Genomic DNA, 57,671 nt, shown 5'->3' on the forward strand with positions numbered 1-57,671 from the left:
GCATGCTGTGTTCCCCGGGCAAGCCGCGAACTTCAATTTCACTGAAGGACTTAACGATGGGCGCCAAAATATACCGAATCGATTTGGCCGAGATCACGGTGATGTATTTGTCCGTATTCGTCCCATTGTTCAGGTTGCCGAACACATTTAACACCTTGGCATCTTTCGGGAACCGATTACGGCTCAAGAGCATTTCTAAATAAGTTGGGTTCATCAAAATCGGTCGGCCGCTCCATGTGAAGCGGTTGAAATTCGGCAAATCGCCCAACGCAACGACGCCATCAAAGGGACCGCCCACCAGGACCAGCTTATTCAGCTTGGGAAACTTCGGATTATCGTAATTCCGCATTTCGGCAAACACCAGCGCTGTGGCACCAACTGAATGGCCCACCGCATTGTATTGGGTGAAGCCGTAGCGTTCTTGCAGGGCGGGCAGGACTTTTTCTAAATAACGCGAAATAAACCGGGTACCGACCCAGTTATCCTTAAAGACCACCTGCACGATGGGATGCGGGTCGTTGGTCCAATTCCCCGCGTAGGACATTTTACCGCCGCCCTCGTAAGTGACCTGCAGCCAGCTGTCCTGGCGGGTCGCTTTGGCCGCCGATTCCACCATCTGCTGGGTTGAATGGGCGCCGCCGCGGAATCCGTGGACGTATAATGTGGGAATTTGTTTGACTAAAAAATTGCCATCGTTGGCCGGCAGATCCAACCGCTGCTGAGCCTGAGCCTCCACCTTCTGCGATGCCGCCCGCCGTTTCGAAAACCGGGTAAACACCGGCAGCAACCCCGCGCCGGCAATGAAGCCGGCCAAAACCGCCCCTAGGTCGGTGATTGTTTCGCGTTCCAAAATCTTTCCTCCTCGAATATTGACCTATCTACTATAGCATAATGGCGGTAAAACAGCTTGAAATCGGGACAGACGCGTGCTCACAGGGACTTCACAACTATTTTTAATTTTCATATTGCCTTTTATCATTATTGGTGGTATCTTTAGGCCATCATAAATCAGAGGAGGGTTGTCCCATGATGCTGCGCGAAAAGATTTTCTCTCGTTTTGCATTGGTGTTCTTTGCCGATGCACGCCAGAAAATTGAATCGGCAGCCTAATCCTCTGAGTAAGTGGGATTAAGGCACCTGTCTTTTGTGGTGCCTATCATCCATCGTTTATTTTTTGAGCCGCAGCTGCCGACGCACAGTTGACGGCTTTTTTGGTTTCCGCAAACAAAAGAAAAACGAGAGGATGATCAGCATGGATAAGCATTTACGGCACTATCTCTGGGAATTTAAGGGACCAAATTCATTATTAGTGATCATCGTACTATTCATGGCGGTGACGCAGACCGCCAACGGGATTGGCAGCGCCAATGCCTTGACGGCCCTGGTAGCCGGCCAGTTTCCTAATTTTTTTCTCTGGGTGGGGCTTATGACCGCGGCCTATGCCCTGTACTGCGGCTTAATGGGCGTGCAGCAATATCAGTTTTCGCGCTGCCGGCAACTGATGAATACCGCTATTCGCCGAGACATCACCGCTCGGCTGAGCGATACCAGCTACGAAGTCTTTCACAGCCAATCACCGGCAGTCTATGCCTCTTGGCTGACGAATGATGTCCACACCATTGGGGTCAACGGATTCTACGATGCCTTGGAAATTGTCGAGTCTTCCTTTTCCGTCATCTTTGCCGCGGCAGCCCTCACGGCATACCACTATTCCCTGAGCATCGCAGTATTGGTTTTGGCCGTGGTCGTGTACCTGGTCCCCAAGGCGTTCGACACGTCTTTACAGGCCCATTCACTAGCGATGACCCACGCCAATGAACAGTTGATGGGCCGTATCTCAGATGTGCTGAGCGGCTTTGATGCTTTGAATTTACTGAGCCTGCGCAAACTCCTGGTCAAGCGGACGGTGGCCGCCTCCAACGACGTGGCGGTCCACGTCAATTCCTGGCAAAAAATGTACGGCATTACGAATGCGACGATTTGGGGTACGAGTGCGATTTGCCAAAACCTCGTTCTACTGCTCACCGGCTACTTGGTATGGCAGCACCTGGTCCCTGTGGGCACGGTGAATGCCAGCATGAATTTTGCCGGTCTAATTTTCTCCGGTCTGACCGATGGACATTATTACTCAAGTATTCACTGTGACCTTCGCCGCCATCGCGCTGGCGACATTCCATTATGTTTTACTGCTGACGACCCTTGTTCTGGCTGTCGTGATGTATCTGGTGCCCAAGGTCTTTACCAAACCGGTGCAAAGGCGTTCGCTAGCCATGACTCGCGCCAACGAGCGGTTAATGAACCGGATTTCTGACGTACTCACCGGCTTTGATGCCCTGAATCTCTTGAATCTGCGCAGGCTCCTCGTACAGCGAACCGTCGCTGCGTCTCAGGATGCCGCAACGCACATCAACGCTTGGCAGTGGATGAACGGGGTTACCACCGGAGTCATCAACGGTGTCAGCGGATTGTGTCAAGATGCGATGCTGCTGCTTACCGGTTTCATGGTTTGGCAGCATCTCGTCCCCATCGGCACGATCAATGCCAGTTTGAATTTTGCCGGCACAATTTTTGCTGGAATGACAGGTATTATGACCTCCGTTATGGACATGGCTTCAGTCGCTCCAATCTTCGAGAAGTTTGCCGCCGTACCTGTCCGTGATACCGCCGGCCGAAAACCCGTCGGCCGCTTCCACACCGCCTTGCAGATGCAGGATATCACCTTTGCCTATGATCCAAACAGCCGCCCAATTCTCCAGGATTTCTCACTGACGGTGGCTAAGGGGCAAAAATACGCCCTGATTGGCCCTTCCGGCAGCGGCAAGTCCACCGTGCTGAACCTGCTCATCGGCAATCTGACCGACTATCAAGGCACCTTACGTTATGATCAAACGAATTATCAGCACATCACGCCAGACAGCCTAATTAACCAAGTGACCTATCTGGATCAAACACCGTTCATGTTCAACGATACGCTGAAAAATAATCTGACCATGAATGAACCGTATTCGGACGAGACCATCGCTGCGGTGATTCAGCGGGTGGGCTTAACCGATTTGGTGGCCAGTTTGCCCCAGGGCTTGGCCACGATGGTGGAGAAAGACGGCCGCAACCTGTCCGGCGGGCAAAAGCAGCGTGTCGTCCTCGCTCGGGGATTGCTGCAGGGTCGGCAAATCGTCTTCACGGATGAAAGTACCGCTTCCCTGGATCCAGCATCAGCGCAAGCGATTGAAAAAATGATCGTCACCGATCCGCATTTGACCGTGGTCATGGTCACCCACCATCTGCGGCCGACCATTGCCCAACAGGTGGACCGGGTGATTGACAGCACCGAATTCGTTCCCGCTTAGTGTCATGTTTTCAACTTAATTGTTTGCACAAAAGCAACTTACGCGCTGTAAGCTGCTTTTTCTGGCATACTGAGCATAGTGGTGGGACTGATTGTCACTTGTAGGAGGCAAAAAAAATGAAGAGATGGGGATATTCACTTCACTTTGAACTGCGCAAACGTCCCTGGGTCTGGCCGGTCGTCTTGCTTTTGACAATTGGGTTGAGCGTTGGCTTTTGGCAGCAGCGGCAAGCACGGACGCAATTTATACAAGACTATGCAGGTCGTTTAGAGAAATGGTATACGCCGCACAAAAAAGCTGGCAAGGCAGAAATAACGGCCTTTAAACGGTCACCAGCCGCTTACCACCAATGGTACATGGACTCGCTGGCGGTCAATCTGCAAAAGAAACCGCAGACGATGGCCCTAGACGGATTTGGGGTCCGTATTTATAATGACATCGATACTTCTCGTGGTGCGTTATCTGCCAGCATCAGTCGGACATATACCCAGTTTCTATACATGAAGCAACACAAAATTGCCCCAATGTATCCAGATAGTCTGAATGTCGAAACCAGTACTGGCGATTTGGCCGGACTCAACAATCAATCAACTCAGATGGTGCTGCGCGATAATCCCCACTACTATTTGCAGGGCTGGTATTACCTCTGGTACTTGATTCGCGCCAATAGTGTCATCCTGCTATTTTTGGTGGGTATTCTACTGACAGGCCGCCAATGGGCGAAAGAACTGGCCAACAAGAAAGCCCACAGCGATTGGTTGCTGCTGCAAGGACAACGGACGTTGACACAACTGGGAAACCAATTTAGTATCATCTTCTATACGTTTGCTCAGATTGTTCTGTTACCCCTAGGACTGGTTACGCTCGGGATTGGACTCGGCGCCGGCTGGGGCGACTTGCGCTATCCCGTGTTCGGCTTTTCCAACCCTGAGGGCCTGGGCCTCGCCGAAAGCTTTATGCCGCTGCGCAGTTATCTGTTCCAAGCATTCGGCTTAATCATTTTGCTGATCCTTTTTCTCACTTTGCTGAACATGGTCTTCGCTCAGTTATTCCGGAATAGCTGGCTGACGACGGTGGGCCTGTTGCTGGTAGTGGGGATCACCCAAGTGATGCCGGCAATTCCAAATTTTCCGCTGACCTATTTCCGAATCAACGAGACGATTACCGGTATCTTGCAGAAAACCGCGGATAGCGACGCGTTACAGCCGCAAAGTGCGCTGCTCAATTTGAGCTGGTGGTGTCTGGCTCTGTTGATCATCGTTTTGCTGCCCATCATCAGCCAGCAATTCCACCAGTTTTGGCGGACTGCCTCACACCGGTACCTGCAACAAGCGTAGCCAGCGCAAATCGGCCTGGTAGATCGCTGGATCAACGGTTTGAAAGAAAGCCAGCTTGGTTTTAATAGCTAACAAATAATCCCCGTCCCGAGCGTCCAGGTAGTTGGCCGCCAGTTCAATCAATTGGGCCCGGTAAGTGATCAGCACACTGTTGGCTCCCGCCAGATACTGTTTGGCATCATGGATCATCCGGTACGTCGTGTTCCAATCCCCCTGACGGAGCCAAACCACTGCCAGCTTAGCCAGCGACGAGCCCACCAACCCGGTGTAATCCGGCAATTGATTGGCCGCAAAAGAACGCATCATATTCCGGTACAAGCGCAGGTTCAAGGCCGCCGAAAGCGACGGTACGGCTTGGTTGAAAATAAAATATTCCAGCTTGAACCAAGTCGGCTCTTCTGTCAGATAATCTGCAATCCGATCCTGGTCAGTGGCTGCAAACTGATACTCCGGCACAGTGATCCGCGTGATTGCCCCATTGACCACCATAACCAAGATTTGAGCCGGAATGCTCCCCTCCGTATTTTGCTTAAGCACCTGCACAGCCTCTTGCAGAGCTGGCCGATCCGCCCGCCGATCGGCCAGCTGAATATCGTCCATGAATCGTTCAATCACCGTGGGTTGTAAGGCACCAACGATATTGAAAAATTCGGTGCCGCTCATCCCCGCTGAATGCAGGAGGGCAATTAGATTAGCCGTGGAAATCATCGCCAGGCCGCGTTCAAACCGGGACACGGTACTGGCGTCCAACCCGCCGCGTACCTGATCAATCGTTAGGCAGCGGCGCACTCTGATTTCGTGAAATATCTGGCCATAGCGCTTAGCAAGCTGATCGATCATCAAACTTCCTCCCTTATGCTATAGGATACTTGTTTTTGTCATCAATACAACCAAGCGTTGGAAGACCTATACGTTACAATTTCAATGATTGGTGAGACTTAAATCGGTGATTCTGTTGAAAGGAGTGCTTTTAACATGATGACCACCCAAAACAAAACGCAACCTGTCAATTTTATCCAAGCCATGAAGCTTTTCTACACCAGAGCGTTTGATTACAGCGGTAGGAGCAGCCTCTCGGAGTATTGGTGGTCAGTACTGGGCGCTTTGCTCATTATGACTATTCCCACAATGCTATTTGCATGGGCAAGCGGCAATGCAGATACCACTACCGGCAATCTGTGGTTAGTAATGGTTCCCGAAGCCTGGCACAATGCACCAATCTGGACGGGTATCTTCATCATTGCTTTTGTCATGGCCGTTGTTCCCATGATGGCCCTGATTGTACGCCGCTTTCACGATGTCGGCCTCTCCACGTGGTGGGGCGTTTTACTGGGCATCGTCCCTTATGTCGTCAATGCCAGTCAAATCTTCCGTCGCAACGGCATCGTCTTGATTGTGATTCTAATTGCATCAATGCTTGATCTGTATATCATTTGCAAGCCGAGTGCACCGACTGAGTAATTAACAGGCAACACAAAAACACACCCGCTGAAAATATTCGGCAGGTGTGTTTTTGTATTAGCATGACCGCGTTAAGACCGCATCAGGTCAACCAGCCCAATGATAAACTCGCCCAACAGGCAAGCCAGGGAGATATACCCAATCAATGCAAACCCGGTGGATTGAATTTGCACCGTGGTAATGGCGCCCTTAGCAAACATCAGCACGAACAGGAACGCGTAGCCGATGACGCTGAAGACCCCCGCCCCGAACCGGATGAGCGGTGAGGAGCGGCGTTTCCAGAAACTGAAGACAATAAAAATCAGCGGGCCAATGGCGGCGACCACTAAGAGCAGGTAGCGCAGCGCGGCGGGTGATGTCAACTGCATCTTGCTCAGCAGTGAGGTGCCATTGCTGAAGTCGACCAAGCTGGCAGTATTAGAGAAGTAGCCTGGAATATAAACTCCGAGCATCACCACGAAGGAGAAGATGGCACCTAAGATATCGGTCACGCCGATATGGAACTTCTCTTTGGGCTCAGCCGCCTCATCGTCGTCCGCGTACTGATCCTGATCTTGGTCAGTCTGATCAGTCGGTGCGGCACCGTAGTCATTATTGATTGGGTCGTAGCTGCTGGCCGCGGATGCACTGTCTGGGGCAGCGGAAGCAGTATCAGCGGCGTAGTTGTTGGCCGTATCATACTGCGGTGCTTGCGGCTGAGCAGCCTCCTGGCCGTATTGATCAGGTGCTTGCTGGTATGGTCCATCCTGCCCCTGATTCGGTGCTTGATAGGCGTCTGCCGGCTGGGCCTGCGGCTGCTGCGGAGCGCTTTGATAATTGGCCCCGGTGCTGCTGCCGTAAGGATCGGTATCCGTTGGTGCGGCTGACCCGTAGGCGGGCTGCTGCGCACCGTAATCCGGTTGCTGCGGCGGCACTTGGTCGTTTACCGGAGCATAGGCATTGCCGCTGGGCGTGCCATAATAGTTAGCGTTCTGCTGCGGGGCCGCATAGGAATTATTCTGACCAGCGAAATCAGCCGGGGCCCCGGATCCCTGCGGCTGCTGCCACGGTTGATCCTGGGGCGCACTGGCTGGTTCCGGCTGGGCCGGTTGCGGTGTGAACCCGGGATAAACCGGAGCCTGATCGTATTGATCAGCGGCTGCCTGATTAGCCGCGGGCTGCCCTTGGCCTTGGTCCCAGGTCGGCTGACTGGAGAAAGTCGGCTCCTCCGGTTGCACCGGACTGGGTTCTGCCGGCGTATCCGCCGTCAAACCCAAAGTCCCATTTTGTGGTACTGTGCGCTCACTGGTCCGGATTGCAGTCGCGGATTGGTCCCCCTGTTGGCCATCCCCTTGAATCGGCTGCAACAACTTTAACTGGGCCACCCCCATGACCATTTGCCGGGCCCGTTCCGTTAACGGATAACCGCAATTTTGGCAAAAGTTCTGTTGTGAGCTCACAGGGTAGCCACAATTTGGACAATACTCCACCGTTCAACACCTACTCCCTTATCTACGATTACGCTTCAAAATCTAGTCTAGCTCAATTATACCGGTATTGCACGGACAAATACAACGGTGACAACCGTTCCCCCCGGAGAAAATAAAAAACAGACCAGGGACCCGCGCAATGCGAATTCTTGACCCGTTTCAGTCAAATGAAACTTATTCAAGTACCAGCGAGCCTGTATACAATTGATAATACTCGCCGTGTTGCGCCATTAATTGTTCATGATTCCCCCGTTCAACGATCTTCCCGTGATCCAGGACAATGATCAGGTCAGAGTTGAAAATTGTGGATAAGCGGTGGGCGATAACAAATGTGGTGCGGCCCTTCATCAGGTTATCCATCCCAGCTTGGACAGCCCGTTCAGTCCGCGTATCGATACTGGCAGTGGCTTCGTCCATGATCATCACGGGCGGATCGGCCACAGCGGCCCGGGCAATCGACAATAGCTGCCGCTGGCCCTGGGACAAGTCGCTGCCGTCCCCGTCAATCGTGGATTGATAACCCTTGGGTAATTCCTGGATGAACTCGTCGGCATTGGCCAGTTTGGCCGCGGCAATCACTTCATCATCGGTGGCATCCAGATTGCCCATCCGAATATTGTTCATGATCGTATCGGTGAACAAATTGGTCTCTTGCAAAACGATGGCCAGCGACCGGCGCAGGTCCGCCTTTTTAATCTCCCGAATATCAATCCCGTCATAGGTGATCTGACCGGAATCAATATCGTAGAAGCGGTTGATCATCGAGGTGATCGTCGTCTTCCCGGCCCCGGTGGCCCCGACAAAGGCGACTTTCTCCCCAGCCTTGGCGGTCAAGTTGATGTCGTGCAGAATCTGGACGCCAGGATAATAGGAGAAGTTCACATCTTTAAACTCGACAACGCCTTGCACGGGCACTAGCTTTACTGGCGTGCCGACTTGCCAGGCCCAGTTCTCGGTATGTTCTTTGGTCGGAACGAGATTGCCGGCGGCGTCTTTCTTCATATTCGTCAGCGTGACTTTGCCGTCATCGCTTTCCGGCTTTTCATCCAGCAGACCGAAGATCCGTTCTGCCCCGGCCAAGGCCATGATGATCGAATTGACCTGCTGCGAGATCTGAGCAACCGGCTGGGTAAAGCCCCGGCTCAGTTGCAGAAAAGCGGCCAGACCGCCCAGGGTCAAGGTGATCACGTTATTGACGGCCAAGGTGCCCCCCACCACAGCGGTCAGCACATACAGCAGGTTGGACATGTTGCCCATGATGGGAAAGACCATGGTCGCGTATGCGTTGGCCTTTGCGGAATCATTGCGCAACCCAGAATTGTACGTATCAAATTGTTTCTGCACCGCCTGTTCGTGGGAGAAAACCTTGACGACCTTCAAGCCGTTAAGGATTTCTTCCGCATAACCGTTCACCGTACCCAGTGCCCGCTGTTGGGCGGAGAAGTACCGGGACGACTGGGAGAACAAGACCCGGACAAAGATGATACTCAATCCTAGAACAACCAGCGACAGTAAGGTGAGCAGCGGGCTGATCAAAATCATCATAATCAGCACGAAAACCATGTTGAACAACGACTGAATGAATGTCGGGATACTTTGCGAAATCATCTGCATCAGCGTATCCACATCGTTGGTGTAGCGGCTCATGATATCGCCGACGTCATTGCGGTCGAAATAGCTCATGGGCAGGGACTGCATGTGTTCAAACATTTCATCCCGAATCTGCTTCTGCACCCGTTGGCCGATGATCACTTGCAACTGGGTGAAAATGCCAGTACCGATCACACCGGTGTAATAAATCGCCGCCATGATGGCAATGGCTTGAATCAGCGGCGCAAAGTTCGGCGTCGCTTCTTTAGTCAGGGGCATGATGTAACTATCGATCAGAGTCTGAATGAACTTTGACCCCAAAGAAGCGGACAAAGCGGCAACGATAATACTGATGATCGACACCACCCACATGGTCCGGGAACTGGCAAAGGTATATTGCAGCAGCCGGCCCAGCGTGCGCCAGGTATGTTCCGGCTTGCGCGCCCGGCCTCGGTTATTATTACTTGTTCCCCGCATCTGGCGCATTGCTGTCCCCTCCTTCCTTGATCGTACCTTGGACATCCTTTTGCTGGGAATTATTCAATTCCCGATAAATGGCATTACTCTTCAACAGTTCCTCGTGGGTGCCAACGCCATTGATCTGGCCATCATCCATGACGATGATCTGGTCGGCCTGGGCGATGGACGTGATCCGCTGGGAAATCATGATCTTGGTCATATCCGGCAATTCAGTCCGGAGCGCGGTCATGATCTTTCCTTCGGTTTCGGTATCTACGGCACTGGTGGAATCATCCAAGATCAGGATCTTGGGTTTCTTCAGCAAGGCCCGGGCAATGGTCAGCCGTTGATTCTGACCGCCGGATACGTTGCTCCCGCCCTGCTCAATATAGGTATCGTATTTCTTGGGCATCTCTTGGACGAAGCTGTCCGCCTGGGCCATTTGAGCTGCCTTTTCCACTTCAGCGTCGGTGGCATTGGGATCGCCCCAGCGCAGGTTTTCATAAATCGTACCAGAAAACAGCGTATTGTTCTGCAACACCATGGCCACGGCATCCCGCAATGGCCGCAAGGCGTAGTTGCGCACATCCACATCACCGACCAGCACGGTGCCCTTGGTGACATCGTACAACCGGGGAATCAGCTGGACCAATGTCGACTTGCCGGAGCCGGTCGCCCCAATGATCCCGACAAATTCGCCAGGCTTGATCTGCAGGGACACATCAGCCACACTGGGATGCTCCGCGTGCAGATAGGTCATGGAGACGTGATCGAAGGTGACTGACCCGTCTTTCACCGTGGTCACCGGCTTGGCCGGGTCCACAATGGACGGCTTCTCTTGCAGCACCGCCGCGATCCGGTTGGCTGATGCTTGGGACACCGACAGCATGGTAATGATGTTCGACAGCATCATCAAACTGAACAGAATACTCATGGTGTAAGAAAACAGCGCGACCAGCTGGCCAGTCTCCAAGGACTTGCCCACAATCATTTGGGCCCCGACCCAGGAAACGATCAGCATCGTGGTGTTGATCATGAAGGTCATCACCGGCGCGTTCAGGGACATCAGCCGTTGGGCCTTGGAGAAAATCGTGAAGATGCCGTTGCTGGCATCCTTGAACTTATTGATTTCTTCCTCTTGCCGGTCAAAGGTCTTGATCACTCGAATACCCCGCAAGTTCTCGTTCACGACCCGGTTCAAAATATCATACTGGCGGAAAACATGGCTGAACAGCGGATATGCCGTATGAATGATGAGGTACAAAACGACTGCCAGGATGGGCACGACAATGGCAAAAATCAAGGCCATCTGCTGGCTCACCCGGAAGGACATGATCATCGAAAAGATGAACATCAACGGGGCCCGAAAGGCGATTCGGATTGAAATCTGGTAGGCCTGCTGCACGTTGGTGATATCGGTCGTTAACCGAGTCACGACGCTGGCCGTGGAGAAATGCTCGATATTGGCAAACGAGAACTTCTGCACCTGAGCGAATTCATCATGCCGCAGATTCTGGGCAAAACCGGCCGCAGCATGGCTGGAGAACCAGCTGGCTCCGGCACCGACGATCAAGGAGACCACGGCCAAGCCCACCAAGACCATCCCCCAGGAACTGATATAGCCCAGGTTGCCAGGGGTGATCCCGTAATCGATGATGTTTCCCATAATAAAAGGAATATAAGTTTCCAGCATGACTTCAATGGTCACGAGGAGCGGCGAGAGCAAAGACATCCATTTATACTCCCGCACGGATTTCAGTAGTATTTTAACCACAGGGAAACCTCCACTTTCTAAAAAAATAGCGCCCTGCTAAGCCGCAAGATCGACTTGCGACCACCATTCACCAGCGGCGAATGAAAGGGCTATCGCGGGTAATGCACGCTATTTAATGGTAACGCAGTTTAAAGGAAAGTTCACGTTGTAAGCTCATCAATTGCTTTTCATCAGCCAACTCGGTAAGCTGTTGCCAGAGAGTGGAAAGGATAGTGGCAATATGCGTGTGCTGTGGCGTTTCATCACATTTCTGTTTCAACTCGCCATTGTGGCCGGCCTGGTGTTATTATTGCTGGTCGGCATTCGCAAATGGCAAACCTACGATCAAGTGCACCGGGTCAGTCAACTGATTTCTGAACAGCAAAACACCAGTGCCAGCGCCCCCAAGGGCTGGTCGACGTTGGAAAGCTGGTGGCTGGCGGATGAGAACGGCCAAATCGTTTATAATGCGCAAGCGTTGCCGAAATACCAAACCGAAGCGGCCAGCGCCGCGGCGTGGTGGAACAAGGCCGCGGGCCGCACGATTATCGTCCCCCAAACCACCCAAGCAGCAGCGGACGTTTACCTGGCACCAGTGCAAAGCAAGTACCTGTCCTTCTCTGGGCTGGCCAGCAACGGCCATAAGATCCTGCTGAATACCACGGCGCAAAAAAACAATACCAGCGACACGGATGTGATCAACATCTTCATCCACGAATTCGGTCATGCCCTGGGGCTGGCCCATGCGCCGCAGAGCTATAACGACGTGATGTCGCCGTCGCAAATTGCCTCCGGCCAAGTACGCCAAGTGTCGCAATACGATCGGGACGCGTTAACCGCCGCCCTGGCCCGAATCAGCAAAGTGAAGGCCCAGGGGGTCACAGATCAGGCGTACACCGCGATCGCCGGCCAGCAGCCGCTCACCAGCAGCGGGTTAACTCATTTGGATGACCCGGTGCAAAATGCCCGGCAGCCCTTAGTGGACGTGCTCACCCAAACGATTTCCCGCATCAGCAAACAGGGCGAAACCGACGACGCCACTTTGGCCAATGCCAAGGAGTATGTCCAGCGTCTTAAATATAACGAGGATGTCAGTGACGCGACCATCCATGGCGCAGAAGATACCTTGCATACCCTGGCAGTTAATTATCATTTGGAAAAGTATTTCCCGTTTGCTTTCAATCAGGGCGGCCAAAGTACGGCCCATAACGACGATTTACGCAGTATTCTCGGCAACGATTAAGCCTAGTTTTCGGAAAATAACGCATTTCGAGCTTTTTTTCGTGCTGAAATGGTCCCGATGCATTACAATGGTATTTGTAGCAAGTAACTAATTAATGGAGGTATGGATTATGGCAGTTGAAGACGGTACAGCGGGCGATCCTAAGGACATCGAAATGACCATCATGTTGGACAAGAAGATGAACGAAGAGTTCGACTGGAGCGATAGTAAGCTTCCAATCCGTGATGCTCTTTGGGACTACTACATGGAGAAGAACAATCACAGCACTGACAAGACTGAGAAAGACATGGAGCCTACATTGGACATGTCCGACGATGACGTTAAGGCATTGGCTGAGAAACTTCTCAAGAAGTAATCGGCAATCTGCACTGCAGAGGCGCCAACAACGCTGATTATGAAGGCCGGAGCGAACTGAACGCTCCGGTTTTTTTGTACCCAGAGGGCAGAGGGCGCAGGCCGACGGTTAGCGGCGTATGCAGAAGGAGGACCAGGCACAAAACCCGCACTTAGGTTTTTTGTCTGGTCCTCCTTCTGCCCTAGCCGCTGTCGGCCGGAGCCCGTTTAGGAGGAGACACGGTCTTTGAACGCCGTGCCAATGCTCCGCAACCTCCGGCAAAAATGGGGCTGGAACGTGGTGACGGCGCTTTGAGCCCGCAAAAACCGCGGTCTCAAAGTCGCCTAACCACATCGGCGGCAAGCCGCCGTGTGGTTTCCACCACTGAGCCCATTTTGCCTCCGGTTGCTACGCATTGGCACTAGATCCACTAGCACTTTAAGTCATGTCTCAGTCACCCTACCCTTCTACCGGTCGGCTTTGCCCTTTACCCTCTCTTGTCCTAGTAACCGTTTTCCCCTATAATGAGCTTGTGTATCAATGACCAAATTTTTCATCAATTCTGGAGGGTAAGCAAACAATGCGTAGAACTAAAATCGTTTCCACGGTCGGTCCGGCCGCCAATACTACGGACATTATGGTGCAGCTGATCAAGGCTGGCGCGGATATTTTCCGTTTCAACTTCTCCCACGGCGATCACGAGGAACAACTCGGCCGGTTTAAGAAGGCCCACGAAGCCATGCAAATCACCGGCAAGCGGATCGGTTTGATGCTGGACACCAAAGGTGCGGAAATCCGCAGCTCCGATGTTAAAGAAGACGGCAAGATCCACTTTAACGTTGGCGACAAGGTCCGTATCGGCATGGACGCCAGCATTTGGACCAGCAAGGAATTAATCGGGGTCAGCTATGCCGGCCTGTACGATGACGTTCATGTCGGCGGCCACGTCCTCTTCGACGATGGCTTGCTGGATATGAAGATTCTGGAAAAGGACGACAGCAAGCGCGAACTGGTTACCGTTGTCGAAAACGCTGGCGATTTGGGCGGTAAAAAGGGTGTTAACGCCCCTGGCGTTGAGATCAACCTGCCGGGGCTGACTGAAAAAGACCGGGACGATATTACTTGGGGCTTGCAACAAGGCTTCAACTACATTTCTGCTTCCTTCGTCCGCAAACCCAGTGATGTGCAAGATATCCGGGACTTGGTTGATGCTGGTCCGAATCCGCATGTCATGATCATCCCGAAGATCGAATCCCAAGAAGGCATTAACAATGCCGATGCCATTCTGGCCGTCTCCGATGGCTTGATGGTGGCCCGGGGCGACATGGGTGTCGAGATTCCCTTCGAAATGGTTCCGCAAGTACAGAAATCCCTGATCCGCAAGGCGAACATGGCCCACAAGCCGGTTATCACGGCGACGCAGATGCTGAATTCGATGCAGGAAAATCCGCGGCCGACGCGGGCCGAAGTCGCTGACGTCGCTAACTCCATCTATGACGGGACCGACGCGACGATGCTGTCCGGCGAAAGTGCCAACGGCAAGTACCCGGTTGGGTCTGTCGCGGCCATGGCCCGGATCGACGAAGCCACTGATGAGGATCTGCCGCAGCACTCTGTGATCATGGACGCGTTCAACGCCAATGACAGCATTACGGATACGCTGGGCTACTCAGTCGTTTCCGCGGCTGAGCGGGTTGGCGCCAAAGTCATCGTGGCCGTTACCGCCAATGGCTTTACGGCCCGGAGTATTGCCCGCTTCCGGCCCAATATTCCGATCATTGCCTTGACCTTCACCAACGAAGTCGCTGATTCCTTGATCCTCTCCTGGGGCACGACCCCGATCGTCATTGACGATACGGAGAACATCAATGAGATCTATGCAACGGCGGAAAAGGTTGCCGTGAGCGAAGGCTTGCTGGAAAAGGGTGATCGCATGGTGATCACGCTGGGTATTCCGTTTGGCAAGTCGCACCATACGAATAATATGTATGTTCGGGAAATCGGCGAGGATTAAGTCGACTGATCCTGTGATGTTTGGAAGCCGCCTGCTGGGGCGGCTTTTTGTTTTGGATACACTGTAATCGTTTGCAAAAAAGGTTAAACCATGCTATTCTATTATTATGGATATTGGTACATGTTGAAATTAAGGAGTGAGTGCTGATGACTAGGTCCAAGAGCATTGGGAAGTACACTTTGATTTTCATTGCCGGTCTGTTGGCTGGTATTGTTTTACGGGCACTCGTTGGCTACTTCTTCCCGGGATTCCCTGGGGTGTGAGTGTTGGTCTGGAAATGGGCGGATGGCCGTGGAAAATCGCGGTGTGTCTGCCCGTTTTTGTTTGTACTGGTTTTAGTGTCTAAAGTAGGCGTCCTCCTCCTAAACGGGCTCCGGCCGACAGAAGCTATGGCAGAAGGACACCCCGGCAAAAAACCTAAGTGCGGGTTTTGTGCCGGGGTGTCCTTCTGCCGCCGCTTCTGACCGTCGGCCTCCGCCCTCTCTGCACAAAAATACCGCAACGAGGGGAGGTCGCTGCGGTATTCGCTTTTCTGCCGGACCACCTGGGGAGAGGATAGTCCATGGATGGCGGAAAATGGAAAGAAGAAAAATCATGAAAAGAATGTTTGGGGGAAAGGAATTAACCTTTCGACTCTGTTATGGTAGCTGGAAAATGTGAAGGATTTGTGACGTTTATCTTGCGATTTCTCAAAGGCAAAAGCCTGTGTGGTGCGTCACGAGGCGTTATTTTTAGCCCATTTAGCCCGGCCGCGGACGGCAGCCCCGACCATACCCGCTCGATCGCCTAAGGCCGCGGGTACGATTTTGGCGGCAGCCAGCGGCTGGGCCAGGGCATGTGCGTCAATGTACTTTTGGGCAGGTGTCATAATTCGTTTCCCGGCAGCGGCCATCCCCCCGCCGATGATGATCCGCTCCGGGTTGAAGACGTTGATAATCGATACCAGGCCAACGCCAAGCCATTCGCCGGTTTGATTCATCACTTCATGGGCGACGGCGTCCCCTTCGTCGTAAGCCAGCGAAACCATTTTACCAGTTAGCGGCTGCCCCTCAGCCTGCCACTCCGCCAGCACACTAGTCGGGGCTTTAGCAATAGCTTCCTGGGTCGTTTGAATCAGACCCGTGGCGGACACGTAGCGTTCCCAGCAGCCGATGTTGCCGCAGTTGCACGGGCGGCCATTCGCGTTGATCGACATGTGCCCCAACTCCCCGGCACTATCGGTGGTGCCGTAAAGCATTTTGCCTTCCAGAATAATACCGGCGCCGACACCCGTACCCAAGGTTAACAGGATGGCATTCTGGACGCCCTTGGCGGCCCCTTCCGACCATTCGCCGTACGTATTCATCCGCACATCGTTGTCCAAAACGACCGGAATATGCAGGCGGTTTTCAAACCATTGCACCACCGGCACATCCCGCCATTGGGGGAAGTTGGCCAGATAATGGGAAATCCCGGCCTGAACATCCATCAGTCCCGGCACTCCGATTCCCAGGGCCATCAGATCCTCGGGGTCAGTCCCGGTTTCTTTCAGCAGCCCCGTTAATAACGCGGCTAAGTTTTCCAAAATAATATCGGCGCTCTCGGTCGCCCGACTGGGTGCCCGTTTCTCACCAATTTGATGCAGCTGATCATCGAACAAAGCGACCTTGGCGTTGGTCCCGCCCAAGTCAATCCCGGCAAAAATTGCATTACCCATCATTGCCAACCTCCGCATTTGAATTTGTTCATCGATGCGCAATTATCCCACTCGTAATGTAGCATGTTCCTGCAAGAAATACGAGGCCTACGGTATAATTAATGTAGGAGGCGACAGCAAATGGAATTGAACATCACGGGGCTCCCCGATTCGTTGCGCCCCGCTATTGATCTATTGGCCCCGCGGTGGGACATCACGGTGACCGCGGATGCTGAGTTGACTGTGACCCTGGCCCCAACCGCCGGGACCTTGACCGTGACCCGGGCAGACACCGCCGGGACCATCGGGTATCCCGGCGGTGCCGCGGCGCTGCGCGGGCTGACCGAGTGGATCGCCCACGCGCAAAACGAACGGCATTTCAGCTACCAGGAGACGCCAACCGCCGCGACTGTGGGTCTATTATTGGATATTCGCCACAATGCGCAATTAACCACCCGCGAGGGTCAGGCGTTGCTGCAGCGCTTGGCGATGCTGGGTTACACCGCCTTGACTGTGATCACCGGTCCGAATACGCTACTGGACAGTGATCAGTTAAATACAGATGCCCAAATTTTGCATATTGCCCAGACAATATTGACTGCTGTACCGGACAAAGCACCGGCTGGCACCATTTCTCTGCATATGGACCAGGGCCTGGCTCCCAACCAGGGCGTCATGGTCGCCGCGGCCCAAGCAGCGGCTTTGACCCGACCCACTGAACTATGGGCTGCCGCCGCTTTCACCGATGGCGGCGAGACACCAACCCGGGCGATGATGCTTGGCTTACAGGCTGTGGCGGAAGCGGCCTATGCGCCGGAATTAACCAAAGACTGGCTGGCCGCGCAATTCTGGCTCATGCAGCACGAAGACTGGGATGGTTTCTATGCCCTGGATCAATTCGACAACTTCAAGCGCCGGGGCAAGACGAACATCCAAGGCGCCAATCCTAGCAAACTGCTGCTCTACATGGACTGGCTGACCCCGCGGTTCTGGGCGAACTTCAGCGGCGTGGATGCCGAGAAGCACTATCGGGTGCTGGCAGAGAAACTTGGCGGGGCGGTCACGACCCAAACCACCCGGCCGCTGTATGCTTATTATCAGCAACTGGCCCGCTTTCTCAGTCACAAAGCCCACCTGCTGGACGCCATTCAGGACGCCTATCGGGCCGGTGACCGGGACGAAATGACCGGGGTGATCGCCGAGCTGCAAGCGCTGGCCCGCCGCCTGGATAAACTGCATGATGCCCGCCAGACCCTGTGGTTGGTGGAGCGCTCGCCCATCGGCTGGGAGGTCGTGGATAACCGCTTCGGCGCGCTGAAGCAGCGCCTGTTAACGGCAGTGGAGCGGCTCAGTGCCTGGGAAGACGGCCGCTTGCCCGAGCTGCCGGAAATGACTGCCCCCTTGACTGCCATTGCCACCGAAAAAGGCGGCAAATTAGGGTTTGCCCGCTACCACGACATCATCAGTCCATTTCCCCAAGCATAAGCTAACCCTTTTTCTGCATTTCTGTTTATAATGACCGGCAGAAAAAGGAAAGCAGGGATCATCATGGCCCAATTCGATTATCGCATTGACGAACAAACTGAGTACAACTTGGGAGACACGCCGTCGCTGGTAATGCTGACAGAACGGAATTACTTAATGTTCCAAGGCACCGGTGAAGCGCAGCTGGCCAATCCGGAGTTCAAGGATGCGGCGGCCGCAATGTACGCCTTCGCGGCGGGCATCAAGGAACAGGCGCGGCACAGCAAATTGATCGACTGGTTCCGGGACTATGTCCCCTATCCGCTGAGTGTGTACCGAACCCCCCACGGCGCGTACACAATGCTGATCAAACAGCCCAATTTCACCGTCCCGGAGCTGCTGACCGCGGCGCAGGCCGCCGCTGGTCCGCTCACAGCGGCGGCCCGGCAAGTGGCATATCGCCGCACTGAAGAAGGGGTGGAAGTACAGCTGCTGCAAAAGGGCCCCGTTACCGAGGCCAGCTCAGTCTTCACCACTTTGACGGACTTCATGCAGGCCCACGGGATGACCCGGGCCCAGGACGGCTACCGGACGGTGTATCTGGATAATATTCTCACCACGCCGGCCGATCAAGTCCGCACGCTGGTCCGGATCCCGGTCACTGTCCGGGATCCGGACGCTGGGGATTATGAGATCGCCCGTAATTAGTCGGTCAGCCGTCAAGAAAACCAGTTAAAAAACAATATTCGCCCTTCAATTCCGAACGACACCCATCGTTCGGAATTTTTTTATGGCAAAAGATGTGGAATATACCATTTCAATTTTGTCATCGTTCGGTTTTATCTGATTTCCACGGACACTAATACTCCTATACCGACCGCCCATCCGATGATTCTTTTGTTCTCAAGAAAAACGGTTTTGACGCCGTGGTGATGTTATTGTTCGGTATCTGGCCCGCTCGAAACCGAGAACCAGATTAAAATATATAATACGAACATTCAATTGATTAAACCTAATTATAGTTAAGAATTTAGTTGTTTTTCAAGAACTCGTCTGGTATGCTGAACCCAACTTCAATCAATGGAGGTCAATTCATGGCAAAAGTTGCAGTCGTCATGGGTTCAGCATCCGACTGGCCCACGATGCGAAATACGTGTACCACGTTACAGCAATTGGGCATCGCCTATACTGCCAAAGTCATTTCCGCCCACCGGATGCCAATGGAGCTGCAGGCCTTTGCCAGCGGTGCCCGGGCCGCCGGCTACGCGGTGATCATCGCCGGTGCCGGCGGCGCGGCCCACCTGCCCGGCATGCTGGCGGCCAACACGACTCTGCCGGTCCTGGGCGTGCCGATCCAGAGCCACGCCTTGAGCGGGATGGATTCGCTGCTGTCCATCGTTCAGATGCCCAGCGGCGTGCCCGTGGGCACCCTGGCCATCGGCAATGCCGGCGCGATCAACGCCGCCCTGCTGGCCGGTCAGATCCTGGCCTTGCAGGATCCAGCCTTAGCCGATCAGCTCACCGCATACCGTACCGCCCAGCACGATGCAGCGGTGGAAAGCGGGGCTCAGCTCAGTGACTAGGGAAATGTTTCTGCCGCCGGCCACCATCGGGATCGTCGGCGGCGGTCAGCTGGGCCAGATGATGGCCCTGGCGGCCAAAGCCATGGGCTACCGGATCATCGTCCTCGACCCCACGCCCAACGCACCGGCGGGTCAAGTCGCCGACGACCAGATCGTCGCTGCTTACGACGACACCGCCGCTCTGCTGCAGCTGGCCCAGGCCAGCGACGTCCTCACCTATGAGTTCGAGAACGTCAACCTGACCACCCTGCGCAAGGCCCAGCAATACACCGCGCTGCCCCAGGGGACTGAACTGCTGGCCATCTCCCGGGACCGGATTCGCGAGAAGACTTTCTTGGAGAACCACGGCCTGCCGGTCACCCCGTTTGCCAGCGTGCCCACCGCGGCTGCACTGCCCACGGCCATCGCCCGCATCGGCTATCCCGCCATTTTGAAGACCACCACTGGCGGCTACGACGGCCATGGCCAGCAGGATTTGACCAGCCCCGCCGATCTCCCGGCCGGGCAGGCACTAGCCGCCAAGCAGCCCTGTATTTTAGAAAAGCGCCAGGCCTTCTCCCGGGAGTTATCCATCATGGTCACCCGGGACGGCCACGGTACGGTCCGCTGCTTCCCGGTCGTGGAGAACCGCCACGCCCACCATATCCTGCACACCACCCTGGCCCCGGCGCCGCGGCTGTCCGCCGACAAAGCGGCAGTCATCGCGGCGATGGCCGAACGCATTGCCGCCAGCCTCGACCTGGCCGGGGTGCTGGGTATCGAACTATTCGATACCCCCGCCGGCATCCTGGTCAACGAATTGGCCCCGCGACCCCACAATTCCGGCCACTACTCCATCGAAGCCTGCAACCTGTCCCAGTTTGCCGCCCATATTCTGAGCATCTGCGGCCTGCCGATCCCGCCGATTCGCCAGCGCAAACCGGCGGTGATGCGCAATCTGCTGGGCGCTGACCTGACCAAAGCCAAACAGCTCTGGCCGGCCCATCCCGAGTGGCATTTCCACGATTACGGCAAGGCCGAGATCCGCCCCGGCCGCAAGATGGGCCACATCACTGTTGTTGCCGAAGACCGCCAATCGATGACGGCTTTGACTGAATCCGTTAATTGGGAGGATACATCAACTCATGACTGAAGCCACTTTGATTTATACCGGTAAGGCCAAACAACTCTACAGCACCGCTGATCCCGACGTTTTAAAGGTCGTTTACCTGGACCAAGCCACCGCTTTGAACGGCAAAAAGAAAGTGCAGATCCAGGGCAAGGGCCCAGTCAACCTGCAGATTTCCAGCCTATTATTTCAAACCGTCGCGGCGGCGGGTATTCCCACCCACTATATCGCCACCGACAACGCCACCACCATGCGGGTCTACAGATGTGCGATGCTGCCGCTGGAAGTGGTCTTCCGCAATTTTGCCTCCGGTCATTTCGAAAGCAAATTTCAAGTCCGCCACCTGCGGCCTTTCTCCCCAGCCATTCATGAGTATTATTACAAGTCCGACACGCTGGATGATCCGTTCATGAACGATGATCAGATCAAAGCCCTGCGGATCGCCGACCAGGCCACGCTGGCGCAGCTCCGCACCCTGACCGATCAGCTGAATGCCCTGCTCACTGCCCGCTTTGCCAAAGCCGGCATCACGCTCGTGGACGGCAAGTTTGAATTCGGTCGGCTCAGCGACGAAACACTGGTCTTGGCCGATGAACTATCCCCGGACAACTTCCGCTTGGTGGACAGCCGAACCAAAGAGTCCCTGGACAAGGATGTCTTCCGCCAGGATGAAGGCCCGTTAGTCCCTGTCTATGAAGAAGTGCTGCGCCGGTTAACCGAAAGCGAGGAATAAGCGATGTTTAAAGCCAAGATTTACGTCAATTACAAGCCGTCTGTTCTGGATCCGAAAGCCGAAGCAATCAAGACTGCTCTGACCCGGATGAACCACCAGAATGTTCAGGACGTCCGCTACGGCAAGTACTTCGAACTGCTGCTGCAGGGCGACGATGAAGCCGCCGTCCGAGCCCAGGTGGAAGAAATATGCGACCAATTGCTGGCCAACGTGAACATGGAGACCTATCGCTTCGACCTGGAGGTGGCTTAAATGCGAGCCGCGGTTATCACGTTCCCCGGGTCCAACTGCGATGAGGATCTGCAATGGGCTTTGGCCCATGTCTGCGGCATCCCCGCAGATCTGGTCCCCGCCAGCCAGGAGACGCTGGCCGGCTACGATGCGGTCTTTCTCCCCGGCGGTTTTTCCTACGGCGACTATCTGCGCAGCGGCGCCATCGCTCGGTTCTCACCGATCATGACCGCCGTGCAGGATTTTGCAGCCGCGGGCGGTTTCGTCGTCGGCATCTGCAATGGCTTCCAGATCCTCACCGAAGCCGGTCTGCTCCCCGGTGCCTTGCAGTGGAACACGTCGCTGCACTTCATCTGCGCCCCGGCCCCGCTGACGGTGGTCAACACCGCCACCGCGTTTTCGAATCACTATGCCGACATGGAGAGTGTCACGCTGCCCATCGCCCACGGCGAGGGCAGCTACTACGCCGACCCGGCGACCCTGGCCGAGCTGGAGGCCAATCACCAAGTGGTCTTCCGCTACCAGGACAACCCCAACGGCAGTATCCACGACATCGCCGGCATCACCAACCGCGCCGGCAACGTGCTGGGCATGATGCCCCACCCGGAACGCGCCGTCGAAGCCCTGCTTGGCGGGACTGACGGCCGGGGGGTCTTTTATTCCTTATTGAACGCCACGAAAGGAGCCGCCGCCCATGTTGCAGGTTGAGCTGAGTCCTGAAGAAATCCGCACCGCCAAACCATACCGCCAATGGGACATGACCGATGCGGAATACGACCGCTTCACCCAATTGATCGGTCACTTGCCCACCTTCACGGAAGTCGGCTTAGCCAGCGGGATGTGGAGCGAACACTGTGCGTATAAATACAGCAAGCCCGTGCTGCGCCAGTTCTGGACCAAGAACGAGAATGTCGTGATGGGCCCGGGCGAAGGCGCCGGGGCCATTCGCATCGGCGCGGGCAAGGTCGTCGTTTTTAAGGCCGAGAGCCACAACCACCCCTCCGCAGTGGAACCCTATGAGGGCGCGGCCACCGGTGTTGGCGGCATCATCCGGGATATTTTCTCCATGGGCGCCAAGCCCATCGCCGTGCTGGATTCCCTGCGCTTCGGCGAATTGACCGACCCCCGCACCCGCCAGCTGCTGGACCAAGTGGTCGCCGGCATCGCCGGCTACGGCAACGCCATCGGCATTCCCACGGTGGGCGGCGAGACCGCCTTTGACCCCACCTACGCCCGCAATCCCCTGGTCAACGCCATGTGTGTCGGCATCATGGACGAAGACCAATTGCAGAAAGGCCGGGCGGCCGGGGTGGGCAACGCCATTCTCTACGTTGGCGCGAAAACCGGCCGGGACGGTATCAACGGCGCTTCCTTTGCCTCCGGCACGTTCTCCGACAGCGAAGCGGCTGACCGGTCGGCTGTTCAAGTCGGCGATCCCTTTATGGAAAAACTGCTGGTCGACGCCTGCCTGAAAGTGACCAATGATCACCAGGACATTCTCGTCGGCATGCAGGATATGGGTGCCGCCGGGCTGGTGTCTTCCAGTGTGGAAATGGCCGGCAAATCGGCCAGCGGTATGGCCTTGGATCTGGACCTGGTGCCCCAGCGGGAACCGGACATGACCTCCTTTGAGATCATGCTGTCTGAATCCCAGGAACGGATGCTGTTGTGTGTGGCGGCCGGCCATGAGGCCGAGATCCAAGAAATTTTTGCCCGCTACGGTCTGGATGCGGTCGTGATCGGCCGAGTCACTGCTGGTCACCAGTATGTATTGACCCACCACGGCGAAACCGTCTGCGACATCCCCGTGTCATCCTTGACCAGCGATGCGCCGGTCTATCACCAGGCCGGTCAGCAGCCGGCCCGCTTGCAGGCCCCCGCGCCCGACTGGCAGCCGGTGATCACCGATGTGACCGCCACGTGGACAAGGCTGATGAACCAGCCGACCATTGCCAATAAGGCCAGCCTGTTTAGCCGCTATGATGCCCAGGTCCAGACGAATACCGTCGTCCTCCCCGGCAGCGATGCCGCGGTGCTGCGGATCAAAGGAACCGACCGGGCCATCGCCATGACCACCGACAGCAACGGCCGCTATGTTTACCTGGACCCGTACATTGGCGGTCAGCGCACGGTCGCCGAAGCCGCCGCTAACCTGGTGGCCAGCGGCGCCACCCCGTTGGGCATCACCGATTGCCTGAATTACGGTGATCCCACAAAACCGGAAATCTTTTATGAATTGGAAACGTCCGCCCAAGGGATCACCGCCGCTACGAAGGTTTTCAATACCCCGGTGATTTCCGGCAACGTGTCGCTGTACAATGAAACCAATGGCACCGCCATTTACCCGACGCCGATGGTCGGGATGGTCGGACTGATCGAGGACATGACGACGATCACCACCCAGGACTTCAAGCAAGCCGGCGATCTTGTCTACCTGGTGGGCACCACCCAGCCGGATTTCAGCGGCAGTGAGATTCAAAAGCTGCTCACCGGCGATATTGCCGGCCGGTTGGCCGACCTGGACCTGGCCACCGTGAAGCACCAGCAAGACCTGGTTCTGGCGGCCATCCAGGCCCATCTGGTCACCGCTGCCCATGATTTGAGCGAAGGCGGGCTGCTGACCGGTTTGGCTGAAATGGCCTTCGCCAACCAAATCGGCGCGGACCTGCGGGTGGCTGTGCCCACCAGCTGGCTCTTCGCCGAAACTCCGGGACGCTTCCTGATCACCATTGCGCCGGAGAATCAGCCCGCCTTTGAAAAGGTCCTGGGCAGTGCGGCCACTCTATTGGGCCGGACCACAGCGGCGCCGCAAGTCACCATTGCCGCGCCGAACCGGACGTTCTCCGCGTCTTTGGCTGACTTGCACCAGGCTTGGGAGGAGGGCATTCCGTGCCGCATGAATTAAAGGAACTCAACGAAGAATGCGGCTTATTCGGCGTCTGGGGCAACCCCCACGCGGCCGCCATCACCCACCTCGGCCTGCACACCCTGCAGCACCGGGGCCAGGAAGGGGCCGGCATCGTCGGTCTCACCCCCGCCGGGCTGCGCCGCCACTACGGCCTGGGCCTGCTCAGCGAAGTCTTCACCAAACCCGAAGACATCGCTGAGTTAGCCGGTCCGGCCGCGCTGGGCCATGTGCGCTATGCCACTGCCGGCGGCCGGCTGCTGGAAAACATCCAGCCCCTGCTGTTCCGGTTCAGTACCGAAGCCATGGCGCTGGCCCACAACGGCAACCTGACCAACGCCCGCACGCTGCGCCGCGAATTGGAAGACGACGGTGCCATTTTCCATACCACCAGCGACACGGAGGTCTTGATGCACCTGCTGCGCCGCTCCCCAGCTGCCACGTTCACCGGCCAGTTGATCGACGCCCTGAATCAGGTTCACGGCGGTTTCGCCTTTGAACTGCTCACCGAGCATGGCCTGTACGCCGCGGTGGACCCCAATGGGTTCCGGCCGCTGGTGCTGGGCACTTTGCCCGATGGCGGTACCGTGATCTGCAGCGAAACGGCGGCCCTAGACGCGGTCGGCGCCGACTTTGTCCGGGACATCCAACCCGGGGAATTGGTCAGTGTCACTGCCAACGGCGTCACCACCCAGCAGTACACGACCAACACTACGCTCAGTGTATGCTCCATGGAATTTATCTACTTTGCCCGCCCTGACTCCCAGATCCACGGAGTTAATGTCCACCAGGCCCGGCTCGCCATGGGCCGGCGTTTGGCTCAGGAACAGCCAGCGGATGCGGATATCGTCGTCGGGGTGCCGAATTCGTCGTTATCAGCGGCCCTGGGTTACGCCCGGGAAAGCGGCATCCCCTATGATTTGGGGCTGGTGAAAAGTCAGTATGTCGCCCGCACCTTCATTCAGCCGACCCAAGCGCTGCGGGAAGCGGCCGTTAAGCGCAAGCTCAGTGCCGTCCGGGCGGTCGTTGAAGGCAAATCCGTCGCCCTGGTGGACGATTCCATCGTCCGGGGGACGACGTCGAAACAGCTGGTCCGGTTACTAAAAAACGCCGGAGCCAGGGCGGTCCATTTACGCATTGCCTCGCCGCCGCTGCGTTTTCCCTGCTTTTACGGCATCGACATTCAGTCCACCCGCGAACTGATGGCGGCGAATCACTCGATCAGTGAGATGCGGGATATTCTCGGGGCCGATTCCCTGGGTTTTCTCTCTACCGAGGCCTTGGAAGAAAGCGTCAATCTCGATCCCACTGCGCCCCACCGCGGCTTGTGCGTGGCCTACTTCACCGGTGAGTATCCAACGCCGCTGTATGATTACAGCGCAGAATTACAGAAAGAATTGGCTCTGCTGCACATTAAAGTATCGGAGGTTTCTGCCTAATGGCCATCGATTACACCCAAGCCGGCGTGGATATCGCCGCGGGGGAAGAAACGGTCCAGCGGCTGACCCCGCTGGCCTCGAGCACCTATGACGCCAATGTCCGCACCGGGGTGGGCAGCTTTGCGGCCGCCTACGCCTTGCCGCAAGATTCTAGTCAGCTGCTGGTCAGCGCCACGGACGGGGTGGGAACGAAACTTCTCGTGGCTCTGGCTCAAAACAAAGTAGACACCATCGGCATCGATCTGGTGGCGATGATCGCCAACGATCTCTTGACCACCGGCGCCCAGCCCTTGTTCTTCCTGGATTATCTGGCCGTGGACAAACTGCGGCCGGACCAGGCCACGCAGATTCTCGCCGGCATCGTCGCCGGCTGCCGCCAGGCGCACCTGGCCTTGATCGGCGGAGAAACCGCAGAAATGCCCGGCATCTATCCAGCGGATCATTTCGACCTAGCCGGCTTCGGGGTCGGCCAAGTGGCCGCCGCCGAGCAGCTGCCTGCCGGTATTCAGGCCGGCGATGTGCTGCTGGGTCTGCCCAGCAGCGGGCTGCACAGTAACGGCTTCTCTCTGGTCCGGCAGGTCTTGCCGATCACCGATGGCGCGCTCCTGACGCCGACCCGAATCTATGAACCGGTTATCCGGCCATTGCTGGACCAGCACCTGCTCCATGGCTTGGCCCACATCACCGGCGGCGGATTGCAGGAAAACGTGCCGCGGATGCTGCCCAAGGGGTTAGCGGCCCGAATCGATCCGGCGGCCTGGACCTGGCCGGCGATTTTCACCCGCTTGCAGCACACCGGCGGCCTCTCGCTGGCCACCATGCGCCAAACCTTCAACTTAGGTATCGGTATGGTTCTGGCCGTTGCCCCGGAAAAAGCGACCGCTATCCCCGCCGCCATTCGCCTGGGCGCGGTGGTACCCCGCACCCAGGCTGCCTTGGAATGGGGGCCGGTTGCATGAAACGGCTCGCCGTCTTTGCCTCGGGCAATGGCACCAACTTTTTAGCCTTAGCCGAACACTTCCAAACCAGTACCCACGGGGCCGAAATCGCCGCCCTGGTCTGCGACCAGCCTGGCGCCCCGGTGATTGCCAAGGCCGCCCGGTTCGGCATCCCCGCTCATGTCTTCAATTACCGCGACTACCCCACGAAAAAAGCGGCAGAACAGGCCATACTGGCTGCTCTGCCCCCCGTGGACCTGGTCGTCTTGGCCGGCTTCATGCGGATCATCGGTCCCACCTTGCTGGCCGCTTTTCCCCGGCGCATCGTGAATCTTCACCCCGCGCTGCTGCCAGCGTTCCCCGGGCGCACCGGTATTGCCGATGCGTATGCCTATGGGGTAAAAATCACCGGCGTCACCGTCCATTACGTAGACGCCGGCATCGACACCGGCGAGATCATCGCTCAAGAACCGGTCCGGATTCTGCCAGGAATGACCGAACCAGAGTTAGAGCAAGCAATCCATGCCACTGAACACCGTCTCTTACCTGCCACTATCGAACAGCTCATTACGAAAGGATGATCTGACTTGCGTCGTGCATTGTTAAGCGTATCGGATAAAACTGGTTTAGTAGAATTTGCCCAAGGGCTCATCGCGCAAAACTTCGAACTGCTCACCACCGGCGGCACCCGGGCAGCCCTCACCGCCGCAGGCGTCCCCAGTACCGAAGTGAGCGACATCACCGGCTTCCCGGAAATGCTGGACGGCCGGGTGAAGACCCTGCATCCGGCGATCCATGCCGGTATCCTCGCCCGCCGCGATCTGCCGGCCCATATGGCGGCTCTGGCCGATCAGGGGCTCGCCCCCATCGACCTGGTGTGCATTAACCTCTATCCCTTCGCGGCAACAATTAAGAAGCCTGGTGTGACCCGGGCCGAAGCCATCGAACAGATCGATATCGGCGGTCCCACCGCTTTGCGGGCCGCCGCCAAGAACGGCGCCAGTGTTTGGGCGGTCGCTGATCCGGCTGATTATCCCGCCGTCCTCACCGCTTTAGCCGCGGACAACACCGATTTTCGCCAGCAGCTGGCCATGAAGGTCTTTCAAATAACGGCCGCTTACGATGCCCAAATTGCCGCCTACCTGGCCGATGATCCGTTCCCGGACCGCTTCACCCCGACCTACACCAAGCAGCAAAGCCTGCGGTATGGCGAAAACAGCCATCAGCACGCCGCCTTCTATGCGGCCCCCGATGCCCCGGCGGATTCGTTAGTCAACGCGGCCCAACTGCACGGCAAAAAACTTTCGTATAATAATATTAAGGACGCTGACGCCGCCCTGCGCATGCTGGCGGAATACCCTGATCGGCCCACCGTTGTCGCCGTGAAGCACATGAACCCCTGCGGCATCGGTCAGGGGGCGACGATCGAGGCGGCTTGGGACAAAGCCTACGCCGCCGACCCAATGTCCATCTTTGGCGGCATCATTGCCCTGAACCGGCCGGTGGACGCGGTGACGGCCGAGAAAATGCACAAGCTCTTCTTGGAGATCATCATGGCGCCGGCTTACGACGCTGACGCGCTCAAGATTTTGGAAAAGAAAAAGAACCTGCGGGTCCTGACGATTGCCTTGCCCGCAGAAGATGCCGCGCCGCGGTATGAAACAGTTTCTGTCACCGGCGGCTTGCTGGTTCAGGAAAGCGACACCCGCTTGGAAGGACCCGATGATCTGACCGTCGTTACCACGACCGAACCGACGGACGACCAAATCGCCGCGCTGCTGTTTGCCCAGAGTGTGGTCAAACACGTCAAGAGCAATGCCATCGTGGTGGCTAAAGCCGGTCAGACATTGGGTATCGGTGCCGGTCAGATGAACCGGATCGGTTCTGTGGAGATTGCGCTGAAGGAAGCCCAGCAGAACCCGAATTTTGCCGGGGCGGTCTTGGCTTCGGATGCGTTCTTCCCAATGAACGACTGTGTGGATTATGCGGCGAAGCATGGGATTCGGGCGATCATTCAGCCGGGGGGGAGTATTCGGGACCAGGAGTCGGTGGATAAGGCGAATGAGTATGGGATTGCGATGGTGACGACGGGGGTACGGCATTTCCGGCATTAGGCGTTGAGAAAATATCTCTTGCTTCGTACGCCGTGCCAAGTGCTCCGCAAGCTCCGGCTGAGGGGGCTGGCGACGCGCAGCAAGTGCGAAGCCGAAGGCGTAGCTAGTGGTGACGGCGCTTTGAGCCCATTTTACCTCCGCTTGCTACGCACTTGGCAATAGACACGTCAGAAATACAAGTTTTGTCTCAAGCAACATTGATACTCCATTTTCCCTAGAGGAGGATTTTACTGAAGTCAACTACCCGCCACTAAAGTAGCGGGCTTGTGACTCACGCTGCCTAACGGGCAGCAGTAGTGCAAACGCCTAATGGCTCCTACTTTAGTGTGGTCACATCTCAGGTCGTGTCTCAACGGCCTCGGGGGCTGACGGCTCCCGCAGATGCAGTTTTTCTCTAGCCGGTCCGCTTGCGCGTGTAGCGCGGCTTAGCAGTACCGGTCAGCCACTGGTTGCCCAGCTGCTGGATGTTCATGGCGGCCGACTGGTCGTCATTAGCCTGGAAGCCGCAGGCACACCGGTATTCATGGTGGTCGTGATCCCGCTGCTGCTTATTGATCGCACCGCACTGCGGACAGCGCTGGCTGGTATAATCAGACGGCACTTTCAACACAAGGCTGCCCTGCGCGGCGGCCTTGTAAATCAGAAACTGTTCTAACTGGTAAAATGGCCAGCTGACCTGTTCATAGCGACGGTCTTTAGCGACCTGTTCAGTCGCAAAGCGAACATCAGTCAAGTCTTCCAGCACAAACAGGGTCTTTGGTCCATAGTAGTCAGCGAGTGCCTTAGCCGCACGATGGTTTTCGTTCGACACCCAGCGGTTCTCTCGCTGACGGATCCGTTTCAAGACTCGTTTCGCCGATTTAGTCCCCTTGGCTTGCAGTTTGGCCCGCAAGTGTTTGTACCGCCGCCGCTTGTTGAGTGCCCGGGTCCCTGACCGGTAGATGGTCCGACCGGTCTCGTCAAACGCAGTGGCTAGAAAGCGCAGCCCCCGGTCAACGCCCACGACGTGGACAGTCTGGTCCTGGGTATAATCCGGCACTTCTTTGGTCGCGCCGATGTGCAGATACCACTTCCCACCGCTGGTCAGTACCTTGGCGGTACCGAGTTTCCAGGTGCCGTCAAAATAGTCGCGCCAATGGTTCAGTACCGGCCAAACAGTGATGCGGCGGTCTAATGTGTTCAGGGAAAAGGAGCCGTCCTTGCGGATGGCCCAATCCCGCCGCCGGACCAGATCCAGCTGCGGCCGCTGGAAGCTGATCGGGTGCCACAACCAGGTCAAATCTTTAGCGTGTTTTTGCCATTTGCCGGCTTCGTCTTGATAGCGGTAGGGCTTCTGTTTCAGCTGAGTGCGCACTGCTTTATAGCGAGCGGTCACGGTTCGCAGGACCGACTGTGCCATTTGGGCTTTCAGCCCAAACTGAGTTCGCAGGTCGCGATACAGGACGATTTGCAGTTTCGTAGTGTTGAGTACAAAACCATGGTCAAACACATAGCGGCTGACGGCGTCACAGGCCAAGCAATACTGTTCCATGGCCTGACGCAGCAAGTCCCCATCTGCTGCCGCAGTCAGCTTGATCTGTATTTTGACCGTCTTGGTCAGTTCCACCCGAGCACCTCCTTAACCACACGTTTGTTCTTATCGGCTAAGTAAATTATATCAAAGAAAGAAGGGTCGGGGCAATTCCTCCCATGATTGAAATCATGGGTTTCCTTGCCCCATTTATCATGAACAACATTCTGATCATCGGTAACGGCGGGCGGGAGAGTGCGCTGGGGTTGAAGTTTCTGCAGTCGCCGCAAGTGGCGGCGGTTTATGTGGCGCCGGGTAATGCTGGGATGCCGCGGCTGGGTTTGGTGCCGGTGGATATTGACGTTGACGACTTTCCGAGTCTGATTGCTTTTGCGCGGCAGCATGCGATTGCTTTGACCTTTGTTGGTCCGGAAGTGCCGTTGGCGGCGGGTATTGTGGATGCGTTCCAGGCGGCGGACCAGCCGGTGTTTGGGCCGACCAAGGCGGCGGCGCAGCTGGAGGCGAGCAAGGCCTTTGCCAAAGCCTTCATGGAACGTCATCAGCTGCCCACGGCGGCGAGCCGGACGATCCATTCGTTGGCGGCGGGTCAGCAGACCTTGATTGAAGCCGGCGTGCCGCTGGTCTTCAAAGCCGACGGGCTCGCCGCTGGCAAAGGCGTGATCGTTGCCAAGACCAACACGGAAGCAGAGGCAGCGCTGGCGCAGCTTTATGCCCGGGACCCCAATGCCACCGTGGTGGTGGAGGAATGTCTGACCGGTCAAGAGGCCTCGGTGCTGGCGTTGTATCACGACGGTACCTATGTGACCTTACCCTTGGCCCAGGACCACAAACGCCGCTTCGATCAGGATGCCGGGCCGAATACCGGCGGCATGGGCGCGATATCTCCGGCCCCGCAGTTTACCGCCGACGAACGGGAAGCTGCCCGCCACTTAGTCGCTCAAACCATTGCCGGGATGGTCAGTGATGGCCTGAACGGTTCCGGGGTACTGTACATTGGCTTGATGTTCACGCAGAAAGGCCCCAAAGTCTTAGAATACAACCTGCGTTTCGGCGATCCGGAAACCCAGGTGCTTCTGCCGCAGATCAAGAATGATTTCTATCAGCTGATCACAGATCTGCTGGCGGACCGGCCCACACCGTTAGAATTAGACGGTAAAACCTACGTCGGGGTGGTCGCCGCCCATCCGGAATATCCCGGCGGCGCGATGAACGCCTTACCATTGGCCGACGTTCCCGCGGATTGGCCCATTGGCCGCTGGCTGCCCGCCGGCGTTCAGGAAAAGGACGGCCGGCTCTTCTCCCATGGCGGCCGCGTCTTCACAGTGATCGGGAGCGGACCGGATCTGGCCAGCGCGCAGGGCAACGCTTATGGGGCGATGGCTGAAGTGCAAGGCCCGTTGGCAATTCGCAACGACATTGGCGACAAGGGATTGGATTAAAAACAGCTTCATCAGCCGCCGGCCGTGTCGTTCCAGACATGGACCGGTGGTTTTCTTTGACGGCGTTTTCCTCTTTGGTAGACTGACCATAGCATCAGCAGTCTTTAGGAGGTGGGAACCGTGCGAACAGAGAAAAACTTCAAGCAGCTCACATTGCAACCGCGTATATTCTTGATTATTGCCATTTTTTCCTTCAGCACCCAGTTTGTTCGACCGTTGGTGCCGCAACTCAGCGATTGGTTGTTTATCCTGCTCTGGGTCATATTGACCATCGTTGTCGCCATTGTCCTCAGCATCACCGTCACCCGGGTGGTCGTCCCGCCAGTCAACGACTATGATCAGCCAGGAACAACGCTGGGATCCATGATACTGGTCGGCGCGTCCACACTGATTTATCAAAACCCAACTATCACCGGCACTTGGCTCTTTGCCCTGCTTTGGACGATTGCCTGTCTTCTGGTTACTTTTTTAATTGGCCGGATTCCCCGCTTACCCCGGTATTTGCGTGATAAGACCCTGCCCATGATGCTGATTTTCCCCGGAACAGCGTTCTTCGTCCGCAGCCTGGTGCCATTTACGCACCGCTTACCATTTTTACTAGGCTGGACTACTCTTGGCTTTTATGCGGCCATCCACATTAATCTCTGGCTGACTCGCCGCCGGCCGCGCTGGTAACCCCGGTATACGGGTACAAAAATGGACGAAAGCCGCGTTGGCCTTCGTCCATTTTCATACCGCTTGAATGACCGGTTAGTTCTCCGCCCCATTCAATCCGTTCCAATTAAATTGGTTGCCATAAACCCGCAGTCGGGCCGCATAGCTGGGATGGTTCACTTGGTCCTTGATCGTCTGCTGCAAATCACTGAGGTTGTCCGTGATGATCCCGTCGGCACCCATGAAAATCATTTCCTCCATCTTGTCCGGATCATCCACCGTCCAAGCCCAGACTTCTTTACCCTGATCCTGAGCCTGACTGATGAAATCAACATCTAAGGTCGTGTACTCCATGGTGTAGGCGTTGGCCTTGGTTTGGGGAAAGACAATGTCGTAGGGCAGGATGAAACTGGCGTACAACTTGGGCTCTTGGGCTTTAATGGCCGCAATCACTCGATAATCCAACGAGTGGACCCGGTTATGGTCTTTGATCAGGCGGGCCCCATACTTTTGGATAAAGCCGTTGATCGCGCCCTTTGAATCGTGAGGTGTCGTTTTGACTTCCACGACTAATTTTTGGTGCAGCCGTTCCGCCGCTGCCAAGTAAGCATCGAAACTAGCCACTGGCGCCGAATGGCCGTCTTCTTTGGCCGTCAGCTGAGTTGCCTGGGCCAAAGTCAGTTGCCGCGGGGTCTTATCCACGCCAGCTAAGGCTTCGTAATTTTCATCATGCATGACCACCCACTGACCGTCCTTGGTCTCATGGATATCCATTTCGACATAATCCGGCTTCTCTTTGGCAGTTTTCTCCAAGGCGGGAATGGTATTCTGAACACCATTATGGTCGTCCACGCCCCGGTGGGAAATGGTGATGGGGTTGTAATCAAAGCCGCCAGCCATGTAGACGGCGTTATAAATCAGGTAAGCAATGGCCACAAGCACAATGACCACTCCGGCGATGACCCGGGGCCAGCGCTTGCGCTTCTTCTGTTCCTTAACACTGATCGGTGCGGGTGCCGCTTTGGTCACGGCGTCCGGACTGACCAGAACGAGATAATACAGTGTGGTCGTCAGCGCCATGATGAACACCCCGCCGACCTGCAGTGTCGCCATGGTAATAATTGAACCGGCATAGGCAAACGTCTGCTGGGAAGTATCCAGGTACGTCTGGATACCCACCAGACCTTCCGTCCACAAGACTTGCACGGCGGCCACGACCGCGGTCAGCCAAGTGACCCGCCAGAAGTAAAACCAGAAGTGCTTCTTGGTTTCCCGCCAACTATTGCGCAAGGCAGTACCGGCCGGCTGGTCGTCCAAGATCATGTGGGGCAGGACGCGAATCAGCCGAATCCCGACGTACAGCATGATCAGATAAAAGATACCGATCAACATGGCGTAGAAGTTATTTTCGTTGAGAAAATCCAGAATAAACTCTGGGATCCGCACTTTATCCAGTAATGCCGAGTTGATGATCCCGCCAGCAAAGGGAATGACAAGAATAAAGTAAAAGACAAAGAACAGCACCGTCGTTGGCCGAATCCGCTGCAGATCCCGGATGGCTTCACCGAAGACCGACCGCAAATTCTGCTGGCGCTGGTGGACAATATTATCGACCCCCGTCAGCAGCATGGCAAATTGGGCATAGACTAGTAACAGCACTAGAAAAAACATCACCAGCAGCTCGAGCGCGCCCCAGGTGTGCTGGGTGATGATCTCGCCCAGATTGTTGTAGGACACATACGCGATGCCGCTGGCCTGCAAAATCATCTGACTGGACCAGCGCAGGAGCGGTACGATGATTTGGCTAATTGCTTCGCCGACAACGAAGCTTAGAATAAAATAACTGCCCCAGTGGCGGAAGAATTCCCGCAGGGCTTGACCGGTATAGCGAATACTACGAAATCCCATTAACTATTCCCCCAAAAATGTAACGTCACCCGCTATTATGCCATATTGGCGGCGGGTAAGCATATTTGACGCCTTTTCAGTAAAAACGCCGTATAATAACCGCGCAATGTAAAGAGCTGGATTGGGATGGAAGTGTCGTCTGGCCCTTCCGTGCCAAGCGCTCCGCACTTGGCACTAGGTACGCTGAAACTCAAGATTTCCAGTCCCTTCTAAGGAGTGATTTCTAATATGACCGATGTCAAAATTACCAAAGATGTGATCTATGACCCAACGCACCAATTACCTACCGATATCTACACCACCGAGGTCGTGACGGCGCAGTCGCCGGCGATCATCATTATCCATGGCGGCGGCTGGTTCCGGGGCGATAAGTCCAAGGAGTCTGACTTGGCGGAGATTCTGGCTGAAGAAGGCTACTTCACCATCGTGCCCAATTACCGGTTGGCGCCAAAGGACTTGTTCCCCGCGTCTCGGGATGATATCGAGACTGTTTATACCTGGTTGAAGCATAGCGATTATACCTTCAACCACAGCAAGATCGCGGCCGTTGGCGCGAGTGCCGGCGGTAATTTGTCCGGCGAGCTGGCGTTGAAGTTCGGTATTCCGGCTGTTTCCTGGTCGGGGATCTTCGACCTGTACGATTGGGTGACAAAACACCCCGACGTTGTGGCTGAGCCGGATACCAAGCAGGACGCCACCGTCTTAGCCAGTGCCCAGATCGACCAAGACGGCGCCCACGATGCGTTCTACAAATGGTTCGTCCTGAACTATGTCAACGGCGACCTGGATCAATTGAAGGAAGCCGATCCGATCCAACGGGTGTCGGCTAAGTCCGGCCCGATCTACTTCGCTAATTCCTTGAACGAATTGGTGCCGATCAGCGGCGTACAGAAAATGCAGGATGCCCTGAGCCAGGCCGGGGTGCCGACCATCAGTCAATATTTGACGGGAGCCCGCCACGGCAAGGCCTATCAAGCTGATGTGCTGAACAACACGTTGGATTTCTTCAAGAAAGCCTTACAGTAAACTAATAAGAAAACACGCCCTTGAATGCCCGCGATGCGCATTCAGGGGCGTGTTTTCGTCTAGCTAGCGCTTAATTCAGTTTGCTGGCCGCCTTTTTGGGAATGTCTTTTTGCTGGACCTCTTCATAACTCAAAATTACGCCGCGGGTATGGTTGTATGCCACCTTCAGGTATGCATTCCGGCGTAACGGATTGTCTCGAAACGCATCGAAGGTGACCTGCCGCTGCTGACCGGCTTCGTTAAAGGCTGGCAGCGCATACTCGTAATAAACTTGATACGCCGCTGGGGCTTCGGTGTCCCGCAATTTTTCACCGTTGGTGGTGATCTTCACGTAATAATCCTCACCGGTGTAATTCTCGTGGTAATACCAGCCCCCGCCGATTGCCATGAGTCCCAAAATCACCAATAAAACGATCCCTGCTTTTTTTAACATCCCTTATTCACCCCGTTGGAAGTCTTCGGCCCCCCGGCCTTGTAACACGATGCCGCTGTATAGCTGCACTGTTAAGAAATAATACAAAACATACAGTACTAAGAAAATCAGAAACGGCAGCCAAATGTTGTGGTACGGCTGCGGCAGCAGATCGGTGACCTTGAACATCTGCAAGCCGAACAGCACATGGATGATGCCCAACACGCCTGGCAGTAAGAACAGTACGCCGATTTCTTGGCGAATCGAACGCTTCAACAAACTGCGCCGCGTGCCGATCTTTTCCAGCATCTGGTAGCGCAGGGCATCACTGGCAGCGCTGGACAAGATCTTGAACATTAGGCAGGACGCCAGCATGGCCAAGAAGGCGATACCCAGGAACAGCCCCATGAATTCGAAGCCGGACATCATGCTGTTGTACAGTGCATAGACTGAATACTTCTGGTTCATATCCATGGTGGCGACTTTGCCCCCTTGGCGGGCGGCATCCGCGGCCACTAGCGCCTTCAGCTTGTCCTTGCTGGCCATGAAATCCTTCGTGACGTACAGCGAGACCGTATGCGCCTGACCGGCAGTCTTCGCGTAGGTCGCTGCATCGACCACTTTGATTGGTGCCGCATCAGCGCTGGCGACGGCTAAGCCGCGCAGTGTGCCGGTGTAACTATCCGGTTTCTTCAGCATTTCCGTGCCGGTATAGGTCTGTTTTTGGACACTGAAGGAACCGTCCGCGTTTTGCTTGGGATTAAACATCTTGTAAGGCGCCTTGTTGAAATCGTCAGCCAGGAAGTAGATCGTTTTGCCGTCGACTTTATAGCGGTAGGTGCTGACGCTGGTCGGCTTCAGCGCGTCTGCCTGACTGGCCGTTTTACTGGTTGGATCATGCAGGACTAAATCATAGGGCGATACCTGCGCGGCCATGGATTGAATCTGGTCGTGGAAGCCTAAGCCAACCGTGATCGCCCCCAGCGCCAAGGCGAAGACAATGGACACCATGGACAGCAGCCGGGTGAAGTCCCGGATGCGGAAGCTCAATTGACCCAGGGTAAAACTGTGTAAGCCCGTTAACCGGAATTTGGTATTCCGCCGCAGCAGCTGAATGATCATCAGGAAGAAAGCATCGAACACGAAGTAGGAGCCCAACACGATGGTCACCAGCGCGATACCGATGCCCAGCAGCTGCAGCGTGTTCAGATTGGCCATGCTTAAGTAACCAATGGCCAGTAAGCCCAATCCAGCGACGACTTCAATGCCCCACAGGACCGGATTGCGCTTGAAACGGGTCGGCGTCTTATCCTGATTCAACAGATTCAAGACCGGCGTCTTCACCAGCTTGCCCGCATTATACAGCGCGGCAATGGCGAAGAGGACCAGGAAGAACACGCCAGTGACGATGGCTGCGTTGGTGCTCCAGGGTGAAAACTTCGTGATCGAAATGTCCATCTGTTTGACCAGTACTTGACTGATAATTTGCGTCAAGCCCACGCCGATGGCGCTGCCCACCACGGTGGCAATCAACCCGACTGCGACAGTCTCGATAAAAATCAACTGGGCAATTTTCCGAGATTTAGCCCCCAGCATCATAAACATCGCATAGGCGTGCTGGCGCATCGTCAATAAGAACGAGTTGGCATACAATATGTAAACCAAAGTGATGATGCCTAACAAAACAGACCCGAAGTAGAAAATGAACACGATCATCCCCAGAGTGGAATTAGCTTTCAAGAACTCCGGATTACTGGCCAGCGATTGGAACATGTAGAAAATCGCGGCAGAAATCGTTAAGCCGGAAAAGAGCACGACATAATCTTTGAGACGGCTCTTAATGCCGCCGAGTGCAAGTTTCCAAAGCATTACTCGTCTCTCCCCTCCTAGTCCTCAAAAGTCCCAAGTTCGTCCAGAATCTGGTGATAAAATGCCGTGCGGTCCTGATCTTTCCGCTTCAGCTCCTGACCGATCACGCCATCTTTAATGAACAGAATGCGCTGGCAGTAGCTGGCCGAAAACGGATCATGGGTGACCAGCAGGATCGATACGCCGTCGTTTTGATTCAACGATGTCATCGTATCCAGCAATTCCCGGGCGCTGTGGGAATCCAAAGCACCGGTGGGTTCATCCCCGAACAGGATCGCCGGTTGGGCGACCAGGGCCCGGGCCGCCGCGACCCGCTGCTTTTGGCCGCCGGAAATTTCCGTGGGGTATTGATCCAGAATCTCAGTGATCGACAGCTTTTCCGCAATGCTCTGTACCTGAGGCGCGATCTTTTTAGCGCTGACACCCTGCAATGACAAAGGCAGCGCAATGTTTTCCCGGGAGGTGAGATTCTCCAGCAAATTGAAATCTTGGAAAATGAACCCGACTTCATGGGAGCGGAAGTCCGCCAACTGATTGCCCTTCAAGCCGGTCACGTCCTGCCCATTGATCCGAACATCGCCGGCCGTCGGTTTATCCAGTGTCGATAGGATATTCAGTAAGGTGGACTTGCCTGAACCGGACGCTCCCATGATACCGATGAATTCCCCGGCCTGAACATTGAAGGAGACATCCTTCAGCGCCATTGTCTGCTTTTCATTCGCTTTACCGTAAACTTTCCGTACTTTTTTAACTTCTACCACATTGGCCATGAATTACGCTCCTCATTTGTTGATTTCTCTATGGTTACCAGTGTAGCAACGGAATGACTGGCGTACGCGAACGATTTTGTAATGTTAGGTCGGTCAAAAGGCGGAGAAAAAGGCCCCGGCACGCGGCCAGAGCCCATTATGATGGCAATTAGAAGGGAAAGAAGACGATCAGCGCGATAATCAGAATCACGTTCACTGACGAAAGAATGGTTAAAATCACGGCGGCCAGACGGTACAATAGGCGGGGCAGGTGGTCTTTCCAGCTGATGACGATAAACAGCGACAGAATCGCCGCCAGCGGGGTAATGCACGAGAGAAACATCAACACCACGACGAAGAGCGTCATGTGCCGTTCCTGTTCAGTTGGTGCCGGCTTGGCATGGACCGATGTACCCAGCAGAGTTTCCAATGGAAGCTGATATACTTTCGCCAATTCGGCGATATTGACCCGATCCGGTGCTGACCGGCCATTTTCCCAATTGGAAATCGTCTGCCGGCTGACTTGTAACTTTTCTGCCAGTTCCTGTTGCGTCAGCTGATGCTGCTGACGCAGCGTGCGTAACCGTTCATCCATGCAGCCACCTCCCCTGTCACCGCATTTTAGCATGGATGCCAAACGAATGTAAAAGCGTTTTAGCTCGCTATCCCGCGGAATTTCGGAGATAATTGAGGTAGAAAGAAATCAGGGGGTGGCGACATCATGCGCTCATTACTATCATTCTTGTTGTCCCAAGCCGACACCATTTGCATTGTCTTACTGTCTATCGCCTTAGTGAGTATGAGCATCACCCAAGACCAGTTGAAGAAAGAAGTCAACGAGTTAAAGAACCAAATCGCCCAATATGACCAGCACATCCAGAATACAATGTAGCAGATCAACAAACGGCCAGCCTCCCATCGTGGAAGCTGGCCGTTTGCTCTGCATCCAATTAGTGGATAAACGATATAATGAACGATAATCCGGCAAAAAACAGAATAATTCCCACCACAACGATGTGCCGCCGCTTATGCATCAGCGTCACGGCAATCAGTTCCCGCAGAATAGCGTTCGGCAGGTAATAAAACGATGTGTGGGCGCCGCGACCATTCGCCTGCAAGCCCTCCGCCCGAGCGTACATGCCCGCCCGAAAAATATGATAGTTATTGGAAACAAAGATGGCGCGAATGCGGCCTTTCCCAATTTCCCGTTTCTGCATCAAGGCCTTGGAGAAACGCAAATTTTCCTGGGTCGTGGTGGACATATCTTCCAACAGTGTATCCCCCGCCGGAATACCATGGGCAATAGCGTAATTCCGCATCGCTTCGGCTTCGGATATTTTTTCATCAGCGCCCTGCCCGCCAGAGAAAATGATTTTTGGCGCCGGCCGACCCTTATTAATTTGACGGTAGTAAAACTTCATCCCCCGCTCGATGCGGGCCGCCAGCAATGGAGAAACCGTGTCCCCATGGAGCAGGCCGGCCCCCAAGACGATAATGTACTGCTGCTTGTAAGGAATCGGGTACATTTGATACAGAATCAGACTGAAGACGAAATTGAACAGCAGCAACGTACCGTAGTACATAAGGGCATTGCCCGTCCCCACGATCACCTGCAGCCAGGCGGGCAGCCGATTGAGAAATGCCGTCAGCGCCCAAAGAATCAGCAGACCCAAGCCGGTGAACAGCGTCAGCATGTTGGCCAGCGTATGGCTTTCCCGTCGCCAGACGATCCAAGCGTTCCATAGCAGCCAAATAAACGAAGTCCCCCAAATGAGCCCTAGAATTACCATAGTGATTAGGAATAGGCCCCCAGTGATGTAAATCAAGAGTATATTCCTAGTGTAAATAATCGTCGTCCCCAGCCAGAGCCAGAAGATAACAAAAAAGGCCATGAACAGCGTCCCGTTCAGCAACCGCCGCGGTTCAATCAGCCAGCACACCAGAAACAAGGCAAAAAAGGCCAGCACTACTAATCCCCCGTATCCGAAAACCACGGGTAATTCCGCACTATTGAAGATTGCCAGCATCGTTTCAAGACCCCTATTCGCCCGGTTTGCCACCGAAAAAGTTATACTGTAATGGTACCGATATTTGGGGGGATTGTCTATGTCAATTAGTCGGTTTCAGGCCTTCAGCGATGGCGTTTTTTCCATTCTGATCACCATTCTTGTTTTAAATTTCAGCATTCCTGCATACACAGCGGGGCACTTGGCGGCAGCGGTTGTCAACCAGTGGCCGACCATGGCCGCTTATGTGGTCTCTTACTTCTATGTGGGCACCCTGTGGCTGTTTCACCACGACTACTTCAACACCTTGACCCGGATCGATCGCAACGTGAATATGCTGAATCTGCTGATTTTATTCAGCATCACCCTGATCGATTACCCGATGTCCCTGGTCGCCCATACGCTGGCCATCCGGAACACCCAGGACATGCGGGTCGCTTTTATCCTGTACGATCTGGTTGCCCTGTTCGTGTCGCTGACCTTCTTTCTGATGTATGTCTATCTGCATCGGCACATGGATCTCAAGGCGCCCCACGTGACCACTGATTTTTACACCACCATCAAGTTCGACCCGCTGCGCAGTGTGGCGATCTACGGGGCTTCCATCATCGCCGCGTTCTTTTCCATCCCCTTGTCCGCCCTGCTCCTTGTTCTAGGGATTCTCTTCCACTTCTTTGCTTACTTGCGGATGAGCGGCAATCTGCGCAAGGCTAAGCCGATACCCGCCACGAAGAACTAGCCCAGCTGAGTTGAAACGGGCACAGGCCGACAGAAGCGTAAGCAGAAGGGCCAGAAGACATAAAACCTAAGACCGGGTTTTCTGTCTTCTGGCCCTTCTGCTTACGCTTCTGACCGTCGGCCTGAGCCCTCTGCCAAAAAAGTCCCGGCACAGCCGCAGCCGTCCCGGGAAGAAAAGAAATAATTATTTATTGGCAGAAGCCGGAATCTCATTCAACTGCTTCGCCATCCATTGCACATAGTCCACACCTTTAGGTTTGGTTTCAGTGACCCGCACGATGGGCACATCGTTCTTCTTGGCTAAGTCTGTCAATTGGGTGATCACCTTGCTGGTGGTCTGGGTATTGACCACGAAGAACTTGATGGATTTATCCTTGATGGCCTTTTCCACCTTGGCATAAACCGCAGTGGACGGATCATTGCCGTCTTCAGTGGCGTTGGCGAAGGCTTCGTCCATCACCTTGTAGCCCAGAGCATCCAGCATATTGCCAAAGACCGGCTCCGTCACGGCAACTTCCCCGTGATTGCTGGTCTTTTTAGCATCGATCAGCGGCGTCAGTTTGGCCAATTCTTTCTTGTACTTAGCACCATTGGCTTCAAAGTCCTTCTTGTTCGCGGGCTGCAGCTTGCTGAATTCTTTGACCAGGGCATCCGTGACCTTGCCCATGGTTTCCGGCCGGTACCACAGGTGCTCGTTGTCGCCGTTCTTGGCGCCGACGATCGTCGACACCGTTAGCAGCTTAGCCTTGCTGTTGGCCGCCAGCTTATTCAGCCAGTGGTCATACCCCAGCCCGTTGACCAGGACGACGTTTGCTGCCGCGACGGTCTTGCCGTCGGCCGTGGTTGGTTGAAAGTCGTGGGGGTCCACACTGGTGCTGTGGATGATCGGTTCGGCTTTGCCGTGACTGCCTAAGACCGCCGCGGCCGGCTCCGCATAGAAATCGGTACTGGTTACATAAGTGATCTTGCTATTGGCTGAACTGGCGTTACCGTTCTGAGCACACCCCGTCAAGACCAGTAACAGGCCCGCCATCAACACAAATAATGGTTTCAATAATTTACGCATGAAGTTTTTTCCTCCTAAAAAATGAAAAAGGATACAGCCTTTTCTGAAAGTCTGTATCCCAGTATACCCAGCCTGAAAAACCGTGCGTGCAAATATGCGCACATGAGCACCCGTTCATAGGACTGTATGATCATGACCCATGTAATTATGGTCGAAATCGATCTCCGTCGTCACATTCGGATAGTACCGGCGCAAGTCTGCCAAGATTCGCAGATTCAGCGTCTTGTCGTCCTCAGGATAGTCATCCGGCACGACGACATCGAACTGGACGATGCGGGTGTGGTGCGGCCCATGCTCAATGTGAAAATCATGGGTGTGCAGGCCCCCGCCGATGGACTTGATGATGGCTTGCAGGCGTTCGTACATCTCCGCCGTCAGCCGGTCATCAATATCGATGGGATCGATATGGGCCACCAGCTCCACGTTCAGGTCCTTCTGAAAATCCCGCTCAATCTTGTCGATCGTTTCGTGGGCCTGGTTCAAAGACCAGCGGCTGTCCAGCTCGATATGCACAGTAGCAAAGATCTGAGTCGGACCGTAATGGTGAATCATTAAGTCATGGAAACCGAGAATTTCATCGTAAGTCGACAACTGATCGGTGTACCGCTGCACTTCTTCTTCGGACGGGCGGCTGCCGACCAGGTTATTCACAGATCCGCGAATACTGTCGACCCCTTCATAAATCAGATACAGGGCGACAAACAACCCAATCCAGCCATCAATGTTCAAGTGGGCAAATTGAGACAGGCAGGCCGATACCAGGACGGCAAAAGTCGCTACCACGTCAGTCTGACTATCCAAGGCGGTCGTCTTCAGTGTGTCGGATTCAATGGTGGCACCCATCTCTTTGTAGAATAAATTTTGCCACAATTTAATTAAGATGGAGGCGACCAACGTCACCAGCACGATCAGCGTAATATTGTCCGCGGTGGGGTTTTGAATTTTTTCAATAGAACTCTGCACGAAGTCCAAGCCGGCAAAAATCATTAACATTGATACCAGCATGCCGCTGATGTATTCGAACCGCTCATGACCGTACGGATGACCGCGGTCGGCGCGCATGCCGGCCATGCGGAAACCAACCAGCGTGACAATGGAACCAGCGGTATCAGACAGGTTATTGAATGCATCAGCCATGATGGCGATGGACCCTGAGAAGAGACCAATGGCCAGCTTGATCGCAAACAACAGCATATTCGACAATAGGCCGACAAAGCCGGCCACTTTGCCCAAACTGGTGCGCTTTTTCTCTTCATCCGCTTGAGGATGACGCTTGTCGTATAACATCACGATGCTCTTCGCAACCATGGGGATCTTCTCCTTTCTCAAAAAAAGAAACTACTTCCATTATACCGGGTTCGAGCCGAACATACTGTAAAAAGACTTACAATCTTGCGCTGAGCCGGAATGTTGGTAGACTGAATAAAAGAGTCTAACAAAGGGGTCAACATCATGCAAGAAAAACGTAAAAAGTGGTCATTACGCAAGAAACTCACGGTCATCATCAGTATATTGGTGGTGCTGTTCCTGGTCGTCCTTACCGGCGCCAGTCTGTATATGTACAATTACGGATTCGTCCCGGGGAAGAAGGACTTTCTCAGCAATAAGAAAGACCCGGTGCTGGACCGGAACAAACGCTGGTTAGCGGCAACGAAGAAATTCACTTGGCATGAAACCGCGGCCAACAGCAACTTGAAACTGGTGGCGGATTATGTCCCGGCAGCCAAGGCGACGAAGAAGACGATCGTCGTCGCCCACGGGTATATGGGTAAGAAAGAGGATATGGCGAATTATATCCGGATGTTCCACACCATGGGCTACAACGTCCTCGCCCCCGACGATCGGGGCCATGGGGCCAGTCAGGGCAATTATGCCGGTTATGGCTGGCCGGACCGGCTGGATTACATTAAGTGGGTCAAACAGGTAATCGCTAAGGACGGCCAGCAAAGCAAGATTTCGCTCTTCGGCGTCTCCATGGGCGGTGCGACCGTGATGTTCATGAGCGGCGAAAAACTGCCCAACCAGGTCAAAGCGATCATCGAAGACTGCGGCTATTCGTCCATCCACGATGAACTGGCCTACGAGTTGAAAGAACTCTTCGGCTTGCCGCCCTTCCCACTGATCAACACGGTGAATATCGTCGCTCAAATCCGCGCCGGCTACAACTTTGATGACGGCGACGCACCCACTGCATTGAAGAAAAACACCCGCCCAATTTTCTTCATCCACGGCGCCAAGGACACCTTCGTCCCGACCAAGATGGTCTACACCAACTACAAAGCGGCCAAACAACCCAAACAACTCTGGGTCGTTCCCGGTGCCGCCCACGCCCAATCCTGGGCCAAGCAGCCGAAGGAATATCAGCGGAAGGTTACGTCTTTCTTAAACGAATACGGACAATAATCTGGTCGAAACACGAATGGGACTAGGATGTAGACTGAATTCTGGCACGGCAGCCAGAGCACAGTCTTCGTCTCAGTCCCATTTTCTCCCACCGCTGCTAAGCGTATTCAACCGTGTATTGCCAAGCGTTGTGTTAAAATCGGGATAGACGCTGAAGAAGCAAAAAGAATAGGAAGTGATCGGCGCTTGGCCACCGAAACCGAGAAAATCACCCCAACAGATCTCCACACCGGGTTAACCACTGCCCAAGTAAAAGAACGCAACCAACAGGGCCAGCGCAATATCGCGCCGAAACCCTTGACCCGCTCGATCGGTCAGATCTTGCGGGAAAACATCGTCACCCTGTTTAACATCATCAACATCGTGCTGGGTATCTTGATCGTCAGCACTGGTTCCTACAAGAACCTGTTATTCCTGCTGGTCGTCGTGGTCAACACCGTGATCGGTACGTTTCAAGAAATCCGCGCCAAACGCCAGGTGGACAAGGTCTCTCTGCTGGCCCAGCATCCGACCACCGTCTTCCGGGACGGCCAAGCCCAACCCATCGATCAGGAAGTCATCGTCAGAGATGACCTGATCCAATTGACCCGCGGCGACGCGGTCCCTGTAGACGGCATCGTCCGGGCAACTGCGGGCATCGAAGTGGACGAATCGCAGATTACTGGCGAGTCCCGGCCGATCCGGAAAAACACGGGCGATTCAATCACTTCTGGCAGCTATCTGGTCAGTGGGAATGCCACGGTGCAAGTGACTGCTGTGGGCAGTGCCAGTTTTGTCCACAAACTGGCCAGGGAAGCCAAACAGGAAAAGAAAAACAACAACAGCCAGCTGCTTAATACCATCAACCAGATCATCCGGTTCATCACGTATGCGCTGGTCCCGCTGGGTCTGCTGCTGTTTCTCCGCAGCTGGCAGCATGGCCGCACGCTGAACTATTCCATTCTGCGCACCAGCGCGGCGATGGTCGGGATGATCCCCGAGGGATTGGTCCTCTTAACTTCCGTTGCTCTGGCTGTCGGCGCAATGAACTTGGGCAAACGCCGGGTGCTGGTCCGCTCGCTAACCGCCATTGAAGCGTTGGCCCGGGTCGACATCCTTTGCTTGGATAAGACTGGGACGATCACCACCGGCAAATTATCCGTCACTCAGCTCAAAGCCTTTGCCGGCCAAACGACGGACCAAGTCCGCGCGTGGCTGACCAATGCCGTTTACACGATCGGCGACGACAATCAGACGGCCACAGCGCTGAAACAGTATCTGACCAAACCCCAGCAGCTGCCCGCGGCCAGCCGGGTCACCCCTTTCTCGTCATCCCGCAAGTGGAGCGGCGCAGCGTTCGCCGACGGCAGTGTGCTCTTGGGAGCACCAGAGTTTATGTTCAAATCCCTGCCCGCCGATATTTCCCAGGAAATAACGACCGCGGCAAAGAACGGCTTTCGAATCATCGCTGTTGCCCATAGCAATATCGTGATGACCGACGACGAGATTCCTGCGGACCTGCAATTGGTGGGGCTGGTGTATATCGCCGACGAGCTGCGCAAGGAAGCCGTTGGCACTTTTGACTACTTGCGCGCCCAGGGCGTAACCATTAAAGTCATTTCCGGCGACAATCCCCTGACCGTCGCCAACGTGGCCGGGCGGGCGGGCATTCCCCACGCCGATGCGGCTATTGATATGAGCACGGTGGGCGAGCAGGCCAACTTCGATGATTTAGTCGCCCGCTATACCGTTTTTGGCCGGGTCACCCCGACTCAGAAGCGCAGTCTAGTCCAGGCCTATCAACGGGCCGACCACACCGTGGGGATGACCGGCGACGGCGTCAACGATATTCTGGCCTTGCGAGAATCCAACTGTGCCATCGTGATGGCCGGCGGTTCTGAAGCCGCCCAGGAGATTGCCGACTTTGTGCTGTTGGATGCCGACTTCGACGCGATGATCTTCGTCTTGAACGAAGGCCGCCGGGTCATCAACAATATTGAGCGGGTTGCCTCTCTGTTTCTGGTCAAGACAATTTATTCCATCGCATTGTCGCTGATCAGTGTGATCTTCAGTTTGGAATATCCGTTCATTCCCATCCAACTCACCCCGATCTCTGCCTTGACGGTGGGCATCCCGACTTTCTTCCTAGCTCTGCAGCCGGATTATCGGCCCATTGCCCGGAAGTTCTACGAGAACGTGATGATCACCGCTGCTCCGGGGGCCCTCAGCGTTGTCTTCTATGCTCTGCTAATGAGCTGGATGCGTGGTCTGCTCGGGTTGAATATGGATACCACGGGGACTTTGACCGTCCTGCTCACGGGGCTGGTCGGCTTCACCGCTTTGGCTGCCGTTTCCCAACCGTTTGATCGGCTCAAGATCCTGCTGATCAGTGTCCTGGTGGCTGCCTTTGCCTGTATCTTCCTCTTCCCCGTGGGCCAATCGTTCTTCTCCCTGGTCTCCATCTGGGACACCGGCAGTCTGCTGCTCTGGATCCCACTGGCGGTTTCGGTTCCTCTCTTGTTCATCATTCTGCGGAATGTGCTTAGTGATTATGTATTACCAAAAATTGCGTGGCGTTAAGTTGTGGGACAGTCCGGACGAACACCCTTGGCGGGATAGAAAGCAGGTTTAGCCATGACAGTTTACAATTTACAAACAACCAATGGTAAAGACGTGGCCGTGGATATTGTCATTCAAGGCAGTCAAATTGTGCTGACGATTGGGCAGAATACACTCACGTGGCAGGCGGAGGACGCCGGCAAGGCGTTTTTAGCCACTCCCGAAGAGGCCATCTGGCCCGGCGGTGAAGGTGCTGGCACCCCGATTCTGGCCAATGCCGTCGGCCGTGCCGTCTTCACTGAATTGAAGCGGCCAGTGGATCTGGGCAGTACCGAAACCGTCAGCCAATTTGTGGACCGAGGCAATACCGCTGGGGTCATTCCGGTGCAGATCCGCGCCTACCGATTCACGGATGACGACGTCTATCACGTTCATTTCTTCCACGAAGACAATACCGAGCGCCGCCATTATTCGCTGTATCGGGAACTGCCCCAGGTGCTGGTGGACCAGATCATCGCGGCGGATCGCTTATTCGCCTTGGACTTCACCGACAAGGTCCGCGCCGCCATCAGCGGTAAGGCTTTGGGCGCGTTTCTCACCCACTTGGCCGCGCTGCAGCCGGGTGAACAGAAATCGTAACGAAAGGACGGTTTTCATCATGAAAATTGGTGTCATTGGCGCTACTGGCCGAGTGGGCAAACTCATTACGGCGGAAGCTTTGAACCAGGGGCATCAGGTGACGGGCTTTGTGCGCCACATGACGCTGGCCCACGATCCTCGACTGAAGATGGTCCAAGCGGATCTCTATGCGCTGGCGCCCCGGGATATCGAAAACCTGGACGTCTTGGTTTCGGCCTTCCGGGCCCCCCGTGGTCAGGAGCGGGACTACGTCACGTCGGTAGAATCCTTAGCCAACTTGTTGAAAAATAAGCCGGTTCGCTTGCTGGTCGTGGGCGGGGCCGGCAGCAGCTTCACTGATGCCCAAAAAACGATCCGCTTTTATGAAACACCTGGGTTCCCCGAAAGCTTCTATCCCACCTCCATGTACATGGCCCGCAGCACCCAAGTGCTGGATTTAGCCCCCGGATTGCACTGGACTTACGTCAGTCCGGCGGAGTACTTCCTGCCGGATGGCGATCGCACAGGCCACTACCAGAGCAGCCCGGGCATCCTGCTGCGGGATAAAAATGGGAAATCGGCGATCTCCATGGCTGACTATGCCATTGCGATGCTGGATGAAATCGAGCAGCCCCATTTTGAAAATTCTCAGATGAGTGTGGCCTGGTGAGTCTCAGGCATACTAAAAGGGACCAGCGTTTGCTAGACGGCGCTGATCCCTTTTTTGTGTTTAATTAGCGGTCTTCTTGTTCCACCGCGGTGTCCTTGCTCAGATCATTGATCATGAACATATCCTGAGCACTGCGCGCATCATACAACTCATCCACCGATTGATTTTGGAAAATCATGCGGATAGCTTGGCCAATGAGCGGGCCCACCGACAACTGCACGAACTTGTCCCGCACTTTATCCTTGGGTAATTGAATGGTATCGGTGAAGACGATTTGTTCCAACGGTGCAGCCTCGATCTTGTCCACCGCTCCGGCAGAGAATACGGCATGGGTGATGCCGGCCAAAATCCGGGTGGCGCCGGCCGCCTGCAATGAATAGGCGGAGGCTGCCAAACGCGTGCCGGTATCGATCATGTCATCAACAATAATGGCTGTTTTGCCTTTGACATCCCCGATAATGTCCATCGGGTCAATGGTCGTATCCGTTTCGTCCCGCTTATCCACAATGGCGATGGGCGCCCCAAAGTATTCGGCCAAAGCCCGGGCCCGCTTCGTCGTCGAGTGATCCGGCGCAACCACGACCAGGTCATCCTTATTCTCACAGAGGTTCTGCTTCAAGAAATAAGTGGCGATCAGCGGAATGGCCTGCAGGTGATCCACGGGGATATCAAAGAACCCTTGAATCTGTTCTGCATGCAGATCCAGCGCAACGATCCGGGTAGCCCCATCCATCTCGATCAAGTTGGAAACCAGCTTGGCCGTGATCGGTTCCCGCGAACGGGTCTTGCGGTCTGCCCGGGAGTAGCCGTAATAGGGCAGGACGACATTGATCGTCCGGGCACTGGCCCGGCGCAGCGCGTCAATCATGATCATCAATTCCATGAAGTTCTCGTTGACCGGATCGGCCACGGACTGAATCACATAGGTGTCATCGCCCCGAACACTCTGATCAATGTTGACCTGAATTTCACCATCACTGAAATGCTTGATCGTTGCGCCGCTCAAGGGTAACCCGACCGCGTCTGCAATACGTTGGGCCAAAGAAGGATTGCCGTTCAGCGCGAACAACTTCAATTCTGGTACATTACCGTTCTTAACCATGTCAGCCTCCAAATTTTCCATGTCTGGTCCTATTATAATGGAAATCGCCGGCGTTGGCGACCATCTGCCCAATGAGAAACAAAATTGTGGTACAGTGAGAGCAATCACATTTTGGAAGGATGATTCGATGACTGAACCGACTGCCCTGCTCCGGCGCCAAGACGTGCCCCAACAATACACCTGGGACCTCACCGCGCTGTATCCCACAGAAGACGCCTTTAACCAAGCGCTGCAAGAATTTGCTGCCTTGACTAAGCAATTTATCGCCGATTACACTGGCCAAATCACGGATGCGGCGAGTGCCCTCAAAGCTTTGCCCGCGTATGCCAAGATTCAAGAAATGCAGGACCACTTGGGCACCTATGCTTTTCTGCCCCAATCCACGGATCTGACCAATGCCCATTACCGGGCCTTAAGCGTCAAAGCCGAGGATGTGTTGACCCAGGCGAATACCGGCTTAACTTTCTTCATCAGTGCGCTGTCTGAATTGAGCGATGCTGCGCTGGATCAAATTGCTGCAGCCAATGCAGATTATGCCCCCTTGGTCCGGCATATTCGCCGGGATAAGAAAATTCGGCTGGCCCCCGCCACTGAAGCAGCCCTGGCGCAACTAGAACCAACGCTGGACGCCTTTGCGACCATTTATGGCCAGACCCGCTCCGCCGACATGCATTTTCCAGACTTCACAGTGGCCGGCAAGACCTACCCGCTGTCCTTCACGATGTATGAGGATCTGTATGCTTACAGTCCGGACACCAAAGTCCGCCGGGCGGCCTTTGCGGCTTTCTCCCACGTCCTGGCCCAGTATCAGAATACGGTAGCAGCAAATTATTATGCCCAGGTGATGAAAGAGAAACGGCTCGCCACCCTGCGCGGCTTTGATAGCGTTGTCGATTACCTCGTCTACGACCAAGAAGTGCCCCGGAGCATGTTTGACCGCCAAATCGATTTGATCACCAATGAGTTCGGCCCAATCATGCAGAAATACGTCAAACACCTGCAAAAGAAACGCGGCTTAGACCAGATGACCTTCGCCGATCGGCTGATCGACCTGGACCCGGACTTTGCCCCCAGCGTGTCCATCGATCAGTCCAAAGACTACATCAGCAAAGCCGTCGCCCAACTAGGCCAGCCGTACCATGACATAATCATGCACGCTTATCCCGAACGCTGGGTGGACTTTGTTGGTAACCAGAGTAAAGAAACCGGCGGCTTTTGTGCCCAACCCTATCGCGTCCATCCGTATATCCTGATGTCCTGGACCCATGAACTGGCCGATGTGTATACGCTGGTCCACGAACTCGGCCACGCTGGCCAAGGCATCTTGTCCGCCGAGAAACATGGTCCGCTGGCGTTCACGCCTTCCGGCTACATCATTGAAGCCCCCTCGACGTTCAATGAACTCTTGCTGACGAACAGCTTGATCAAGGGTACGGACGATCCGCGGATGCAGCGTTTTGCTTATACCAAGCTGCTGACCAACACCTACTTCCACAACTTCATTACCCACTTGCTGGAAGCCGCCTATCAGCGGGAAGTATACGCCATGGTCGATCGCGGCGAAGCGTTCGATGCCAAGGATTTGAACGCCATCACCCGCACCGTGTTCAAGCGCTTCTGGGGCGATGCCCTCCAGCTGGATGACAACAGCGACCTGACCTGGATGCGCCAGTCCCACTATTACATGGGCCTGTATTCCTACACGTATTCCGCCAGCCTCACTGTATCCACCCAAGCCTTCCTGCGCATTCGCGATAACCAGCCCGGCGCAGTGCAAAACTGGCTGGACTTCCTCACCTTAGGCGACAGCAAAGACCCAATCGACTCGGCCAAAGTAGCCGGGGTCGATATCACCACAGACGCGCCGTTGCACAATACCATTCAGTATCTGGGCAGTGTCGTGGATCAAGTGATTAAGCTGTCCCAGGAATTGGACCATTAACAAGATTCTCTAAAGAATCACCTGAATAATCAGCAAAACGCTCTCTTGGTCATAACCTAGACCACAGAGAGCGTTTTTGTTGTCCTGAGGAGGCAGAATTCAACATGGGTGCATTCTTTTACAAAATTAGTTATCTCCTGTACCGCTGGCGCTGGGCATGGGCCGCGCTGGCGGCGATCCTCTTCGTTCTGTTTTGCGGGTGGACAATTTCCAGCGTCGTTCACGATTTAGCGGCACCGATAATTGACCCCCAGGTGGCAGCCAGCAAACAGCTCAACCAGATACTCAATGAGCAGTCACCCAAAGAATTGATTAAAGTTAGCCGCGGGGCCGATACGTACACCTACCGTTGCTTAAAACCATACCGGCATCACCACATCAGAGTGGTGAATTTCAGTGATGATATCGGCCGCGGTTATCACTACGGTAATCTGGGACGTTACAAGGGGGCACATATTCAGATGCGCCATCTTAGCGGCAGTCAGTACAAACTGCTGCGTATCAAGATTTCACCGAATGACGACTAGATCACCAGCCGCCGCTTGATCGGCTCCCGGGGATCTGCAATCACCACCGCCATATCCCCATCCTGCAAGGCTGATTGGTGCACCCGCACTCCCGCCTGGGTAATCAAAGTAAAGGGATAATCCGCCGCCAGTGCCAAGTGCAGCAGCTGATGCTGGACCGTCGACCCCAACCGGCCATTAATATAAATATGCCCCGTCGGATAAGCCGCCATCGTCCGCTGCACCAACGCCACCGGCACCGCCCCAACGACCTGGCCCACCGTCAACGCCAACGCCACATTTTCCCGAAAGTTGCCCATAAACTCCCGCTTGTCATCAGGATTCACCGACGGCGTGCCGTACATATGGGCTTTGATATATTTTTCCACATCCATAGGTATCCCTCCTTCTACAAAATGCAGGATGACGCAACTAGTGCCAATGCGTAGCAAGCGGAGGCAAAATGGGCTCAGTGGTGGAAACCACACGGCGGCTTGCCGCCGATGTGGTTAGGCGTGTTTGAGACCGCGGTCCTCAGCGGGCTCAAACCGCCGTCACCACTAGCTACGCCTTCGGCTTCGCACTTGCTGCGCGTCGCCAGCCCAATTTTGCCGCAGCTTGCGAAGCATTGGCACGGCAGCAGAACACCAACTTTCAATCCGAAATCGACTGCTTCGACTTCTTACTCTGCCGTTCCCGCCCCGCCGCAATAATATGCTGCATCCGGGCATTCACCACCATAATATCCCGCGCCTTCTTCGTCACCGTTACACCCGTATGAATCGCACTCCCGTCGCGCTGCACGTAATGATACAACGGCGTGTTCTCAATGTAATAGTGCTGCCCATGCATGATATACCGCGTATTAAACAGCGCGTCCTCCATCAACTTCACATCATCATCAAAGGTCAGGTGATGTTTCTTGATAATGGCCGTCCGGTAACACTTATTCCACGTATACCCGCGCACCGGGCCGCTGGGCCGGCTGACCAGAGACAGCATTTCTTTCTGATCCACCATCCCCCGCTTACGCGACTGATTCCGCTTGCCGCTGGGCTCAATGACAAATCCGCAGGCGACCATCGCGGCCTGGGGGTACTTCGCAAACCGATCCATGTACCACGCCATCTGAGTCGGTTCAGTCCAATCGTCACCGTCAGAAAAAGTCAAAAACTCCCCCCGGGCTTCTGCCATACCGGCATTACGCGTCTTCGAAATGCCCACGTTGCTCGGCATCTGCAACGCCCGTACCCGGGAATCCAGTTGGGCGAACTCCTGGGCAATACGGTACGTTTCGTCGGTGGAGCCATCGTCCACGATGAGCACCTCAATATTCCGGTACGTTTGTTGCAGCAAGGCCTGCACACTGCGGTTCAGCAGGCCCTCCAGATTATATGCGGGGACGATTATGGATATGAGCGGTTCCAAAAAAATTCCACCTTTCGTTGATCATCGGGATTATTATACCAGACGAAGCGCTGCGGGTCTGTCACCGCTTACCGCGCACGGTATAATGGGGGTGTAGACAAAAAGGAGTTGAGCGAAATGACTGAGTTAACAAATCGGGTCGTCCCGGTGGCAGGAAGTGTCAATCTGCGGGAGCTGGGGGGCATCCCGACCGCGGACGGGCACCGCATCGTCCCCAAACAAATTCTGCGCTCGGGCAGCCTGAGCGGTGTGACCGAACAGGGCAAGGCCCAACTATGGGACTATGGGGTGCGGGTCGTCATTGACTTCCGCTCCAAGAGTGAAACCATCATGGCCCCAGATCAATTACCCGGCCGCGTTCACTACTACCATGATCCGGTCTACGCTATGACTGCCGGCGACCAGGACAGCGCCTGGCAGCGGGTGAAGAATTTCTTCAACCACAGCGAAAGAAGCCGCGCGGCGGACTTCGATTACGCGCCCGGCTTGGCCGGTCTGTACCAGCAGATCATTTTGGATCCTTTCAGTCAGCATGCGTATTCTTTCATGTTCCAGCAAATGCTGGCCAATACGACACCGGGGCACAGTGTCGTCTTTCATTGTGCCGCGGGCAAAGACCGCACCGGCATGGGTGCTGGTTTGATTGAAAAGGCCCTGGGCGTCTCAGATGAGCTGATTACCCAGGACTACCTGCTGACAAACCTGGTGCTGGGCGGCATGAGCGATGCGGCCATCGCTAAATATCTGCAAGATCCCCATGTCGACGAACGCATCAACAAGATGAACTTGATGATGGGCGAAAGCGACGCGATGCCGGGTATCTTCCAGGCAATTGACACCGTCTACGGCAGTTTCGCTGCTTTTTGGCGGGATGCCCTGCGATTATCCGATCAGGATCTCGCCGATCTCAAGCATCATTATTTAGAATGAGTCTCTTTTTTCGGGTCATCAGGCTGCTGGGAAGCGGCCTTTTCTTTTGCCAAGCGGCGCTGCATGTGGTTGCCCACGACAAATGAAGCCACAAATCCCGGCAGCAGGGAAATCAGCGCTAACGTCCCAAAGCCCGACCAATAGAACCGATTGCCCTCTAAGGCATAGGCGTCGATCAAAATGATTATCCAGAAAATGGCCGAATACAGCAAAAAGCGTTCGTTCGTTGACCACTTCGGCAGCGGCAGGAGCACTGACAGCGTGATCACTAAGGTCATGTACAGGGCATTGACCGCCGGCTGTTTAATAAACAGCCCCGTCAGCGGCTGGTGCAGGATCCAGCTGATCAGCACGGTCAGCGCCATGAAGCCAACGAAAAAGATCAGCGTAAAAAGCCACGGGTGGCGATACGGCCACTGGGGGTTATTGATTTCCGTCGTCCTCACCTGCTTTGTCGATAGCTTGCCATGAACTGATGACAGCGTCCTCAGTATACCCTTGGGCCAGGGCCAAAGACGTTTTCTGGGCCGTGTTTAAACTTTTTTTATGCCCTAGGAGCGTTTTGATTTCGGTCGCGAACTGCTGGGTATTCGCCGCAGGCACGATGGCGCCGTTTTCTCCCGGCCGGACAAAGGGGGTGACGGCCCCGGCGTGGTCTGTGGCGGCCACGACGGCCAGGCCGTGGGCCAACGCACTGATCATCATCGCCGCCGCCGGAAAATCAGCGACACTGACGTAGACCTGATGGCTGGCCAAAGCAGCGGTCCATTGCGCCGCCGTACTAATAAACTGGACACTGCCGCCCTGCTCATTACTGGCGGTGGGCAGCGGCGTACTGCCCAAATGCGGCTGGTAGATCGTCAGCCGGACATTGGGGACTGTTTGGCGCAGCGTGGTGAACAAGGTCATCAAAGCCTTCAGCCCGCTGCCTTGGGGGTCATCATCCAAGAAAGCGAGTACCGAAGCCGGCGTGCGCTTGGGCAGCGGCAGTACCGCCTCAGTGGGAAAAATGGCATGTTTGGGAAACTGGGCCACCGTCATGGTTTGTCCGGTCCGGGCCGCCCATTTTGTGGCCAGCAGCTGGTCGGGCACGATCACCCCGGCAAATTGACTGAACAAAGTCTGCACATGGTCCCACAGCGCATTGGTCTCCACCGTTTGGGTGAGATTGCTATGGTGGGAAAAGACGTAGACCCGCGGCAGGCTCATCTGGGCGACTGCTGCCAAGACCGCGGGGGTGTCTTGCGCGACCATTGTCGCCGCCCCGGCCTGATGCGTTTCCACCACCGCCGCTTGGGCCAAAGCGCCCAGCGCCGCTGCCATAGCTGGAAAGATCATCTGCTTACCGCCAAAATGCGGCAGCAGCACCATCCCGCCCCGGGGTGCTTGATGGGCAACCGGTTCAAAGAAATGCTCCAGGACCGCCTGGCCATGGACATCCCAATAGATCTCCTGCTGCACTTCGCCGGCCGGATTCAAATACTGACTGACGGACAGAAAGCCGCGACGGTCGTAGAAATCCCGCTTGCGTACCTCGTCCGTCCCGCCATAATAATCGACATAATCCAGTTGGGGCGAATCCGCAATCGTGTGTACAACCGCCCAGCGCTGGCCGGCCACGGTATATTCCTGGGTCGCCAAATTGATCTGCCAATCCTGTTTATTACCCAGGTGCAGATCCCGAAACGTCAAGGTCCGCTTGGTCTGCTGCCCGACTTTCTGCAATTCGTCCCACAGATTCAGGCACAGTGCGGCCGCGTCGCCGCTGACCGGTGTGCGCGCCTGCATCCGATCATAATTCAAAGTCAGGACCCGCGCGGCCACCCCGCGGGCCGCCAAACTGAGCGCGAGGTCCACGCTCTGGGGGATAAACGTATCGGTGGTACTAGGGGTTTCATTACCAATAAAGAACAGCATAACGTGGTCCTTTCTGCGTATTTCGATGCGTTGGCGCACCGTGTTAAAATTAGTGTTAGGTTTATTAATGTCAGTGAAGGAATGGTGACGGTTATGGCAAAATGGACAATAGACGCGGATTCGACCCACGGGGTGGGCTACTGGCTGCGCTACTGGATACTCTTCGGCGGATTGATCGCCCTCCTGTTGTGGTGGGCCAGCTGGCTTTGGTTCGGCGCGTGGTCAGTGGTCACCGCGGTGCTGGTCTGGGCCGGCACTGCAGTCATCTTGGCCATTGCCACCTTACTGCTCAGCCCCTTCGTCATTACGGTGGGGCTGGTGCTGAGTACGGTCGCCATATTAGTGCTCGCCATCGGCTCGCTCATCCACGTTATCTTCTAAAGGAGGTCTTTCGATGCCAACCATGAAAAAAATGCTTCAAGTCGGCGCGCCGGTGGTGCTCACGACCACGACCGCTGTCATTTCCGCCTTGTTATATCAATATGCCTTCAAGCGGGCGGATAAAACCGTCATGACGACGCCGTTACCGCCGGATTCACCCTATTATGACGCTGATCAATGGTTCTTGAACACCCCCAAAGAAAAATGGTGGCTGAACCATGATGACCCGGATCAGGAAATTCAAGCCTTTTATTTACCAGCCGCGCAGCCGTCAAAGAAGGCCGTCATCATTTCCCATGGCTACAAAGGCCAGGCACGGAAGATGGCCGCCAGTGCTCGGTTATTCTGGGAGGACGGCTACAATGTCTTGATGCCGGATAACCGGTCCCATGGCGGTTCCGCCGGCAAGTACATCAACTTTGGTCTGCTGGACCGCTTGGATTACCTGGACTGGATCAACCAAGTCATCGGCCGGTTGGGACCGGACTGCGAGATCGTCCTCTTCGGCATCTCCATGGGCGGGGCCACCGTCATGATGGTCAGCGGCGAGGAATTACCGCACCAAGTCAAAGCAATCATTGAAGACTGCGGCTATTCGTCTGTGGAAGAGGAACTGACCTACCAGATGCGCTCCCAGTTCC

53 protein-coding genes (2 of these 53 only partly in view) are annotated in these 57,671 nt (G+C 55.3%); 33 read left to right on the forward strand and 20 right to left on the reverse strand.

Annotated features, from left to right (window positions below; genetic code table 11):
- Positions 1–850 carry the 5' portion of an alpha/beta hydrolase gene (locus tag H627_RS18860; protein ID WP_226999183.1) on the reverse strand. 59 nt of this gene lie to the left of the window's left edge, so only the first 850 of its 909 coding nucleotides appear in the window; its start codon is at positions 848–850; its stop codon lies off the left edge, out of view.
- A gap of 402 nt (positions 851–1,252) precedes the next feature.
- On the opposite strand from H627_RS18860, the gene H627_RS0115890 reads away from it, so the two are divergent.
- From H627_RS0115890 to H627_RS0115900, 3 genes are all read left to right on the forward strand, one after another.
- Entirely contained in the window at positions 1,253–2,311 is a 1,059-nt protein-coding gene (locus tag H627_RS0115890) for an ABC transporter transmembrane domain-containing protein (RefSeq protein WP_162143245.1), read from the forward strand.
- Positions 2,271–3,347, forward strand: a complete 1,077-nt coding sequence (locus H627_RS0115895) for an ATP-binding cassette domain-containing protein (protein WP_027829709.1) — start codon at positions 2,271–2,273, stop codon at positions 3,345–3,347. The genes H627_RS0115890 and H627_RS0115895 overlap by 41 nt, the downstream gene beginning before the upstream one ends.
- A 116-nt stretch (positions 3,348–3,463) precedes the next feature.
- Positions 3,464–4,684, forward strand: a complete 1,221-nt coding sequence (locus H627_RS0115900; protein ID WP_027829710.1) for a hypothetical protein — start codon at positions 3,464–3,466, stop codon at positions 4,682–4,684.
- Here H627_RS0115900 and H627_RS0115905 read toward each other — a convergent pair.
- Positions 4,658–5,524: a helix-turn-helix domain-containing protein gene (locus H627_RS0115905; RefSeq protein ID WP_027829711.1), complete on the reverse strand. Its 867-nt coding sequence runs from the start codon at positions 5,522–5,524 to the stop codon at positions 4,658–4,660. The two genes, H627_RS0115900 and H627_RS0115905, sit on opposite strands and share 27 nt — an antisense overlap.
- A gap of 135 nt (positions 5,525–5,659) precedes the next feature.
- Here H627_RS0115905 and H627_RS0115910 point away from each other — a divergent pair, with 135 nt between their 5' ends.
- Positions 5,660–6,145, forward strand: a complete 486-nt coding sequence (locus H627_RS0115910; protein WP_027829712.1) for a DUF805 domain-containing protein — start codon at positions 5,660–5,662, stop codon at positions 6,143–6,145.
- Between the two features lie 71 nt (positions 6,146–6,216).
- Here the strand turns inward: H627_RS0115910 and H627_RS0115915 are convergent, their stop codons facing one another.
- The 3 genes from H627_RS0115915 to H627_RS18865 all read right to left on the reverse strand — a co-directional run bounded on the left by H627_RS0115915 (position 6,217) and on the right by H627_RS18865 (position 11,437).
- Complete coding sequence (locus H627_RS0115915; RefSeq protein WP_081674978.1) at positions 6,217–7,614, reverse strand: zinc ribbon domain-containing protein; 1,398 nt, start codon at positions 7,612–7,614, stop codon at positions 6,217–6,219.
- 174 nt (positions 7,615–7,788) lie between these two features.
- Complete coding sequence (locus H627_RS0115920; RefSeq protein WP_027829714.1) at positions 7,789–9,681, reverse strand: ABC transporter ATP-binding protein; 1,893 nt, start codon at positions 9,679–9,681, stop codon at positions 7,789–7,791.
- Positions 9,665–11,437 (reverse strand): ABC transporter ATP-binding protein, encoded by a 1,773-nt coding sequence (locus tag H627_RS18865; protein WP_051225506.1) that lies wholly within the window; start codon positions 11,435–11,437, stop codon positions 9,665–9,667. The genes H627_RS0115920 and H627_RS18865 overlap by 17 nt, the downstream gene beginning before the upstream one ends.
- A gap of 220 nt (positions 11,438–11,657) precedes the next feature.
- On the opposite strand from H627_RS18865, the gene H627_RS0115930 reads away from it, so the two are divergent.
- From H627_RS0115930 to pyk, 3 genes are all read left to right on the forward strand, one after another.
- Positions 11,658–12,659 carry a matrixin family metalloprotease gene (locus H627_RS0115930; protein ID WP_027829715.1) on the forward strand — a complete coding sequence of 334 codons (1,002 nt, stop codon included), beginning with the start codon at positions 11,658–11,660 and terminating at the stop codon, positions 12,657–12,659.
- Between the two features lie 109 nt (positions 12,660–12,768).
- Complete coding sequence (locus tag H627_RS0115935) at positions 12,769–13,014, forward strand: P8 family protein (protein ID WP_035441415.1); 246 nt, start codon at positions 12,769–12,771, stop codon at positions 13,012–13,014.
- 559 nt (positions 13,015–13,573) lie between these two features.
- Complete coding sequence (pyk, locus tag H627_RS0115940; RefSeq protein WP_027829717.1) at positions 13,574–15,007, forward strand: pyruvate kinase; 1,434 nt, start codon at positions 13,574–13,576, stop codon at positions 15,005–15,007.
- Positions 15,008–15,722: 715 nt separating this feature from the next.
- On the opposite strand, the gene H627_RS0115950 is transcribed toward pyk, so the two are convergent.
- The gene (locus H627_RS0115950; RefSeq protein ID WP_027829718.1) at positions 15,723–16,706 is read right to left on the reverse strand and encodes an ROK family protein; all 984 of its coding nucleotides are present in this window, start codon (positions 16,704–16,706) and stop codon (positions 15,723–15,725) included.
- A gap of 117 nt (positions 16,707–16,823) precedes the next feature.
- Between H627_RS0115950 and H627_RS0115955 the strand changes: the two genes are divergently transcribed.
- The 12 genes from H627_RS0115955 to purH all read left to right on the forward strand — a co-directional run bounded on the left by H627_RS0115955 (position 16,824) and on the right by purH (position 29,197).
- Entirely contained in the window at positions 16,824–18,167 is a 1,344-nt protein-coding gene (locus H627_RS0115955; protein ID WP_027829719.1) for a hypothetical protein, read from the forward strand.
- 63 nt (positions 18,168–18,230) lie between these two features.
- Positions 18,231–18,854: a GyrI-like domain-containing protein gene (locus tag H627_RS0115960; protein WP_027829720.1), complete on the forward strand. Its 624-nt coding sequence runs from the start codon at positions 18,231–18,233 to the stop codon at positions 18,852–18,854.
- Positions 18,855–19,240: 386 nt separating this feature from the next.
- Positions 19,241–19,729 (forward strand): 5-(carboxyamino)imidazole ribonucleotide mutase, encoded by a 489-nt coding sequence (purE, locus tag H627_RS0115965; protein ID WP_027829721.1) that lies wholly within the window; start codon positions 19,241–19,243, stop codon positions 19,727–19,729.
- Between the two features lie 4 nt (positions 19,730–19,733).
- Positions 19,734–20,861: a 5-(carboxyamino)imidazole ribonucleotide synthase gene (purK, locus tag H627_RS0115970; RefSeq protein ID WP_035441418.1), complete on the forward strand. Its 1,128-nt coding sequence runs from the start codon at positions 19,734–19,736 to the stop codon at positions 20,859–20,861.
- Complete coding sequence (locus H627_RS0115975; RefSeq protein ID WP_027829723.1) at positions 20,854–21,570, forward strand: phosphoribosylaminoimidazolesuccinocarboxamide synthase; 717 nt, start codon at positions 20,854–20,856, stop codon at positions 21,568–21,570. The genes purK and H627_RS0115975 overlap by 8 nt, the downstream gene beginning before the upstream one ends.
- A gap of 3 nt (positions 21,571–21,573) precedes the next feature.
- On the forward strand, positions 21,574–21,822 hold the full coding sequence (gene purS, locus H627_RS0115980) for a phosphoribosylformylglycinamidine synthase subunit PurS (RefSeq protein ID WP_027829724.1): 249 nt from the start codon (positions 21,574–21,576) through the stop codon (positions 21,820–21,822).
- On the forward strand, positions 21,823–22,509 hold the full coding sequence (gene purQ / locus H627_RS0115985) for a phosphoribosylformylglycinamidine synthase subunit PurQ (protein ID WP_027829725.1): 687 nt from the start codon (positions 21,823–21,825) through the stop codon (positions 22,507–22,509).
- Positions 22,496–24,706 (forward strand): phosphoribosylformylglycinamidine synthase subunit PurL, encoded by a 2,211-nt coding sequence (purL, locus tag H627_RS0115990; protein ID WP_027829726.1) that lies wholly within the window; start codon positions 22,496–22,498, stop codon positions 24,704–24,706. The genes purQ and purL overlap by 14 nt, the downstream gene beginning before the upstream one ends.
- Complete coding sequence (purF, locus tag H627_RS0115995; RefSeq protein ID WP_027829754.1) at positions 24,691–26,145, forward strand: amidophosphoribosyltransferase; 1,455 nt, start codon at positions 24,691–24,693, stop codon at positions 26,143–26,145. The genes purL and purF overlap by 16 nt, the downstream gene beginning before the upstream one ends.
- Positions 26,145–27,104, forward strand: a complete 960-nt coding sequence (purM, locus tag H627_RS18870; protein WP_035441420.1) for a phosphoribosylformylglycinamidine cyclo-ligase — start codon at positions 26,145–26,147, stop codon at positions 27,102–27,104. Before purF ends, purM begins: the two co-directional genes overlap by 1 nt.
- Complete coding sequence (gene purN / locus H627_RS0116005; RefSeq protein ID WP_027829727.1) at positions 27,101–27,664, forward strand: phosphoribosylglycinamide formyltransferase; 564 nt, start codon at positions 27,101–27,103, stop codon at positions 27,662–27,664. The genes purM and purN overlap by 4 nt, the downstream gene beginning before the upstream one ends.
- Positions 27,665–27,670: 6 nt before the next feature.
- Positions 27,671–29,197: a bifunctional phosphoribosylaminoimidazolecarboxamide formyltransferase/IMP cyclohydrolase gene (gene purH, locus H627_RS0116010; RefSeq protein WP_027829728.1), complete on the forward strand. Its 1,527-nt coding sequence runs from the start codon at positions 27,671–27,673 to the stop codon at positions 29,195–29,197.
- Between the two features lie 394 nt (positions 29,198–29,591).
- On the opposite strand, the gene H627_RS0116015 is transcribed toward purH, so the two are convergent.
- Entirely contained in the window at positions 29,592–30,803 is a 1,212-nt protein-coding gene (locus tag H627_RS0116015; RefSeq protein WP_027829729.1) for an RNA-guided endonuclease TnpB family protein, read from the reverse strand.
- A gap of 119 nt (positions 30,804–30,922) precedes the next feature.
- On the opposite strand from H627_RS0116015, the gene purD reads away from it, so the two are divergent.
- The gene (purD, locus tag H627_RS0116020) at positions 30,923–32,167 is read left to right on the forward strand and encodes a phosphoribosylamine--glycine ligase (RefSeq protein ID WP_027829730.1); all 1,245 of its coding nucleotides are present in this window, start codon (positions 30,923–30,925) and stop codon (positions 32,165–32,167) included.
- Positions 32,168–32,287: 120 nt separating this feature from the next.
- Positions 32,288–32,842, forward strand: a complete 555-nt coding sequence (locus H627_RS0116025; protein ID WP_027829731.1) for a hypothetical protein — start codon at positions 32,288–32,290, stop codon at positions 32,840–32,842.
- Between the two features lie 75 nt (positions 32,843–32,917).
- On the opposite strand, the gene H627_RS18875 is transcribed toward H627_RS0116025, so the two are convergent.
- Positions 32,918–34,729 carry a glycerophosphoryl diester phosphodiesterase membrane domain-containing protein gene (locus tag H627_RS18875; protein ID WP_051225509.1) on the reverse strand — a complete coding sequence of 604 codons (1,812 nt, stop codon included), beginning with the start codon at positions 34,727–34,729 and terminating at the stop codon, positions 32,918–32,920.
- Between the two features lie 228 nt (positions 34,730–34,957).
- On the opposite strand from H627_RS18875, the gene H627_RS0116035 reads away from it, so the two are divergent.
- Positions 34,958–35,755, forward strand: coding sequence for an alpha/beta hydrolase fold domain-containing protein (locus H627_RS0116035; RefSeq protein ID WP_035441422.1), 798 nt, complete (start codon positions 34,958–34,960; stop codon positions 35,753–35,755).
- Positions 35,756–35,825: 70 nt separating this feature from the next.
- On the opposite strand, the gene H627_RS0116040 is transcribed toward H627_RS0116035, so the two are convergent.
- The 4 genes from H627_RS0116040 to H627_RS0116055 form a co-directional block, all read right to left on the reverse strand.
- Positions 35,826–36,188 (reverse strand): YxeA family protein, encoded by a 363-nt coding sequence (locus tag H627_RS0116040; protein WP_027829733.1) that lies wholly within the window; start codon positions 36,186–36,188, stop codon positions 35,826–35,828.
- A 3-nt stretch (positions 36,189–36,191) separates the two neighbouring features.
- Positions 36,192–38,036, reverse strand: coding sequence for an FtsX-like permease family protein (locus H627_RS0116045; protein WP_027829734.1), 1,845 nt, complete (start codon positions 38,034–38,036; stop codon positions 36,192–36,194).
- Between the two features lie 17 nt (positions 38,037–38,053).
- Entirely contained in the window at positions 38,054–38,806 is a 753-nt protein-coding gene (locus H627_RS0116050; RefSeq protein WP_027829735.1) for an ABC transporter ATP-binding protein, read from the reverse strand.
- A 148-nt stretch (positions 38,807–38,954) separates the two neighbouring features.
- Complete coding sequence (locus H627_RS0116055; protein WP_027829736.1) at positions 38,955–39,380, reverse strand: helix-turn-helix domain-containing protein; 426 nt, start codon at positions 39,378–39,380, stop codon at positions 38,955–38,957.
- Positions 39,381–39,506: 126 nt separating this feature from the next.
- Here H627_RS0116055 and H627_RS20295 point away from each other — a divergent pair, with 126 nt between their 5' ends.
- Positions 39,507–39,677, forward strand: a complete 171-nt coding sequence (locus tag H627_RS20295) for a hypothetical protein (protein WP_155827983.1) — start codon at positions 39,507–39,509, stop codon at positions 39,675–39,677.
- A 58-nt stretch (positions 39,678–39,735) separates the two neighbouring features.
- On the opposite strand, the gene H627_RS0116065 is transcribed toward H627_RS20295, so the two are convergent.
- Positions 39,736–40,812, reverse strand: coding sequence for a YdcF family protein (locus tag H627_RS0116065; protein WP_027829737.1), 1,077 nt, complete (start codon positions 40,810–40,812; stop codon positions 39,736–39,738).
- A gap of 79 nt (positions 40,813–40,891) precedes the next feature.
- On the opposite strand from H627_RS0116065, the gene H627_RS18880 reads away from it, so the two are divergent.
- A complete protein-coding gene (locus H627_RS18880) occupies positions 40,892–41,530 on the forward strand; it encodes a TMEM175 family protein (protein ID WP_035441425.1) in 639 nt (212 codons plus the stop codon).
- Positions 41,531–41,713: 183 nt separating this feature from the next.
- On the opposite strand, the gene H627_RS0116075 is transcribed toward H627_RS18880, so the two are convergent.
- A complete protein-coding gene (locus tag H627_RS0116075) occupies positions 41,714–42,595 on the reverse strand; it encodes a metal ABC transporter solute-binding protein, Zn/Mn family (protein ID WP_051225510.1) in 882 nt (293 codons plus the stop codon).
- Positions 42,596–42,709: 114 nt separating this feature from the next.
- The gene (locus H627_RS0116080) at positions 42,710–43,903 is read right to left on the reverse strand and encodes a cation diffusion facilitator family transporter (RefSeq protein WP_051225511.1); all 1,194 of its coding nucleotides are present in this window, start codon (positions 43,901–43,903) and stop codon (positions 42,710–42,712) included.
- A gap of 144 nt (positions 43,904–44,047) precedes the next feature.
- Here H627_RS0116080 and H627_RS0116085 point away from each other — a divergent pair, with 144 nt between their 5' ends.
- The 4 genes from H627_RS0116085 (at position 44,048) to H627_RS0116100 (ending at position 48,824) form a co-directional block, all read left to right on the forward strand.
- Positions 44,048–44,998 (forward strand): alpha/beta hydrolase, encoded by a 951-nt coding sequence (locus H627_RS0116085; protein ID WP_027829740.1) that lies wholly within the window; start codon positions 44,048–44,050, stop codon positions 44,996–44,998.
- Between the two features lie 186 nt (positions 44,999–45,184).
- Complete coding sequence (locus H627_RS0116090; RefSeq protein WP_226999184.1) at positions 45,185–47,557, forward strand: HAD-IC family P-type ATPase; 2,373 nt, start codon at positions 45,185–45,187, stop codon at positions 47,555–47,557.
- A gap of 54 nt (positions 47,558–47,611) precedes the next feature.
- Entirely contained in the window at positions 47,612–48,175 is a 564-nt protein-coding gene (locus H627_RS0116095) for a hypothetical protein (RefSeq protein ID WP_027829742.1), read from the forward strand.
- A 19-nt stretch (positions 48,176–48,194) separates the two neighbouring features.
- Positions 48,195–48,824, forward strand: a complete 630-nt coding sequence (locus H627_RS0116100) for an NAD(P)-dependent oxidoreductase (protein ID WP_027829743.1) — start codon at positions 48,195–48,197, stop codon at positions 48,822–48,824.
- A gap of 64 nt (positions 48,825–48,888) precedes the next feature.
- Here the strand turns inward: H627_RS0116100 and H627_RS18885 are convergent, their stop codons facing one another.
- Positions 48,889–49,926, reverse strand: coding sequence for a ribose-phosphate diphosphokinase (locus H627_RS18885; RefSeq protein ID WP_051225512.1), 1,038 nt, complete (start codon positions 49,924–49,926; stop codon positions 48,889–48,891).
- 127 nt (positions 49,927–50,053) lie between these two features.
- On the opposite strand from H627_RS18885, the gene pepF reads away from it, so the two are divergent.
- Entirely contained in the window at positions 50,054–51,868 is a 1,815-nt protein-coding gene (gene pepF / locus H627_RS0116110) for an oligoendopeptidase F (protein ID WP_027829744.1), read from the forward strand.
- A gap of 104 nt (positions 51,869–51,972) precedes the next feature.
- The gene (locus H627_RS0116115; protein WP_027829745.1) at positions 51,973–52,395 is read left to right on the forward strand and encodes a hypothetical protein; all 423 of its coding nucleotides are present in this window, start codon (positions 51,973–51,975) and stop codon (positions 52,393–52,395) included.
- Here H627_RS0116115 and H627_RS0116120 read toward each other — a convergent pair.
- Both H627_RS0116120 and H627_RS18890 read right to left on the reverse strand, forming a co-directional pair.
- Positions 52,392–52,769 carry a DUF1694 domain-containing protein gene (locus H627_RS0116120; protein ID WP_035441428.1) on the reverse strand — a complete coding sequence of 126 codons (378 nt, stop codon included), beginning with the start codon at positions 52,767–52,769 and terminating at the stop codon, positions 52,392–52,394. The genes H627_RS0116115 and H627_RS0116120 overlap by 4 nt on opposite strands.
- 259 nt (positions 52,770–53,028) lie before the next feature.
- On the reverse strand, positions 53,029–53,802 hold the full coding sequence (locus H627_RS18890) for a glycosyltransferase family 2 protein (RefSeq protein ID WP_051225513.1): 774 nt from the start codon (positions 53,800–53,802) through the stop codon (positions 53,029–53,031).
- 117 nt (positions 53,803–53,919) lie between these two features.
- On the opposite strand from H627_RS18890, the gene H627_RS18895 reads away from it, so the two are divergent.
- Complete coding sequence (locus H627_RS18895) at positions 53,920–54,732, forward strand: tyrosine-protein phosphatase (protein ID WP_035441430.1); 813 nt, start codon at positions 53,920–53,922, stop codon at positions 54,730–54,732.
- Here the strand turns inward: H627_RS18895 and H627_RS0116135 are convergent.
- Complete coding sequence (locus H627_RS0116135; protein WP_027829747.1) at positions 54,720–55,178, reverse strand: hypothetical protein; 459 nt, start codon at positions 55,176–55,178, stop codon at positions 54,720–54,722. The two genes, H627_RS18895 and H627_RS0116135, sit on opposite strands and share 13 nt — an antisense overlap.
- Entirely contained in the window at positions 55,156–56,649 is a 1,494-nt protein-coding gene (locus H627_RS0116140; RefSeq protein ID WP_027829748.1) for a glycosyltransferase, read from the reverse strand. The genes H627_RS0116135 and H627_RS0116140 overlap by 23 nt, the downstream gene beginning before the upstream one ends.
- Before the next feature lie 93 nt (positions 56,650–56,742).
- Between H627_RS0116140 and H627_RS0116145 the strand changes: the two genes are divergently transcribed.
- Both H627_RS0116145 and H627_RS18900 read left to right on the forward strand, forming a co-directional pair.
- Positions 56,743–57,030, forward strand: coding sequence for a hypothetical protein (locus tag H627_RS0116145; protein WP_027829749.1), 288 nt, complete (start codon positions 56,743–56,745; stop codon positions 57,028–57,030).
- 13 nt (positions 57,031–57,043) lie between these two features.
- A protein-coding gene (locus tag H627_RS18900) for an alpha/beta hydrolase (protein ID WP_223849910.1) crosses the window boundary here: on the forward strand, positions 57,044–57,671 show its 5' portion. It continues 395 nt past the right edge of the window; the window shows 628 of its 1,023 coding nt (coding positions 1–628); its start codon is at positions 57,044–57,046; the stop codon falls past the right edge of the window.

The organism is Schleiferilactobacillus harbinensis DSM 16991, from assembly GCF_000425885.1.
Classification (GTDB): domain Bacteria; phylum Bacillota; class Bacilli; order Lactobacillales; family Lactobacillaceae; genus Schleiferilactobacillus; species Schleiferilactobacillus harbinensis.

Bases quoted from the DNA above. Each gene is read 5' to 3' on its own strand.
- H627_RS0115890 (WP_162143245.1), top strand. From the start codon at position 1,253: ATGGATAAGCATTTACGGCACTATCTCTGGGAATTTAAGGGACCAAAT.
- H627_RS0115895 (WP_027829709.1), top strand. From the start codon at position 2,271: ATGACTCGCGCCAACGAGCGGTTAATGAACCGGATTTCTGACGTACTC.
- H627_RS0115900 (WP_027829710.1), top strand. From the start codon at position 3,464: ATGAAGAGATGGGGATATTCACTTCACTTTGAACTGCGCAAACGTCCC.
- H627_RS0115905 (WP_027829711.1), bottom strand. From the start codon at position 5,524: ATGATCGATCAGCTTGCTAAGCGCTATGGCCAGATATTTCACGAAATC.
- H627_RS0115910 (WP_027829712.1), top strand. From the start codon at position 5,660: ATGATGACCACCCAAAACAAAACGCAACCTGTCAATTTTATCCAAGCC.
- H627_RS0115920 (WP_027829714.1), bottom strand. From the start codon at position 9,681: ATGCGGGGAACAAGTAATAATAACCGAGGCCGGGCGCGCAAGCCGGAA.
- H627_RS0115930 (WP_027829715.1), top strand. From the start codon at position 11,658: ATGCGTGTGCTGTGGCGTTTCATCACATTTCTGTTTCAACTCGCCATT.
- H627_RS0115935 (WP_035441415.1), top strand. From the start codon at position 12,769: ATGGCAGTTGAAGACGGTACAGCGGGCGATCCTAAGGACATCGAAATG.
- pyk (WP_027829717.1), top strand. From the start codon at position 13,574: ATGCGTAGAACTAAAATCGTTTCCACGGTCGGTCCGGCCGCCAATACT.
- H627_RS0115950 (WP_027829718.1), bottom strand. From the start codon at position 16,706: ATGATGGGTAATGCAATTTTTGCCGGGATTGACTTGGGCGGGACCAAC.
- H627_RS0115955 (WP_027829719.1), top strand. From the start codon at position 16,824: ATGGAATTGAACATCACGGGGCTCCCCGATTCGTTGCGCCCCGCTATT.
- H627_RS0115960 (WP_027829720.1), top strand. From the start codon at position 18,231: ATGGCCCAATTCGATTATCGCATTGACGAACAAACTGAGTACAACTTG.
- purE (WP_027829721.1), top strand. From the start codon at position 19,241: ATGGCAAAAGTTGCAGTCGTCATGGGTTCAGCATCCGACTGGCCCACG.
- purK (WP_035441418.1), top strand. From the start codon at position 19,734: ATGTTTCTGCCGCCGGCCACCATCGGGATCGTCGGCGGCGGTCAGCTG.
- H627_RS0115975 (WP_027829723.1), top strand. From the start codon at position 20,854: ATGACTGAAGCCACTTTGATTTATACCGGTAAGGCCAAACAACTCTAC.
- purS (WP_027829724.1), top strand. From the start codon at position 21,574: ATGTTTAAAGCCAAGATTTACGTCAATTACAAGCCGTCTGTTCTGGAT.
- purQ (WP_027829725.1), top strand. From the start codon at position 21,823: ATGCGAGCCGCGGTTATCACGTTCCCCGGGTCCAACTGCGATGAGGAT.
- purL (WP_027829726.1), top strand. From the start codon at position 22,496: ATGTTGCAGGTTGAGCTGAGTCCTGAAGAAATCCGCACCGCCAAACCA.
- purM (WP_035441420.1), top strand. From the start codon at position 26,145: ATGGCCATCGATTACACCCAAGCCGGCGTGGATATCGCCGCGGGGGAA.
- purN (WP_027829727.1), top strand. From the start codon at position 27,101: ATGAAACGGCTCGCCGTCTTTGCCTCGGGCAATGGCACCAACTTTTTA.
- purD (WP_027829730.1), top strand. From the start codon at position 30,923: ATGAACAACATTCTGATCATCGGTAACGGCGGGCGGGAGAGTGCGCTG.
- H627_RS18875 (WP_051225509.1), bottom strand. From the start codon at position 34,729: ATGGGATTTCGTAGTATTCGCTATACCGGTCAAGCCCTGCGGGAATTC.
- H627_RS0116035 (WP_035441422.1), top strand. From the start codon at position 34,958: ATGACCGATGTCAAAATTACCAAAGATGTGATCTATGACCCAACGCAC.
- H627_RS0116040 (WP_027829733.1), bottom strand. From the start codon at position 36,188: ATGTTAAAAAAAGCAGGGATCGTTTTATTGGTGATTTTGGGACTCATG.
- H627_RS0116045 (WP_027829734.1), bottom strand. From the start codon at position 38,036: ATGCTTTGGAAACTTGCACTCGGCGGCATTAAGAGCCGTCTCAAAGAT.
- H627_RS0116050 (WP_027829735.1), bottom strand. From the start codon at position 38,806: ATGGCCAATGTGGTAGAAGTTAAAAAAGTACGGAAAGTTTACGGTAAA.
- H627_RS0116055 (WP_027829736.1), bottom strand. From the start codon at position 39,380: ATGGATGAACGGTTACGCACGCTGCGTCAGCAGCATCAGCTGACGCAA.
- H627_RS20295 (WP_155827983.1), top strand. From the start codon at position 39,507: ATGCGCTCATTACTATCATTCTTGTTGTCCCAAGCCGACACCATTTGC.
- H627_RS0116065 (WP_027829737.1), bottom strand. From the start codon at position 40,812: ATGCTGGCAATCTTCAATAGTGCGGAATTACCCGTGGTTTTCGGATAC.
- H627_RS18880 (WP_035441425.1), top strand. From the start codon at position 40,892: ATGTCAATTAGTCGGTTTCAGGCCTTCAGCGATGGCGTTTTTTCCATT.
- H627_RS0116075 (WP_051225510.1), bottom strand. From the start codon at position 42,595: ATGCGTAAATTATTGAAACCATTATTTGTGTTGATGGCGGGCCTGTTA.
- H627_RS0116080 (WP_051225511.1), bottom strand. From the start codon at position 43,903: ATGGTTGCGAAGAGCATCGTGATGTTATACGACAAGCGTCATCCTCAA.
- H627_RS0116085 (WP_027829740.1), top strand. From the start codon at position 44,048: ATGCAAGAAAAACGTAAAAAGTGGTCATTACGCAAGAAACTCACGGTC.
- H627_RS0116095 (WP_027829742.1), top strand. From the start codon at position 47,612: ATGACAGTTTACAATTTACAAACAACCAATGGTAAAGACGTGGCCGTG.
- H627_RS0116100 (WP_027829743.1), top strand. From the start codon at position 48,195: ATGAAAATTGGTGTCATTGGCGCTACTGGCCGAGTGGGCAAACTCATT.
- H627_RS18885 (WP_051225512.1), bottom strand. From the start codon at position 49,926: ATGGTTAAGAACGGTAATGTACCAGAATTGAAGTTGTTCGCGCTGAAC.
- pepF (WP_027829744.1), top strand. From the start codon at position 50,054: ATGACTGAACCGACTGCCCTGCTCCGGCGCCAAGACGTGCCCCAACAA.
- H627_RS0116115 (WP_027829745.1), top strand. From the start codon at position 51,973: ATGGGTGCATTCTTTTACAAAATTAGTTATCTCCTGTACCGCTGGCGC.
- H627_RS0116120 (WP_035441428.1), bottom strand. From the start codon at position 52,769: ATGGATGTGGAAAAATATATCAAAGCCCATATGTACGGCACGCCGTCG.
- H627_RS18895 (WP_035441430.1), top strand. From the start codon at position 53,920: ATGACTGAGTTAACAAATCGGGTCGTCCCGGTGGCAGGAAGTGTCAAT.
- H627_RS0116140 (WP_027829748.1), bottom strand. From the start codon at position 56,649: ATGCTGTTCTTTATTGGTAATGAAACCCCTAGTACCACCGATACGTTT.
- H627_RS0116145 (WP_027829749.1), top strand. From the start codon at position 56,743: ATGGCAAAATGGACAATAGACGCGGATTCGACCCACGGGGTGGGCTAC.